Origin of the sequence: Colwellia sp. KU-HH00111 (assembly GCF_040362745.1) — a bacterium.
Taxonomy (GTDB): domain Bacteria; phylum Pseudomonadota; class Gammaproteobacteria; order Enterobacterales; family Alteromonadaceae; genus Colwellia.
On record NZ_BAABWO010000005.1, the window covers coordinates 230,686 to 288,356 of the forward strand.

The following is a 57,671-nucleotide window of genomic DNA, read 5'->3' on the forward strand; positions in this document are numbered from 1 at the left end:
AACGTCAGCTGCCGCGACCATAACTGCAATTAACATTACCGGAGAATGGGTTGAAGGAGGAACACTAACAGCAACTATAGACTGTAATAAGTGCTTACCTTCAATGAATAAATATAATTGGTCAATCGACGGCCAAAGCCTATCTACTAGCAACAGTTATCGGTTAGCGTTTGATGATTTGGATAAAAAAATACGCTTTGATGTCACTGCCAATAACAATGCTAATTTACTGGGCAGTGCTTATCAAACAATAGAGTCGGTCTATAAAAGCTATGTTACTCATATTTACGCTAACGTTAGAGCTTTTGCTGCACTAAAAAGTGATGGCACGGTTGTTACTTGGGGTAAAGACTCCATCGGTGGTAATAGTGCCGATAAAGTTCTAACAAATATCAGCAAAATTTTTCCTAATGACGGTGGATTCGCTGCACTGAAAAATGATGGCTCAGTTGTTAGCTGGGGATTACAGCCAACATCTGAGAGCGTCAGCCCTTCACTTACCAATGTAAAAGCAATTTTTTCTACTGATTATGCGTTTGCAGCCCTTAAAAAAGATGGCACGGTCGTTACTTGGGGTAGCGCTGCCTATGGCGGTGATAGTAGCGCGGTTAAGCTCAATAATATCGCGCATATTTATTCAAACGCTTCAGCTTTCGCTGCATTAAAAAACGATGGTTCAGTGATAACTTGGGGGAATGCTGATCGAGGGGGAGATAGTAGTAAAATCACCCTAGAAAATGTGAAAGATATACACGCTACACATACAGCCTTTGCAGCACACCAAGCCGATGGTTCAGTTATCATCTGGGGTGAAGGTATTTTACCTAGCAATGAACCCATACTGATAGACAATGTAGATGAGATTTTTTCCAATCCCTTAGCTTTTGCTTTCTTAAAAACAGATAGCTCAATAGCGACTTGGGGTGACATTAATTTTGGCGGCAACGCTGGCGATCTCCCTTTAAATAATGTCACCAACGTTTATGCTACCAACTCAGCATTCGCAGCGCTAAAAACCGATGGCTCAGTAGTAACATGGGGAGATAAAAACAATGGTGGTGATAGTAGTAACGTCACACTAAATAATATTACAGCCATATATGCTAATGCGTTTGCATTTGCCGCACTAAACCAAGCGGGTAGCGTAATAACTTGGGGCGCCAGCACGCGTGGCGGCGACAGCTCTGCTGTAGATTTAACGCATACAGTTAAGGTGTATTCAACAATAGATGCCTTTGCTGCGTTAAAAACCGATAGTTCAGTTACCACATGGGGGCAGCCAAACTCAGGGGGTGATAGCAGTGCAATTGCGCTCACTAATATTGTCGACATCTATGCAACCAATAATGCTTTTGCTGCATTAAAAAAAGATCTTACTGTCGTTACTTGGGGTCACTATGAGTATGGTGGCGATAGCCACATAGTCGCAGATGCCCTGCTGCCAACAACTGAGATTATTGTTAGCGACACTAACTTACTCTAGTAGAATTCGGCACTACTCTACTTTATAGCCAAACCTCAGAGCCGAATTTCAGCATCTTGAGGTGGCTTTGACATCAACTGTTATTTTGACGGTATGAGTATTAACTCTTGCTGGGGAGGAATCAAATACTTTGCCCCGCTTTCAGTGATAACTGCCATTTCTTCAACAGAAATGGTTTTAATTGTGCCATCTGTTCTTTTCCAGCTATGAAAACCATCAAAGGCGAAAACCATACCTGCCCTAAGTTGTTTTTGCGCACTGGGCCTAACTGAAGGAGACCGTGAACCACCTAAATTAGGGCCAGTATCGTGTGCAACATAACCTACGGGGTGGCCAGTACTCCACATAACATGTTCTGAGCCATTCAGTTTCATCAGTACTGACTGTGCAGAATCAACCTCTATTCCTTTCGCACCTGGTTTCATTGCCTTAAAGGCCGCCTGCCCTCCTGCTTTGGCACTCTCCCAATAATGTTGAATGTCTTTCGGAGCTGCTAACTCATCGTCTTTTAATACATAAGCAAAACGTTGAATGTCACTCACCCAACGGTTAAATAGCTTAATGCCAAAATCTATTTGAATAACATCACCTGGCATAATAATTTTGTCGGTTGCGTGAGAGTGCCCGCGATCAGGACCAGAGTTTACATTAGGATTTTGATCTGGCGCCCACGCGTCTTTAACACCATGTTGCTTCATCTTTGCTTTCAAAAAAGCAGCTACATCTGCATCAGTTGTTTTTCCAGGAATAACGTGTTGATATGCCTCAATTTGCCATTGCGCGGTTAGCCTTGCTGCTTCCCTCATAATATCGACTTCTTGCGGTAATTTTATAGACAGCCAGTTGTAAACAACGTTATCAGCAGAGACTAACCTAGCGGTAAAATTGTCACCTAGTGCATTTTCGAGTGATTTGCGCTGGGTATAACTTAACCCATCTGCTTGAGCATTACCGTATGATGAGTTAATAGCGATAGCTTTAAAGTTTTTGTCTTTTATAAACTTAGCAACGTGGGCAATAGCCGATTTATTGCGAGGTACAGAAATAACTTTTTGCAAAATATTAAGATCATCTAAAGCCGTTGACTCACTTGAAGGAGAAAAAGCTAGGGAATGAAAGCCAACGTTATCTAGATAAAATAAAAAGGCTGCGGTAGCACCTGAATTTTCACAGCCAATATGATCTGCTAAAGGGTCATTGTTATTCTCTCGACAAACAATTAACCATGCATCAACACCAGCAGCTTTTAATGCGTTTGGTAATAGTTGTTCAATTCGTTGCTTTCTTATTTCTTGCCAAGGATTATAATCAACCGCCGCGCTAATTAAAAAAGTTGGAATGAAAAAAAGCAATATACTGAGAAAGCAAACTTTGATCATAATAATCACTTGTTGTTAGAGTTTTTTATAGCATAAACTGAAATTATTTACCTTGCTACTAATTATCAATAAGGTGAACGCGATAACCTATCTAGCGTTACCATCTTTATCAGCTATTGATTTTCATCAGACAAAGCCTGCATACTGGTCATACCATTAGGGCATACCTTCAAACTAAACACTTAAACTTTATGGCTAACTTTTACTCTACTGAATCAAAAATAATCTGTGAAGACCATTACGCACTTGCAGCTACGATCTACGTCCCTAGCAAAAACATAAAAGCGGCGATTTTAATTGGCCCTGCTACAGGAATAAAAAGACAATTTTATGCTAGCTTTGCCTCTTTTCTGGCAGACAATGGCTATGGAGTGATCACCTTCGATAATAGAGGCATTGGTGATTCTTTAGTGGGTAACGTAAAAGCGAGTGACGCATCGCTACAATGTTGGGGCGAAAAAGATATGCCTGCGGCACTTGAACAACTAAAAAAGGCATTTCCAAATACTCATTATCATCTAATTGGACATAGCGCAGGGGGACAACTAGTTGGACTCATGCATAATGCAATGGATTTTACTTCTATCTTTAATTTTGCTTGTTCATCAGGTCAATTGAAGAATATGAGCCCCTTACATGCGATTAAGGCACATTTTTTTATGAACATATTCATACCATTTAGTAATGGTATTTTTGGGCATACAAAATCTCAGTGGTTTGGCATGGGAGAGCCTTTACCTAAAAAAGTCGCTCAGCAATGGCGAGCATGGTGCAATGGCGAAGGCTATGTAAAATCTTCTTTTGGGAAAACAATTCACAATCACTTATATGATGATTTATCTGTCCCATCAATGTGGGTAAATGCAACCGATGATTTCATTGCAATTAACGCGAATGTTAAAGACATGCTCACAGTATTCACCCAATTAAATGCTGAGACAGTCACTTTATCGCCTAAGGATTATGCTCTAGATGAAATAGGGCATATGAAATTTTTCAGTAGAAAGTCTCACGTACTATGGAGCTATGCCTTGAACTGGCTAGAAAGATATTAAGGGTTACTATACGCTTAATATCACTTTGCGGGGTTGAACCATCGAGAATAATGCTTGCCATTGTGCTTGCAGCATCTAAATTTTAACACTGTCCACCTCTATTCCTTTGATCTTTATTTACTGGCTACACGTATTACTTGTTATATTGCCAACAACATTAGAAGTAAATACCGTGGTGCACATTGAACAAAACGACCTTAACATTATGCCATTGCGTTACAGAGCGCATTTAGTTAATAGCTTATCGGGGTTTAAAAGTGCCAATCTAATTGGCACTATTAGTAATGAAGGGCAAGCAAATCTTGCAATATTTAGCTCTGTCGTCCATTTAGGTGCTTCACCTGCGCTGGTTGGTTTTATTTCACGCCCCAACACTACAGAGCGACATACATTAGAAAACATTGAGCAAACTCAGCAATATACAATTAACCAAGTGAGTGATTATTTTTGGCAAGCTGCACATCAAACGTCTGCTCGATATAACAAAAACGAGTGTGAGTTTGAAAAAACCGGCCTTAGTAAAACATATACTGACGGCATTAAGGCTCCTTTTGTAATGGAGAGCCAACTTAAATATGCACTAAAATTACGTGAAATAGTTCCTCTTAGCATCAACAATACCATAATGGTTATCGGCGAAATAACCGATATTTTTTGTGTTGACTCGGCTATTAATGACGATGGCTATATTGATATAGAGTCTTTAAATACCGTGGCTATTTCTGGGCTTGACAGCTACCACGTAAGTCAGCGTTTATCTCGTCTCAGCTATGCAAAACCGAATCAATTACCAACATCACTTTAACGCTAACTTGACACATCAGTCACTGTACTATTTTTAGGAGCTCTTATGAAAGCGTGGCAATCAATTGGGTTATATCGAATTACTGACGTTTTTCTAAATACGCCGCATCTCGTCTTATATAGGAGATTACATGTTAACCATATTTTATGATGGAAAATGTCCGTTATGCTGTGCAGAAATGCGGAGCCTCAAAAACCATGATAAAGGCGGCAAACTCATTCTGGTCGATCTTCACACAGCAGGGTTCGATAAACTGTATCCAGAAATCAACATCGACCATGCGATGAAAATACTCCATGGCACTTATCAAGATGAACGTTTGTTAGGGCTTGCCGTTACGCATAGAGCATGGACATTGGTAGGAAAAGGGTTTTGGGTTGCACCATTGAGTTGGCCGGTTTTTAAGACCCTGTGTCATTGGTTTTATTTAGGCTTGGCAAAATATCGACACCCGATTTCAGCTACCTTTGCCAAACTATTCAATGTAAAAACAACACAATGTAATGAAGGAACATGTTTTGAAAAATCAACGAATACTGATCATCGGCGCCAATAGTGGTATTGCAAAATCACTCGCAGCCAAGGTGCATCACAACGGGACTAATCATCTTATTTTAGTTAGTCGCGACTTAAGTGCATATAACTCATTTAATCAAGACAATATTGAAAAAATTCAGTTAGCGAATTATTCGCCTGATTCCATTGAGCAAACAGTTAAGCGGTTAGAAAAAGGTGATTTGGCAAAAGACAAAACGCTGCCAATAACCCGCATTTTTATTTGCCACGGCATCTTACACACTAAAAACATACATCCAGAAAAACGATTAGAAGACATCTCTTTACATGCTTTTGAACAAGTAATGAACGTCAATACCATTACACCACTTTTATGGATTAAAGCCTTAACGCCATTACTTACAAGTCCTGATGAATGCAAAATAACTGTGTTTAGCGCTCGTGTTGGCAGCATTAATGATAATCATTTAGGTGGGTGGTATTGCTATCGTGCATCAAAAGCAGCATTAAACATGTTATTAAAAACAGCCGCGATAGAACTTGCCCGCAGGGCTAAAAACATTAAGCTGATTTCATTTCACCCTGGGACAACAGACACCGAGTTATCAAAACCGTTCCAAAAAAATGTCCCCAATGGCAAACTCTTTACATGCGACTTTGTCGCCGATAAATTACTGGCGATTATTGACAACACGCCTATTGATGGAGAATTGAGTTATTTAGACTGGCAAGGTGAAAAAATAGCGTGGTAATACCATTAAGTTGATTAAGTTAGCTCGAATAATTCAATCTGACACTTCTTGTTCTGCGTTTGTTTTTAGTATGAAGACCAAAAAATGCTTTTTTGTCATATTCATCTATGTTCACCTACAATGCAGCAGAGTCTGAAGGCTAATTCTATTCAAGGCATAGCACCACTTATGTTTCAAACATTCATTGATTATGGTATGCGCGCAGGCATACCCAATAAGCTATGGAAAGCCGTCATTAGGATTTATAACGATGGCGGTACACTACAAGAATTTACCGGTAATGCCCCTACAACACGAGAGTGTTGCTAATTTCCAAGGAAGGAACCAGTTTATATTTCTTTCACCAAGATAGATTGCTGATCTTTCTTGATCATTTTACTGACCACCAACATAAACGAATTATCTATCATACGCTCAATTTCACCCTGTGGAATTGAGCCGTCGAGAATTACCGTGTTCCATTGTGCTTTAAGCATTAACACTACGTCAGCAGCCTATAATAGATAACTGAAATTGATCTTTGTATTAAAATGACCTAATATAAGCACCATTAAAAGGTCTATTTGGGCGGTATTATGCATACTATATTAGCAGAAAGCACTACGAGTATTTCTGAACTTAAAAAAAATCCTATGGCAGTCGTTGACCAAGGTGATGGTTTTCCTGTTGCTGTACTTAACCGCAATCAACCCGCTTTTTACTGCATACCTGCAGAAGCATATGAGATTCTAATGGATAAATTGGAAGATTTAGAACTTGCTCAGCTAGTTGAAGAACGCAAAAACCAACCTGAAATAAAGGTTAGTTTAGATGAGCTATGAATTAGTTTTCAAACAAGATGCACTCAAAGAATGGCGTAAACTTGATTCAATGGTCAGAAATCAATTTAAAAAAAAGCTCATTGAAAGACTCGATAACCCTAAAATTGAATCATCACGCCTTAATGGCATGAAAGATTGCTATAAAATAAAACTACGAAAGGCTGGATATCGATTAGTTTACCAAGTGCGTGATTTGAAGGTAATAGTATCTATTGTCGCCGTTGGAAAAACAGAGAAAAATGCGGTGTATAAAATTGCTGCTAAACGTCTTTAACAAAAAACACTTACAAATGTACTAAGATCGATTGCTGATCTTTCTTGGTCATTTTACTTACTACCAACATAAATGAATTATCTATCATACGCTCAATTTCGCCGGCAGGAATTGAGCCATCTAAAATGATTGTGTTCCATTGTGCTTTATTCATATGATAACCCGGTATAACCGCAGCAAATATGTCTCTTAACATAACCGCCTCGTCTGGGTCACATTTTAAATTGACACAATAGTGCCCTGCCATTTTATTATCTGTATCTTTTTCATTGCCTTTACCGAGAGATAAAGTGGCAAACATTTTAGTTTTCACTCGGAATACTTTGACATCATCGCCAAAAGGATAATATAGCGACGTTTCTGGTTTGGACAATAAGTAATGCTCTACCTGCTGTTCATTGATGCTAATGGTCATGATATTTCCATATTTATCACTAAATGGTTAACCTAAAAAGGCCGAAAATAACATATCATTCCTATTTATATCAAACCTATTTGATAGGTTGTTTAACCAACCATTGGGTCACCATAGACTCCTGCACTAAACCACTTTTACCGTGAAAGGTGCCATTACTCTCGACAAAATAGCTGCGCGGTAATTCGCCATACCATGCGGGGTCTATAAGAAACCGGCTTTGATCAGCTTGACCATCAGCAAAATGGTAAATGTTGAATTGGGTCAAGGCAAATTTTTTAATGATGTGCTTTCGCTGAGCCATGACGCCTTCATCCGCATCAGCATTGATAATCACTATCGCTAAATCATCATGCTTAGCTAATAGTTTTTGCATAATGGCCAATTCTTTGAAACAAGGCGGACAATCAACTGACCACAACAGCATTAACCATGGCTGCCCCTGATACTGCTGTTTAATTTTATCAAACTGTGTTTGATTAAATGCCACTGAGCTAGCATAGGTATACTGGCTACCAACACACAAAGACAGTAAGCAAACAAAACAAACTGTTTTTAAATAACTCATAGTACTTGCACCAGGTGCCCTATTTTAGGACGATGCCACGATACAAAGCTTAACTTGCCTTTTTTAATGATAAAGGGACGATCTGAACCTGATGCTGTCGTTGCTAGTATTTTGGCTTTAGCAAATGATTGCCCATTATCTATAGAACGCTGGTGCCATAATTGATGTTCAGTCCCTGTGTATTGAGTCCAAACAATATCTATATTTTTACCATTACTATTCAAATGGGGATGAGCCGCTTGTGCTGAATTATCCCCGATGGCTATGGCTTTGGTTAAGGTAATACCTTGGTCCTCACTAGCAGCATAGAAAATACCTTTGCCTAAATCGCCTTGATTAAACCACACCATGTGGTAGCGATTATTGTCATTGACACTTATGGCTCCCCCTTGATGTGGACAGCCGTTAATTTGCCAATGGTCATAGCTAATTTGATGCGGAATTTTTTGTCTTTTGTCGCCGGTAGGTACAGTCATTAGAGCAAATTCGCGCACATTATCACCATAGATGTGACGCCATAATATTGCTAATTCGCCGTGATTATTATAATCCATGGCAATACGGCAACAAACACAAGTATTATTAGCCAGTTGTTCGTTTGAAAAAACTGTTTGATTCTTCCTGTAGTTAGCTCGACCAAGGTATAAAGCTGAGCCATTGGTTGGTTTACCTTCCAATTTCAATTGGTAGAGCAACCGAGAGTCTAACCACACAATACTAATGTCACCTTCTTCAGTGACCAACATTTCATTAAAGCGGTGACCTGTTACTAAATTGTCATTATTGACCGTAATTGGTTGGGTAAAAGTTTTGCCATAGTCACTAGAGTATATAAAACGCACATCCGCTGTATATTTTTTTTCTTTTGGCATGGCCCATGAAATATAAACTCCTTGATATCGGTCAAACGCAATTTTAGGACGACTTTCACCTCGAGCTGAAACTTTTTCTTTCACTGAGGTAATGGTATTAGGTGTTGAAAATGTTACGCCATTATCTGCTGAAATTTGATAATGAATACGTTGATTTAATGCCCAAACACGCCATAAATCACCATTAGGTGCAAATGCTGAGGTAACTGTTTTAGCGCAACTTACCTTATCACATAACAAAGGTTTATCAGCGCTAAGCTGCATTGCTTGATGACTTTGCTGCGCTGCTAAACTTACATTAGCTACAGACACTAACAAAAAAATCATTATGCTGTTTATTACGGTAAAACTAGTTTTTAACATTGGCTGTTCCTTACCTTTGATAGCTTACGTCAATCAAGGCTGATACATGGTGCTAGCAAAGTTGTTTTGTTTACTTATAGCAAACAAAATCATGCTTAATAATGTCGCTATAGTAAGCTATTATTTAATTGTTGCAGTGTGACAAAATGTCGCAAAGGAGCGATTATTCTAGCTGTTTAGTTGATAAGATGGGTTACTAAAAGCCCTGAAATATCAGGGCTTTTATCTATTAACATAATTGACTTAAAAGCGATAAGTCACTTCAGCCCAAGCGCTAACACCCTCACTTGGTAATCGAGACATAACCGCTAAATCTGTACCTTTAACACGATTATAGCCCCCTAAATGATTTTGATAGTTTTTATCAAATATATTATCAACACCCATTCGTATGGTTAACGCGTTATTTGCAAAATATTGCGCATCTAGATTAACAACACCATAGCCAGACGTTTCTTGTTCGCCATTAGTCTCTGCAACATTATCTTGTTTAGCCGCCATAACTAGGCTGGAATTGACCATCCATTGTTCGGCACTATAAGTGATTTTTATTTGCCCGTTAAGAGGCGCAATACGGTAAAGGTTGTCATCAATATCACGACGTTCGCCTTGTACATAACTCACAATACTTGATAATTGTAATTGCTCACTAATACGGTAGTAACCATTAACATCTACACCATATAGCTTAGCATCGACATTGGTAAATTTAAGAGGGTTAGTGTCACCTGACATCATATTAGCCATCATGCTTGCGGTCATATCCATCATGCCCATTGGTGTACCTTGAATGTAGTCATCAATTGATTGATAGAAAACATGAGGAGCTATTCTACAGTCTTGATCTTGATAATTCAGGCCTAGGTCAAATTGATACGCTGTTTCTGAGTCAAGATTAATATTTCCTACATAAGTATGACCATCAGCTAAACCTCCCGTTGCTTCCATCGGTGTCCATAAATAACGCTCTTGATAGGAAGGAGCACGAGTCTTTACACCAAAGCCAGTAGATAACGTAAGATTGTCTGAAAGCTGGGTTTGCGTATTTAAAGCAATATCAACATTGTTATCTGATACTTGACGATCGGCATTATTGAAGTTATTACGTAATTCACTTGCCATAGTGCCCATCATACCCGACATCATTGCCATTGAAGTTCCTACTTCACCAGCCTCGGCTGTTGCGCGCTTCAACCGTACGCCTAATTGCACTTTAGTGTTGCTAAACGCTTGTTGCCATTGTGCAAATATTCCGTAGCGGTTATCTTCAACGTTATTAAAATTCACTACTTCAAACATCATATTATTTGGGTTGGTGATAACTGAATCATGAGTCGCAAAATAGCCATCTACACCGAGAGCTAATTCGCCAAAGTCAAACGCCTTTTCTAACGTTAATTTAAAGTCCGTAGTATCTGCGGTGGCGGTATTACGACGATATTTGCTCATATCTGCATTTTGACGCATTAAAAAATTAGTCATGCCATGGTCTGCATCTAGGAAGCCTAGCTGCCACTCAGCTAACCACTCATTGACATTGAAAGCGCCATCGAATGCGACTCTATGACTTTCAATATATTCAATATCCATGGGCAACGCAGGTGTGCCTGAGTCAGTTGTATCAGTATAATGATAACTTAAGCCAACATTATTATCCCCTGTGGTGTAACGAACATCACCTCCTAACTGCATTTTGTTAAAATCAGTTGGGCTAATAGGTATACCCGCACCACTTTCTTGGCTGTCACCTTTTTGGTTGTTGCCATATAATAAGATGGCAAAATCACCGTTTGCTATGTTGGTGACTGCTGATAAGGTTTTAGCACTATTATTACTTCGATAGCCTGCCTGTAAATCACCGCTAACTTCTGTTTTTTGACTGTTATTACTCTCAGCTTTACGCATTTTTACTTCAACCGCCCCACCCAAGGTATTTATGCCCGCAGAAACAGGGGCAACACCACGATAGACCGTCATAGCATCTACAATAAGCGGTGTTGAATAGCTTAATGGCGTATCCATCGCATTTGGGCCAGCCCCTATAATTGGGTGACCATCGAGTGATGTCGCCACTCTATCACCATATAAGCCACGATATTGAGCAATACCAGTGACTGGGCCATTACTGTTAACATTGGCGCCCGGCACTGATGTAAGCCAATCAGCTAGGTCAGGCACACTGGTATATCCTTCAGCATAGCCCTTCATATCTTCCATACTATGATGACGTTGATTAGTGATAGTGATCACTTCTAAGTCCTCAATGACATTGGCTGTTTCATCGGCTAAAGCACGATCTGAAAAAGCAACAGAGGTAGAGCCAAGAGCACATAAAAGTACAGTTTTTACTGCTAGCGCAGAAGGGGTAAGAAAAGCACGCATAGTATTTCACTTCATTAAAATTAAATTAAGGCTATTCTCTGTGCTTAACTTATTTAAAACAAAGGTAAATGTTTAAAGCGCGACAATATGTCGCAGGTTAAAATCAGCTTATTTGCACTAGATCAATAAAGCTGATTTTTCAAAAAATGATAAGGCAATTTATTCAATTATACCTGCAAGTTTAAGGTGCTCTTTTGCAATGGTAATACGTTCCGCCTTCATTTGGGCATAGCTTGGACTATCAAAATTAAACGCAAAAAAATGTACCCCGGTCGAGTTCTCAACAAAACCAACATACCAACCTAGCATGCCTCCATCAGCAATTTTACCGGCGCCTGTTTTAGCAAATAAACGATAGTTTGACGTATTCTCTACTAACATGACTTCTTTTAACGCACTAATAGCCTGTGGTTTAAGAGCAAATTGATTGTGATATATTTTTTGCAAAAAATGTACCTGTTCCAGTGCCGATATTTTCATGCTGCCGTTTAACCAAAAGTTATCTAAACCTGATGAAATATCCTGATTACCGTATTGCATTTTTTTTAGGTGAGCTTGCATATTTGTCTCTCCTATGTCTTTTGCTAATTGCCGATATATCGCTACCATAGAATATTTAAAAGCCGTGGTTAAGTCATAATGGGGTAGCTGCCAAACTGGCGGCCACCAAGCTTGCACAGGATAGGCAGCTTTGTCATAGCTTAGTTTTTGCTTGGTATTTTTGATTATATCTAAGTTTAAGGCCACCAAACTATTGGCTATCTTAAATGTTGAATAAGGTGACAGTGCTTTATTGGCGCGCTTCTCATTAATTATGTGAATTTGCTTTTGGCCCTTGTTAACATTGCTTTTTAACTCACTTAACAAGACAAAAGTACATGAGTCACTACCTACTTGACACCGCTTTACCGCCTCAACTGCCACGGTATACTGGCTGTAAAAACCTAACAATATAACCATTAATAATAGTTTGATTACTTTCATAAATATCACTCATAGTGCAAATAATATTGGCATAATACGTGAGATTGCAGAATAGTTAAAATATTAAGTGACTAATACCTTGAGCATGTCACAATGGGTATGCTTAAATTATTGCTAATTTGTGATTATTTTGAGTATTTTGTCATTTTTAAAAGGATAATAAATGAAAGCATTTTTTACCTTAGTTTTTATCTTACTAAGTAGCCATAGTTACGCTTTAGAAGAAGCAGAGCAACTATTTAATCAACTGAAGCCTTCACTCTATCAAATTAAGTTAATCGACAAAGCCAGTGGTGAAAAATCGTCTATTGGCTCTGGTTTTCAAATCAGTAGTGATGGCATTATCGCGACTAATTATCATGTTATTTCAAGTTATGCCTTGCATCCTAATAAGTACCGTATTGAGTACTTTGATTATCAAGGAAACAAAGGTAACTTGTCGTTGCAAAGTGTTGATGTGATCAATGATCTTGCCCTAGTAAGACGAGATGTTGAGCATGAGATGCAGTTTTTCGAACTCTCACAAAACACTCCCCACAAGGGCGAACAATTATTTTCTTTAGGTAACCCTCATGATCTAGGTATGATAGTTGTACCAGGTACCTATAATGGATTAAAAAAAGAATCGTTTAACGAACGTATTCATTTTACTGGCTCAATTAACTCAGGCATGAGCGGAGGACCCGTTGTTAACAAAAGTGCTCAAGTTGTTGGTGTTAATGTTGCTACATCAGGCAATTCTATTGGCTTTTTGGTTCCCCATGACAAGCTCGTCAATTTATTTGAAGCTTATTTGAACACTGCTCCACAGTCTATTAGCGAACAAATGACCGAGCAGTTAATAACTAGCCAAAATAAGCTAATTAGCACAATCCTTGATAGCCCGTGGCAAGCTAAAAAGCTCGGTGAAAAAGCAATTATTCCTATTATTGATGTGCCCTTTGTTCGCTGTTGGGGTGACTCTAATGCAGACAAAGCTGATGCCTTAATTTTAACTGCTGTAGCCAACTGCTCTTTAGATGAAAACACCTACATTTCATCACAGTTTTTCACTGGTACCATGGAAATAGAATTTCGTACTATGCAAGCAAAAGACATAGGTGCTAGCAAGTTTTACCGTTTATACCAACAACAAATCTCTCACGCAGGCGCCGGCAACAGAGCAAATAAAGAAAATATCACTCAGTATCAATGTCATCATGACTTAGTCATGCCCGACAACCAAGCCATAAACAACAAAACTATTTTTTGTACGCGAGCTTATAAAAAGTTTCCTGATTTATTTGATATACTTTATTTAAGTGCATCAATAGACAAAGAAAATCAAGCACTTGTTAGCCATTTCACCATAGCAGGCATTAATAAACCCAATGCGTTAGCCTTTACTCGTCAATTTATGGAGGCGGTATTATGGAATTAACAACGGAGGAATTAAGAACGCAGCAAGGCAGCATAGAAAAAACACCCGCAGATGAAATAATTATTGAAGAGATCAGTCGTAATCATAAATTACTGCATCGTCATAAGTTATCACAAGCACAAATACATATCGGGCGAGATTATCACAACGATATTATTTTAGCTGATCCTCATATTTGTCCAAGCCACTTAAGCCTTGAATATATAGATGGAAATTGGGTAATTGCTGACAACCAAACGGTTAACGGCTCTTTTATAGAGAATATAAAAGAGAAAAAACACCCCGCTAATAATCATGTCGTTTGTGATGGTGATGTTATCACTTTGGGTAAAAGCCAGTTACGCATATTCTTTACTAATCACCCTGTAGCACCCACAGTAGCCTTTAGTCCCTTTGAAAGCTTTATCAATTTAATGCGACATCCCATCGCGTTATTATTAAGCATCGCTATATTTTCTTTAATTGCCGCAGGCGTTTTTTATCTTAACACCCCAAAAGAAGTCAACTTTAGCCAGTTGCTAGTGCCGACAATAACCATGGCAGTAGGCTTTGCTTTATGGCCTGCGGGAGTTGCCTTAGTGTCACATCTAAGTAAACACGATGCTAGGGTGATGGCTCAATTAGGCATCAGTTTTGCGTTCTTTAATTTGATGTGGTTGGGTGATTTTTTAGGGGAAATCGCTGCTTTTAACAGTGCCAGCGATGCTATTATGCCGATAGTCGCCATATTAATTTCTGCTGCGTTAGCCTATAGCCTATTTTGGTTAAATGGCTATATCGGTTTTCATATGAGTGCTAAACGCCGTAACATTGTTGCTGCCAGCATCACTATACTCTTATTCGGTGGTAGCTATTTAGTGCAATACAGTAATAAAGCTGAATTTAACGCAAGACCTGAATATGACGCAACCCTTATGATGCCAAGCTTTTTGCTTGCCCCTAGCAGCACTACAGATAAGTTTATTGCTGATAGCGGGAAGCTGTTTGATAAAACGAGTAAAAAAGCAAAACAAAAATAGCCAATAAAAAAGCGAGTAACGATGTTTGCTCTTCGTTACTCGCTTAATCAATGAGGTTTAGCATTTCTTTTATGGGCGAGGAATAAACCCAACCGCATCATAAACAGAGGTAAGTACTTTACTCGCACGCAACGAAGCTTTTTCTGCCCCATTTTTCATCACTTGTTCAAGGAAGGCATGATCTTCACGGTATTGATGGTATCGGGTTTGAATAGGCTCTAGCATTGCCACCACTGCATCAGCAACATCGCCTTTTAAATGGCCATACATTTTATCTTCATAGCTCGGTACTAAGCTTTCAATGGTATTACCCGTGGCACATGACAGTAACGATAATAAGTTAGACACACCCGGTTTTTCTTCTAAATTATAGTAAATATTTGCTTGCTCGTCTGAGTCAGTAACCGCACGTTTAATTTTTTTGGCGATTTTCTTTGGATCTTCTAACAAACCAATGAAGTTACCTGGGTTGGTATCTGATTTAGACATTTTTTTAGTTGGCTCAAGCAAGCTCATCACACGAGCACCATGTTGAGGAATAAACGGATCAGGCACAGTAAATATATCGCCATAGAGGTTATTAAAACGCGTCGCAATATCTCGCGCTAGCTCTAAGTGTTGTTTTTGATCATCACCCACTGGCACACTATCGGCACGATACAGTAAAATGTCAGCAGCCATTAATACCGGATAGGTAAATAGACCTGAATTCATATTGGCTTCAGACTTTTGCGACTTATCTTTATATTGTGTCATTCGGTTTAGCTCACCCATTTGGGTGTAACAATTCAATACCCAACTCAATTGCGCATGTTCTGGTACATGCGATTGAATAAAGATGGTACTTTGTTCAGGGTCAACGCCACACGCAAGATAAAGCGCTAAACCATCTAAAGTCGCTTTGCGTAAGTCTTCAGCTTTAGGACGAACCGTGATTGCATGTTGGTCGACCAACATATAGTAACATTCATGGCTAGATTGCATGTTGACCCATTGCTTTAATGCGCCTAAATAATTGCCAATTGTTAATTCACCTGATGGCTGACAGCCACTTAATACAATAGGTTTACTCATAACTTTCCTTTAAAGGGGTGTGTTACCTTAAAATTTTAAACCACAATCAAGATTGCAGTTTACTTCGAAACTTTTGTTAACTCTGCACGCATTTCATCAATAGCGACTTTATAGTCAGCTTGTGAAAAAATAGCACTACCTGCGACAAACATGTCAGCGCCAGCAGCAGCAATTTCAGCAATATTGCTCGCTTTAACACCGCCATCTACTTCTAAACGAATATCTCGACCACTTTGTTTAATTTTCTCTTTAACTAAACGCAATTTATCTAATGTAGTTGGGATAAATGATTGACCACCAAAGCCAGGATTCACTGACATCAATAAAATAACATCTACTTTGTCCATAACAAAATCTAAACATTGCAACGGTGTCGCTGGGTTTAACACTAAACCAGCTTTACAACCATGATCTTTTATTAACTGCAAAGTACGATCAACATGATCGCTGCCTTCAGGGTGAAAAGTGATAATATCAGCACCCGCTTTGGCAAATTCCGGAATTAAACTATCAACTGGCTTAACCATAAGGTGAACGTCGATCGGTGCAGTAATACCATAATCACGCAATGATTTGCACACCATAGGCCCAAACGTTAAATTGGGTACAAAGTGGTTATCCATAACATCAAAGTGCACAACATCAGCACCTGCAGCAAGCACCTTAGCAACATCATCACCCAAACGAGCAAAGTCAGCTGATAAAATAGAGGGGGCAATTAAAAAAGAGGACATAGCTTTCTCAAGCAAAAAAAATATGCGCACATTATACCTAAGCCAGTTTTAATACCAAGTTTATTACACCCTTGCCCAATGCACTTTTTTTGCCCAAGCAATATTTTTTCGCACCAAACTGGCGCACAGCGTTTAATGTTAGGGCTGAATAGCAAACTGACATAAACCAACAAGCCATTGTTAAACAATGATAATTCAAACAATTCTCGATCTTTATTCATACAGGCACTATCTTTGCAAAATTGTGACTAGATTCAAAATTTATAAATACTTAAAGAGAGCAACATGAAAAAAACATTATTAAGCATCGCACTAACCTCAACACTTGCTACTAGCGCTTTTATTTCAACATCTGCTTTGGCGGTTGAAGGACTCAGTGCTAATGCTGGCGTGGTTTCACAATACTTTTTCCGTGGTGTTGCACAGACATCCACAGCATCAGCAAGCGCTGGCGTTGACTATGAAAATGGTAATTTCTCAGTAGGCACTTGGGCTGCAGATGTTGATGATGGCTTGGAAATTGACTTTTATGGTAGTTACGGCAACGAACTTGATAATGGTTTTGGTTACAGCCTTGGTTTTACTACCTACCAATATACTGGTGATTTTGACACCCAATATAATGAAATTAACCTTGGAGCTTCATACAGTTTCTTCTCAATTGCCTACAGTGTCGGTACTTGGGAAGTTGAAGGTGGATCAGATCAAGACTATGATTTTCTTTCATTAACGGCTGAATATGAAGGTTTCTATGCTACTTACGGTACCTGGGGTGACGAGTTTGACGGTGACTATATTGAGCTTGGCTACAGCACCGAAGTTTCAGGCTTTGACCTAGGCGTTGCTATGATTGCAAATTCTAAAGAGCTAAATGGCGGTGAAGCTGATGAGTCATTAGTGTTAAGTATCGGAAAATCGTTCTAAAAAACACCTCATGACAATAAAGTGTTAATTGGGTATAGTGTTGATTAGCTATAATCGATTGACACTTTTTTGCATTATTTAGTGGTGACATTGCAGTGGCTAAATGGTGTAAACATCCATGATGACAAATAAAATGACTGACAACTCCCCTTCATTCAGACGTACATTAAAAAGCACTTTCGCTGCATTTTTTGGTGTGCAAAGTAATAAAAATAGAGAAAAAGACTTTAGCCAAGGTAAGTTAAGCCACTTCATATTAGCAGGTATACTCGCAGTAGTACTCTTTATTAGTACTTTAATTCTACTAGTCTTTTTGATCGTTCCCAATTAGAACAATTCATTTTTACTTTTTACTTACCCGTATTTAGAGTAACCCAATCATCCATTGTTTTGGTGGCTGACGGTTAAGCTTGGCAATTATTGCCCTTATAAATATTACCACCCGTTGAGCGCATTTTGACCGTTTTACCACTAAGTATACCTAACGGTTAATATTTTCGGTTATACTCCTGATATCATTTTCAATAAAAGAAGAACTACATGAAAAAAAACATCTGTATCCCCCTTATTTTTACAGCGGCGTTAAGCGGTTGTAGCACTAATAGTGCGCTAATAAACAATACAAAAACAGACGTTGCTGCAAGTTATAACAGTATTAATTCAGAACAACTCATTGAGCATATCAAAGTACTTTCTTCCGATGCATTTGAAGGCCGAGCACCTTCAAGTAAAGGTGAAGAGCTGACACTAGAGTATCTAACCCAGCAATTAACCGCGGTAGGTTTTCAGCCAGGTAATGGTGACAGTTTCTTGCAAGCAGTACCTATGGTTTCAATTGAGGCATCGCCTGATATGACGTTATCAATTGGTGATAAAACTTACCAATACGGACATGATATGGTGATGGGTTCAAGCCGTATTAGCAGTTTTGAACAACTTAACAATTCTGAATTAGTCTTTGTGGGTTACGGTATTAATGCACCGGAATACAATTGGAATGATTATCAGGGGTTAGATGTTAAAGGCAAAACTGTCGTTATTTTAGTGAATGACCCTGGCTTTGCCACAAAAGATCCGGCGCTATTTAACGGTAATGCCATGACTTATTATGGCCGTTGGACCTATAAATATGAAGAAGCTAGCCGTCAAGGGGCAGAAGGCGCGATTATTATTCATGAAACGGCACCGGCATCCTATAACTGGTCTGTAGTTGAGCATTCTTGGACTGGACCTCAGTTTGGTTTTGTTCGCGATGATCTAAACAAAGGAAGAGTTGCAGTTGAAGGCTGGGTTAATAGTGACGTTGCTAAAGAGCTGTTTACTAAGGCGGGATTGAACTTTGAGCAAGCCAAAGCAGAAGCAGCAAAAGGCAGTTACCATGTTGACATGGGGGATTTGAGCGCATCGGTTACGGTGAAAAACACAGTGAAGCAATCTGTTTCATATAATTTTATCGCGACCTTACCTGGCAGCACTAAACCAGATGAGCATATTCTTTATACGGCTCATTGGGATCACTTAGGCAAAGACACAAACCTAACTGGTGATCAAATTTATAATGGCGCCGTTGACAATGCATCGGGTACTAGTGCACTTATTGAAGTGGCTGAAGCCTTTGCTAAACTTCCTGTTGCTCCACAACGTTCCATAACTATTATGGCGGTAACAGCCGAAGAGCAAGGATTATTAGGCTCTAAATTTTATGCCGCCAATCCTATTATTCCCGCAGCAAAAACTGTCGCTAATATTAATATGGATGCGTTAGGTGTCAGTGGCAGAAGTAGTGATGTCTCAGTCTATGGCTTAGGTCAATCAGAGTTAGATGATTTCCTGACCATTGCCGCGCAAAAACAAGGCCGTGTAATCGCCGGTGACCCTCGCCCAGCAGCAGGAATATACTATCGTTCTGATCATTTTGCCTTTGCTAATATTGGTATTCCAGCACTGTATGCAAAATCGGGTAAAACACCATTAGATGAAGCAACTAAAGCTTTGCGTGCTGAACTAAAAGAGCGATTAAGCAAGTGTTATCACAATGTGTGTGATGAATATAGCGACGCTTGGGATATGTCTGGTGCAGTGCAAGACATACAAGCCTTTTTTGAAATTGGCCATCAATTATCAAAAGAAAATGTTTGGCCAAAATGGAGTAAAACCTCAGAGTTTAAGCGCTAAAGCAAAAACGTTCATATGGCTATAACACGCTATCACATCGTTGCTCAGTAATTAGCGCCATTACTTGTGCTAACTTTTTAGGTGCAATATAGCCACGTTTTTTTGCAATAAGCTTACCCTTTTTATCAAATACCACTGTGGTAGGGTAAGCTTCTACTCCCTGAATTTTCAGCAAAAATTTCTTGTTTGCTTCAAAAGCGGGTAAGTTTTTATCAAAATGACGTAATTCTCTTCTTAACGTTTGGGTTTTACCATCAGCACCTATTAATGCGATATTGGCATATTGAGCGCATTGGTGTTGTATTTTAGCTAACGCCTTGCCTTGCTTTTTGCACCACTTACATCCCGGTTGATATATCATTGCAATGGTAACCAAATTTTCATTACCATGGTCTAGCTTTGTATCATTTGTTACCAAGCTTTTTAAATGCAGTTGATTGTAATCTATTGCCAAAGCGTTTGAGGCATCCACTGCCCCAAGCACCATCAACACACTAAAGATAAACAGACGAGTCAACATTTTATAAACTCACCTCAACGCCTACATAAAATTCACGACCATGTAATGGGCCATAGATATAGGCAACATCATACCCGCCAGTGTTATCATAAAATAATGGTGTATCACCTTCATCTATCTGCGTGTACTCAAAAATATTAGATATTCCCGCATACACTTTTGTAGATTCACTAAAGAGATATTGCACTTTAAAATCAGAACTTGAAAATGAGGGAGCATCTAACGGCTTGACTGAGCTTGCATCATTTTTAATATTAAAACCATCATAGCCATATTCACGTAAGTCGCGTGCACTAAACCAAACCGTGGTCCAGAATAGCTTCACATTATCATTACTCCATTCCAGATCAATACCGACGCGTTCTTCAACTGGAACAATAGCGTAAGATGACTTAAAGTTATCATCATAGATAAATTTCTCAGCACTTAAGTTCACTGTTAATTGTTCTGTAACATTATAACCTGTCGATATATCGATAGTTGAAACTGAAGCTGCATCGTCTAGCTGCGTTAACACTGGCACATCATTTTCATCAGCCTCTAAACTCGCCAGATTTTCTACTCGAGAGTGAGCTAAAGATAAGGTCAGTGCAAGCTGCTCACTGTCGTAGTTTAGTGAATAACTTGCTGAAAGTGATTCTTCTAATGCATCAATATCAATTAAATAACCTTTCTCTGTATCTAATATGCCATGATCTGTTTCGAAAAATGATAATGGCGCACGATAACCTCTACCCGTTGAAAAACGAGAAGTGAGTTCATCCGTATGAAAATATCGCATATCCAATCGAGGTGCTACAAAGGTTTCTTCAATTTCTGTTCCCGGTTTAGCAGGGTCGATAAAATCTGCGCTAACATGATCAATACGTAATGCCATCGCTATCTCTATTTTATCTGATGGAACCCAAGTGTCTTGAACGAAGACACCTTTGGTTTCATAATCAAATGAATCACTTTGATAGCTTGCAACTGAAGCTAAAGCTTTAGTGTCTGAACGCATGGCTTCTGAGCGAAAGTCGCCCCCGTAGGAAATGAAATGCTCATCATTTAATTCGGTATCAAATTTTGCACGGAAATACGTCATAGTATCTTTAGCTTGATAATCAATACCTTCATAAAATGAATCTTGGTTGTGTTTGGCATAACTAACAGCAAATTCAGAGGTAGTATAATCACTTTGTTCGGTTAACCACTTGATGTAGGCTTCATCACGCGAGGTATCAATCCATTCTGTGGTTTCCCAAGCTTTGCCGATGTAATTATTTCTGACATCATCACCTTCAAATAACTGCTCAGAATCAATACCATCATAACCTGAAAGCGCCTCACCAATTGAGCGTGTATTTTTGCCAACAATAGGACCACCAAAGACTTCAGAATTTACTTTAGACACTCTAAATTGCAGGTTGTTGGTGTCATTCACATCTTGACTAACTAATACTGTAAGCGATTGGTTTTCTTGAAATGGTGCTTCTGAAACACCATTATCGTCATGATCTTCTTGGTCTTGTTTATCATATTGGCTAATTAAGGTAATGCCTGTTTTACCATCTTCAGACACGCCTGTTGCCATAGCTTTTAATGCCGTATAGTCATGAGAGCCCTTTGCTAAGCTAACGGTTGCTGAATTTTCATAGGCTTGTTTAGTGACAATATTAACCGTTCCGCCTATCGCTTCCGGGGCTATTAACGAAGCCCCAGCACCACGTGCCACTTCAATTCTATCAATTCCTGTAGTAGCTATTGCATCTACCGCATAAAAACCAGAGATCAAAGTATGGGTTGGAATGCCATCTACTAGGATAGTGGTGTGTTCGCCTTTCATCCCGTTTAACATGATGCGTTTCACGCCACACATTGAACATTCATTAGACACATTAACCCCTGGCTCATTGTTGATTGCATCAGACAGGCTTAATGCATTTTTATTTTCAATCATTACCTTGTCTAAGACTTCAGTTTGTTGAATAACATCCTTCAGGCGGCCAGCCTGTTCGAGCTTTTGACGAACACTTGTGACTTCAATTACCTCGATAGAGGATTCGTTTTGGGCTATAGGTTCGGCTGCATGAGCTATATTCACTTGGCTTATTGCATAAAAACTTGCACAGCTTAATAAAGCTAAATGGATTCGGGAAAATTTCATTGGTTATTGACTCAGAGTTTCAGGACTATTGATGCCGAGCAATGTAACAAACACTAAAATTAATGTAAATGATAATAATTACCATTCATTGATTTAGATCAGCTTTTCTATAAAAGTTGAGCGACTGATGTTTTAATTCAAATTTTCTGTGGTGCTAAGTCGTATAGGGCTGTTTATGAGTAGGCATAACAGCAAGTTATTTATATAAAGCCAAAACCTCTTTGACCTTAATTCGACTTTTGCCTTTCGGACTAATGGTTCGCTGTACTTGAAATAATTTCTTTTTTGAGGCGTCTTTATAGAGCTCTTTTGTAAAATCAACATAATGATTTGAGATTAACGTGGGTACACCGTCGTGCTTTGCTTTTTGGGCACAATTAACTAATCTTTGCTGATCTTCATCGCTAAATGAGTTTCCTGCATATGCGGTGAAATTAGAGGTAGGGTTGATAGGTGAGTAAGGAGGATCACAATAGACCACATCGTTGCTTTTTAGCTGCGAGAAAGCGGTTTCGAAGTCACCTTGAATAAAGGTCGCCTTTTGCGCTCTTTGTGAAAAATAGTGTAGTTCTTCACTAGGAAAATAGGGGTGTTTATATCGACCAAATGGCACATTGTAACCACCACTTTTGTTATAACGGCACAGTCCATTGTATCCATGTCTATTGAGGTATAGAAATAACAATGAGCGCTCGTAAGGATCACTAGACTGGTTAAACTGATCTCTTAGTTGGTAATATCTATCTGCTTGATTTGTTTTACTATTAAAAAGCTTTTCGGCATCACCAATAAAACTCAACGGCTGGTTTTTAATGATATTAAACAAATTAATAAGGTCATCATTCATATCTACTAACAGGTATTCATCAAAATCTAAATTTAAGAATACCGACCCACCGCCAACAAACGGTTCTACTAACCTTTTTTTACCTTGCTTAGGTAATAGGCTAGCTATTTCATTAACAACTTTTTTTTTACCGCCAGCCCATTTTAAGGCAGATCGCATCCCCGCAAGAGATTGAGCTTTAGTCACAAAAGAGGCCTATAAATTATTGGTAGCGAATGCTAACAAGGGTATTGTTAGCGCTGAAAATGAGATATTACTAATCATCGCCTACCACTACATAATAAAAAAAATTAAAGTGCGATTGTAGCCCGAATTGATTTCTAACGGTATTGATTTCTCGACTAAATAACTAAATTAAGCTAATTATAATGCTGCAATTTCTGTTTTAACAGTACTAAGCGGCTTTATCCAGACACCTCGGGCTTTAATGGTCTCAGGCAATAATGCTAGTGCAGCTCTAGCTTGCGTTGTATCAGCATAAACGGGTGTTGTTAACACCACCAGTAATTTACCATTTACAACTTTTTGATAGCTAAAATAGGTTAAGGTAGGGTATTGCTCAATAAAACGTGCTAATAGTGACATATCACTAAACCCTACAATTTGTATAACATAACCAGTCGACGCATTTAAGTAATAGCTAGGTGCTAGTGTAACTGGTAGATCTGTTGGTTTTGAAAAATTGAGTGATTTATCTTCGCTGCTATTCGCTTTAACATGACTCAAGCTTTTACCTGTTTCGTCTTGAATGGCCACTTCTGCTTTTTCATTTATGGTAGCTACGGGTGAAGATTGCTGCTGTTCAACCTTGATTACCGCTTGTGTCTCAACTGCCGGCTCAGCTTTAACTGGCTGATTTAATGCTTCATCATCTAAAGCTAAAGCTGCCACAATATCGCTGGTATTCGCCGGTGCTTCAAAGCTAGTGCTGGTCAACTCAGCGGTTGATGATAGCGCCGCAAATATATCCTTGCTGTCTGCTGGCATTGACTGTTCGACCACTTGTGTTGTCGCCTGTGGGGTTTCCTTCTCCGGTATTGCTATTGTTTTAATATTATTTTCAACTAACGGTAGTTTAGCTAAAGTAAAGCTATCAGTATTTATTAACATATACCAAGACAGCCCAATAACCGTGGCAATAGTCAAGGTAGTTAATGCAGTATTTCGCCAGAATTTAGGAGTGAGTAGGTTATTTTTATGTTTAAATTTTGGGTTATCTAAAGCAAATATTTGCCCTGATTGGGCATCAATAATTGCCAATTTATTGTTAAATATTGTTTTATTGCTTGCCACTTCTTGAGCTGCTTGTGTTTGAGAAAATAACACCACATTAATGTTATTGTCAGTTTTATTGGCTACATCAACCAATTGGCACAGTTCATATTTTAATTGTAATGACAATGCATGCGCATGTTCAACCACAATCATCACAGCTTCTTTACTTTGCTTACTTAGTTGTAAAATGCTCACAGCTAGTGATTTCTCTGGATCAAATAGTGTGTTAGCGAAAAGCTGTTCAATCAATCGGCAACGGATCTGAATGTCATTTAATTTTTTTGATGCTGAAACGAATGCGACATTGCTTTCGTCATGGCTATTTTCTTTGGTAAGACCGAGTAAGAATTGGCGAGCTGCTTGAGTATATACATTGACGTCATCATCAATCACAAGTACCGCTTGTTGCGAGTAGCGCTGAATATAATCAATGCGCGCATTGACACTAATAGGCGTCACGGTAGGCTCGCTGTTCAGTTGAACTGAGGCAATATTAGCAGTATGTTTACTGGTGTTCGCGAATGCGGACATAATCAACCCTTTCTACAATTTTTTGTTTAAAACCAAATATCAAAATCTCAATGATTTATAAACAAAATAACCTAATTATAGAATTTGCTGAAGTATCTCTTGGCTGATGTCGTCACGAATTTCTGAATGCCCTATTGCTGTAGGTACAATAAAACGTAATTTACCACCAATATTCTTTTTATCTCTGCGCATATGACGAATAAAATCATCACAACCCATATTTTCAGGGGCTTGCAATGGTAAATCAAACGCTTTAATCAGCGACTCAATTCGACAAAGATCTGACACTTCAAGCAAATTCATTGCTACTGCTAATTTAGCAGCAAGGACCATGCCAGTAGCAACAGCTTCACCGTGAAGCCAACTTCCATACCCTTGTTCCGCTTCGATTGCGTGACCAAATGTATGCCCTAAGTTAAGTAGTGCGCGAACGCCAGCTTCTGTTTCATCATTAGCGACAATATCAGCCTTACATTGACAACACTTTTCAATCATTTTTGCTAAAATCTGCTTGTCGCCAGATTTTATGGCATCAATATGACTTTCTAGCCAAACGAAGAAATCTAAATCACCTAAAATGCCGTATTTAATGACTTCTGCCATTCCTGCATTAAATTCGCGTACAGGTAACGTATGTAAACTATCAATATCTATGATGACCGCTTTGGGTTGATAAAATGCCCCTATCATGTTTTTGCCCAGCGGATGATTTACGGCAGTTTTTCCACCTACAGATGAATCCACTTGTGATAATACCGTCGTAGGCACTTGAATAAAGTCGACACCACGTTGATAACAAGCAGCAGCAAAACCGGTAATATCACCAATAACACCACCACCTAAAGCAATTAAGGTGGTATCTCGCCCATGCGCATTTGCTAACAGGTGAGACATAATAACTTCAAAATTGACTAAGTTTTTCTGTGCTTCACCATCAGGTAAAATCACTTCATCGAGCTCATAATCAGCTAATTTTGTTTTGATTGCTTCGAGATATAAAGGAGCCACTACTGTATTGGTGACAATACAAACTCGCTTTCCACGGATATGTTTTGTTAGAAGTTCAGCGCGATTAAATGCGCCTGACTCAATATATATAGGATAACTACGCGAGCCTAGATCAAGATTAAGAGTAGACATAGTGATTGTACCAAACGTGGATTTTGAGGAATAACGCCACTCTATTTATTAATGAGTGGCGAGGAATAAGCTAATCAGAAAGATTAAAAGTCTAAACGTTCAATAATTTTATGAGCAACAACTTTAGCACTTTGATCATCAGTTTTAATCACCACATCTGCGATTTCTTCATAGAGCGGGTTACGTTCCACAGCTAAGTTTTCCAACACTGTGCGCGGATCTTCTGAAGTTTGCAGTAGTGGACGGCGACGATCTCTTTGCGTTCTAGCCACTTGCTTGTCGATAGTTGTTTCTAAATAAACAACAATACCGCGGGCTGATAAGCGATTACGTACTTGATCACTAATAACAGACCCACCACCCGTTGCTAAAACAATACCCTGTTTTTCACTGAGGTCTTCAATTACACCTTCTTCTCTTTTGCGGAAGCCTTCTTCGCCCTCAAGATCAAAAACCCAGGCAATGTCTGCTCCGGTACGGCGTTCTATTTCTTGATCTGAGTCGAAAAACTCAAGATGTAGCCTATCAGCAAGCTCTCTACCTATAGTGCTTTTACCTGCGCCCATAGGACCAATTAGGAAAATGTTACGTTTCTCTGCCATTAGATTTACTTAATACTCGTTTGTTACAGGCCATATCAAAAGGTAAATATAGTTACAACTATAGCGCTTTTGATGTCATAGAGGTCTCCCTCGGAAATTTCAAGGGCGTAATTATCGCAATTGTTAGGGTAAGATTGCAAGTACCATTGTTAGTAAGTCAGACAAAAATGCCTGCTTACTAACATTATTTTCGATAAAGGCAGTTAAAAGTGCTCTGTCACAATACGAGGGGTAACAAAGATTAACAATTCTTTTTTCTCGTTAAATTGATTTGAGTTTCTAAATAACCAGCCAAAGTAAGGGATATCACCTAATACTGGTACCTTTGAAATGGTATTGATGATAGATTGCTGATAAATACCACCAAGGACAATAGTTTCACCATTGTTTACCAGCACTTGAGTGCCAATACGCTGGGTATCAATTGCCGGGGCTGACCCACTTCGTACATCAGAAACTGTGTCTTGAGTGACCACTAAATCTAATATTATTTTATTATCGGGCGTGATATGTGGTGTTACCGTTAAGCTAAGTACAGCTTTTTTAAATTGTATCGCGGTAGCACCACTTGACGCTGCTTCTTGATAAGGTATTTCAACACCTTGCTCTATATAAGCTTCTTTTTGGTTAGAGGTAGTAATACGCGGGCTTGCAATGATTTCACCTTTATTCTCTTTTTCCATTGCGCTTAACTCTAGATCTAAAATAGTTCCATCAGCTAAACGAGCAACCTGGAAGGCTAGCATACCTGCGGCATCAGAAACCGGTAAATTCACATTTAAGCCATCGCCTAATTGTGGCACTTTACCAATCCCCACATCAGCATCATTAAGTGCTCGTGTACCCGTGGCTTGACCAACACCCTCTAATGATCCTGACGTTGCATATTCACCATCGGTATTAGTGATTCCCCAGCGAATACCTAACTCTTCATTAATATTGTCTTTTACCGTCACCATACGAGATTCTATAACTACCTGGCGAATTGGGATATCTAAAATATTAACCATACGTTTAATATCTTCAATACTTTTCGCGGTATCACGTATTAACAGAGTATTGGTACGTTCATCCACTGACACACTGCCGCGTGGAGATAATATACTGGTATCCTCATTTTTAATTAACTCAGTAAGTTCGGTTGCTTTTGCATAGTTTATTTGCACAAACTCAGAATAAAGCGGCGCTAACTCCTCAACTTGTTGTTGCGCTTGCAGGTTTTTAGCTTCTCTTTCAGCTAGCTCATCACTAGGTGCCACCATCAAGATATTACCTTGCATACGCTTATCTAATCCCTTTATTTTAAGGATAATATCTAAGGCTTGATCCCACGGAACGCCGTCTAAACGCAAGGTTATATTACCCGTAACTGTATCACTGGTAATTAAGTTAAACTCATTGTAATCGGCGATAATTTGTAACACGGTTCTTACTGGAATATCCTGGAAATTCAAGGAAATAGTTCGACCACTAAAGTCTTCAGTGTCGGTTAAGTAACCCGGTGCTTCTTTCTCTTTTTCTTTTACCGTCAACACAAACAAGTTGTCTGTTTGCTTATGTGAAAAAGTAAAATGTGTGTCAACATCAACAACGATACGTGCATTACGCCCATCTTTGAATGTTTCAATATTAGAGACAACGGTACCAAAGTCTGAGACATCAAGTTGATAGAGTAAGTCGTCAATAATTTGAGTATTATGAAACTCAATATTTACTTTTCCTAACTTGTCATTAACATCAACAGCAACTGAGCTGTCAGCTAAATAGACCAACACTTGGGCAGAATTTTCTTCACCTAAACGAAAATCTAGCGACTTCACATGATTAATAAATTGCTCACCGGCAGGGCTTAACTGTTCAACAACCTCAGCCGATTTTCCATAGTTAAAGGTAATAGTAAATGCATTACCATCTATGGCAACATCAAATACCGCTAATTTTTCAAGATTAATCGTAGCCGCCAGCTTTGCAGTGGAATGTTCTAACATAACATTAGTAACACCAGCATGATTAATCGTGGTTTCTTTGTGCTTGTCATCAAAACTTTGAGCATCAAAGTGAATCTTGACAAAAGCAGGATTCATTGAAGTATCAACAATAGGTAAAGACGAAATCTCTGCTGAAAATTCAAAAACCAACGCGATTTGATCATCTTGAATCGTATTATATGAAATGCTTAATAACTTACTTTCTTCAGTAGCTTTGGCATTGACATTAAAAGACGCAATAACCAGTGTTAATAGCGTTAGGCATACATACCAGCTTCGTTGAAGACTAGCTAACCCAGTAAAGACTTTATAATTTTTCATTTTATTAAATAGCATTATTGTTTCCTTTACTCTTCTGCTACTGATTGAGCAATTCTAATGACAGTTTCTCTTTCTACCCAACAACCTGAACCGTCGGGTGTTAATTCTACTAATTTCACGCGTTTTGCACTCACTTCTGTAATACGCCCATTAAATAATCCTAAATAGCTACCAATTGAGACTCTGTGTAAAGTAAAGTCAGATGCTTCTATCAACGCCCAAAGCACACCATCATCACCAAGCGTTCCTCGCATGGTGAGGTCTCCCACTGCAAACGCTTCTAAAGGTTGCTTACGTCGACGAGGATCTGGACTTAAACACCCTGACATTTGTTGAATTTTTTGCTGAATCACTTCAGGCTCAGGCAATGAGAATGGGCTTCTTAACTCAAAAGCTGAGTACTCGAAGTGATTATATTCATGCACTTCTGGCATTGGATCAATTTGGCTTGTGGTTGTTGCTTTCACTTGTTCCATATGCGCTTGTAGATCACTAGTATCATCAAAACATCCGCTAACTAAAGTTACGGCAATTAAAACTAATATTCTCATTGTGTTTTAACCTCCTGCTCTTGGTAGCGATACGTTTTAGCTTCTAATTTCAAATTAAGTGCATCTTTACCGACATCAGTGATAGTTATGTTGAAATTATGAAGTGTTACAATTCGGGGTAAACCGGCTATTTTACTAACGAAACTTCCAAAAGAATGGTAGGGACCATTTACTTCGATATCTATAGGAAGCTCAATATAAATCTCTTTACTGATTTCAGGCTGCCACTCTAATTTAACGAACTCTAAACCACTGGTAGTACCAATAAAAGTGATATCATCTAATAGGCCAGGTGTTTCATGGCTGTTAGGTAAGCTTCTCAGTTGTGTAGCAAAAATATTTTCAGCTTCAACCATTTGCGCTCTAAATAGCTCTAAATTAGCAGCGACATGATATTTGGTTTGGTAAGAAGATTTTAACGTCAACTCTTCTGCTTGTACGCGTTCAAGTTGTTCCATTTTTCCGCTAATCAAAGCCATATAGCCCAAGAAAACAATCATACCTGACAAAAAGATAATCAACATTAATTTAGCCGCAGCCGGCCATTGCCCTAGGTTTTCTAACTCTAGGTTTTCAAATTGTGATTTATCAAAATTCATTTACCACCTCCTTGTGCTTGCTTTGCAAGTTCGGTGTCATTCATTAAGCCTTGAATTCTCACTTTCATTTTAAAACTACTTAAAAGTTTTGGAGAACCATCATCAGCAGTGATTGACTCAGGGGTAGCGTCCGTAAATAAATCCGAGAGTTCAATGGCTCGGATCATATTGGCCAAATGATTGTTTGACTCACTTTTACCGGTTATTTCAATACTGTTCCCTTGTTTGCTTAGTTCAGTAATATAAATTCCGTTGGGAATGATTTTGGCTATTTCATCCAATACTTGGGTACCGACATTTCGGCTTCGCTGTAATTGCTCAACAACATCAATACGTTTTTGCAATGCCGCTTTTTTATCATTTAGCGTTTTAATTTCAGCAATTTGTATATCGAGTATTTGAATTTCATTTTTTAAGAATTGATTACGAGTAACTTGCCCGTCAATACGTGCTTGAAAATATAAGTTGACCGCAAATACTAAAGCGAAAACCACTAAACTTACTGCGGTTAACAAGGTATAAAATTCTTTTTGTTTTTCCTTGAGAGCTTCTTCGCGCCAAGGAAGCAGATTTATATATGCCATGGCGTAAAGCTCCTTAATGCTAATCCTGTGGCTACCGTTAATTGCGGTGCTACTTGCGCAAGCGCATTTTCATTAATTGAGGCACCAAAAGTCATCGCATTAAAAGGGTTAGCAATAACAGTATGAATACCGAGTTCATCAGTCAACAACTGTTCTAAACCTTCTATTGCAGCAGTGCCCCCTGACACAATTATATAGTCAACTTTATCCGCACCACTTGTGGTCAAGAACATTTGAATGGCACGTCGTACCTGCTGTATTAACACCGTATGAAATGGTGCTAACACTTCGAAGGTGTAATTGGGTGGTAAGTCATTGGTTATTTTTGCTTCTTCTGCAGCTTCAAAGCTTTTATTGTAATAAGAGACAATGGAGCGGGTGTACTGTTCTCCACCAAACATTTGATCACGACTATAAAGATGCTTTCCTGCTCGAGTCACTGAAAACAAGGTCATTGCTGCACCAATATCGACAATCGCCACTGTTTTATCTGCGGCATCGTCAGGTAACTGGGACAAACATAAATCATGTGAGCGACTGACCGCATAGGATTCTACGTCAACAACTTTGGTATTAAAATCACCCGCGTCTAAAGCGGCTACTCTAGCCTCAATAGATTCAGTACGCGCGGCACTTAACAAAACATTGACTTTGCTTGGATCTGACTCATTAACATCTAATGACTCAAAGTCTAAACTAACTTCATCTAAGGGATAAGGAATTAAACTATCAGCTTCAATTTCTATCTGGCTAGCAAGTTCTTCCTCATTTAAAACGACATCCATATAAATCACTTTAGTGATCACGGTTTGCCCAGAAACAGCAGTAGCAGCATCTTTTGCTTTAAAGGGGATACTTTGACGGATTTTGGCAATCACATTACCTACCGCTTCAATATCTTGTATTTCACGATCGACAATTGCACCACGTGCCATAGGTTCTATTGCAAAAGCCTCTAAAACATAGCCATCATTACCCTGGCTGAGCAAAACTGCCTTGACTGCATGAGAACCGATGTCGATCCCCACCATCATTGGCGTTTTCTTTTTCCATATTTTATCTAGCATAACAGCCCACTAAATTTTATTGTTTTAATTATTTTTAACATCTTTACATATAAATACATTTATTACATGGTTTTACGAGATATACTAGTACTATATGACATTTTTATCCACAAATAGAGCAATTGTAGTGTTTTTAATTAAAAAAATGATGAAAATAGGCTTCTTTTTACTCTTTTTAGCTATTGTTAGTGTTTTAGCGTTGTATTTGAATTTACGAAAAGAATTACCTGATATCAATTTGTTAAAAGATGTGCAGTGGCAAACACCAATGCAAATTTATAGTCATGATGGATCGTTAATTTCACAATTTGGTGAAAAAAAACGAAAACCATTAACCTTTGATGAAATTCCACAACAACTTATTGATGCTCTGTTAGCCACAGAAGATGACAGGTTTTATTTTCATTTTGGTGTTGACCCTATCGGAATGGGACGTGCCGTATTAGGTCGCTTAATGGGAAAAAATAAAGGTGGGGCGAGTACTATTACCATGCAAGTCGCGCGCAACTTTTTCTTAACGCGTGAACAAACGGCAATCAGAAAAATCAGAGAAATCTTTTTATCTTTTCATATTGAAAGTCTATTAACTAAAAACGAAATATTAACGCTTTATGTTAATAAAATCCCTTTAGGCCATCGTTCCTTCGGCTTCGGTGCTGCTGCTCAAGTGTATTATGGTAAAGAGCTGAATCAACTCAACTTGGCACAAATAGCAGTGTTAGCTGGTTTGCCTAAAGCCCCATCAACCTACAATCCCATCAGCAGACCTGATCGTGCCTTTATGCGACGTACAACGGTACTTCATCGCATGTTAGTCAGTGGTTATATTGATGAGCAAGCCTATCAATTGGCTAAATCCGCCCCTATCACAGGAAAGCGACACGGCGCTAAAATTGAATTAGATGCTCCTTATATTGCTGAAATGGCACATCAAGAAATGATTACCCGCTATGGCAAAGAAAATGCCTACACCGGAGGCTATAAAGTTTTCACCACAGTTACCGATAAATTACAGCAAGCAGCACATACATCGGTAGTCAATAACTTATTAAGCTATGACCAGCGCCATGGTTATCGAGGCGCTATCACTTCATTACGACCACAACTAGATGATGATAACAACAATCGCACTGAAAACGTGATTAGCGATGTTACTGAGTCAACAGTCGTGGATGAGCCACTGACTGAGGATGAGATAGCCACAGCGCTTGCTCAAATTAATTCTTATCAATCGCTTGTACCAGCAGTGGTTACTCAGATAAATGATCGTTCGGTTGATATTACCCTTCAAGGCAACCAACAAGCGAGCATTTCTTGGCCCGGCATGGCTTGGGCACGACCTTATATTAATGATCAAAAGCAAGGTCGCCCTCCTAAAACGGCAAGCGAAATTTTTAATTACGGTGATGTAGTGCTCGTTCAGCAGGTCTCGCCCAATGAATATCGTTTGAGCCAACTTCCTGTGGCTAGTGCCGCGATCATTTCACTTTCACCCGATAATGGCGCGATTCAAGCCGCTGTGGGCGGCTTTAGCTACAAACAAAGCCAATTCAATCGTGTAACCCAAGCGAAAAGACAAGTTGGCTCAAATATTAAACCTTTTATTTATTCGGCAGCGTTAGAGCACGGGTATACGTTGGCATCATTGATCAATGATGCCCCAATCAACCAATGGGACCAAAGTACAGGCGTAGTTTGGCGGCCAAAAAACTCGCCAGAAGTCTATGTTGGGCCAATCAGATTACGTTTAGCCTTAGCTCAATCAAAAAATGTTATTGCGGTTAGGTTGTTACAGAACATCGGCCTAGATAATGCCATTGACCATTTAACACACTTTGGTTTTGCTCCAAGTGACTTACCTCGAAACGAATCTTTGGCTTTAGGCTCTGCCTCCTTAACACCCTTAGAGGTTGCCACAGGCTTTGCCACCTTTGCCAATGGCGGTTTTTTAATTGAACCCTACCTCATTGAACGCATAGAAAACGCAACAGGTGAAGTAATTTATCAAGCCAACCCCAAACTAGCCTGCGATCCTTGCGAGTCTCTGACTATTGGTACTGATAATTTAGATAGTATAGAGCCCTTGAAAAATAACGATGAAGCCAGTTATTTAGGTGATAGTCTTGAACTGAACAATAATTCACTTAGCCAGTCAACAGCCTCTATCACTGAGGCTTCTGAGCTTGATGCACAGTTACAAACAACATCAGCACCTAGAGTTATTTCTGAGCAAAATGCATTTCTAATCACCCAAGCACTTAATAGTGCTATTTGGGGGGCAGACTGGTCGGCTGAAAACCCTTGGCAAGGCACAGGTTGGCGCGCAAGAGCACTAGGCCGTAGAGATATTGCCGGTAAAACCGGTACCACCAATGAAGGCAAAGATGCTTGGTTTTCTGGTTTTAACCGTCGATTAGTAACAACCTCTTGGATAGGGTTTGATGATCCTAGCCGAAATCTTGGTAAATCTGTGTATAACAGTAATCTAGGTAAAAACCAGATTACAGGAACAGAAGCCGGCGCAAAATCTGCGCAACCTGCATGGGTTGATTTAATGAAAATTGCGCTAGCAGATATCGCTGTTGAGCCTTTTAACCCACCCGCTGATATTGTTTCTGTACGAATCGACAAAGCAACAGGTAAGCTAACGACTGACACCAACAAAAAAAGCAGTTTATTTGAATACTTCAAAGTGGGCACTGTCCCAACTGAGTATGTCAGCCAAGATAATAGTCTCGATATTTTTCAACATCAAGGCACTTCTCCCACCCCTGACAATGAAATTTTTTAACCTTGATTGTCACTCTTTATTTATTCAACAGGGGCTTTAATAGCTTCAGCCCTTGTTGAATTTTTTCTTCACTTTGCCCAGCAAAACCTAGCCGAATAAATTTATTTTCATCATTATATTGGTGTAAATGAAAGGCATTTTCGGCCAGTATAAATAACCCTAGCTCTTTCGCCAACTGCGCAATCTCTGCGGCTCGTTCACCTACATCTACCCATAATGCCATCCCGCCCTTTGGCGAGGTAAATTTAATAGTAAGCCCTTCATCGATAAAAGTATTAAGCACATCAATCATACATTTTCGCCTTTTCAAATAGCAACGGGTTGCCTTTCTTAAGTGACGCTCGAATCCGCCATCTCTCATCCATCTTGCTACCGCATCTTGCAATAAAACATTCGCTTTATGATTAATTAAGGTTCTGTAGCTGACAATGTGGCTAGCTAATGATTTATCTACCGCTATCACTCCCAGACGAATTCCTGGAAACATTATTTTAGAAAAACTCGATAAATAAATCACTAAGCCTGATGGATCATTAGCTGCCATAGGCGGTAAAGGTTGGCTTTTATAATGAAATTCATGATCATAATCATCCTCAATTATTGGGATATTATACTGCTGTGCAAGTCGATATATTTGTACTCGGTGTTGTGCAGATATCGTTGTTGTTGTTGGGTATTGATGTAATGGCGTTAAATACAATAAACGAATGTTGTGCCGTTTAATGAGCAATTCCAGATCAGCAACATCTATGCCTTGATCTGTTTGTTTAATCCCAATGAGTTCAGCTCCCGCATTTTTAAGCGCATTCCATGCAGGACGGTATCCTAAATTTTCTACCGCAACACAATCACCCGACTGTAGTAATATTTGTCCGATAATATACAATGCTTCTTGTGTGCCATTAACCACAACTATTTCTTTATTAACTATCGCCCTTACCCGGCGCAAGTACTTACTAACCTCAATAATAAATGGTTCATAGCCATTGTTTTCTCCATAGTTTAGTGCCTTGATTGATGGTCGGTTTAAGGCATCATTGATAAAGCTTCTGAACTCGTTAAATGGAAACAATTCGATATCCGGGTTACCGCCAGCGAAATTAAATGCATATTCATTTGCCGGACGCGAAAAATCATGATTACTAGGTTTAATCACCCGCCAACTATGCTTATTCGCTGTATTATCATGCTTGGTTTTATCAGCTAAAGCACTGTTTATTGGTAAGATGTCTGCAACACTATACCCTTGCCTTTGCTTAGTTTTAACCCAACCTTGCGCAATTAATTCATTATATGCAGCCATGATGGTATGACGATTAACAGACAATTGTTCTGCCAAAACGCGTGTTGAAGGCAGTTGTTCTTTTGGCATGACTGCGCCATTGACAATTGCTTGGCGAATAGCATTCGAAATCTTTAAATACAGCTTTGTTTGCGTTTCATCAAAGTCTAAGGTTAAGGTTTCCATTCAATCCCTGGTGTAGCTAAAAAATCATATCTGGTTGTTTTATTTATACCATAAAACGGCAAAATATGAGCCATACTTTTTATGGAGACCTAATATGCATAAACTAACCGTCATCACATTAAGCACCAACAAAGTAACGTTGCATCCTTTAAAAATGGAGCATTTAGCCGACTTTTTTAGTGCCGGATCTTTTCCTGATATTTGGACTTGGTCATTACCCGATAAATGTACTTCCATCGAGTCGACAAAAGACTGGCTTCAATATTCGCAAGACATGGCAGACAAAGGTGAACATGTCCCCTTTGCTATTTTCGATAATAGCAGCGACCAGTTTGTCGGTAGCACCCGTTATTGTTCGATTAATACAGAAGATAAAAGTGTCGAAATTGGCTTTACCTTCATCACCCCCAAATTTCAGCGTAGCTATATTAATACCCATGCAAAATATTGTTTGCTAGAACACGCCTTTGAAGTGCTTGGTGCAATTCGAGTGGAATTTAAAACCCACGAACAAAACCAAAAGTCGCGCACAGCGATTGCAAGATTAGGTGCGAAATTTGAGGGAATATTACGTAATCAACGAATTTTACCTGACGGAAGTTACCGCAACACAGCTATCTTTTCGATAATTGATCGCGAGTGGCCTTCGGTAAAGTTGCACTTACAAGAAAAAATGGTATCGACTTATGAATAACCTAAAGACTGAACTTAATAGCAAGCTTAGCACTGAAGAAAAAGCACTTTTGATCACTTATCCATTTGCACAACTTCTTGCTTCAAGTAATAATCACGATGAATTTTCAGCATTGGTTTATTGCCCACTACAGTTGCTTGAAAACAGTACTTTACTGGGGCATTTACCAAACAATAACCCACTAATAAAAGCAATATCAGTAAACCCTAAGGTTAAGGTTATTTTTACTGGCCCTCATGGCTACATATCGCCTCGTTGGCACAGTGAACAGCTTGTTCCTACATGGAATTATGCAACGGTATCATTAACATGTAGAGTAAACTGTATTGATAATACCGAGGATAAATTAAAAGCGATGGAGAAAATGAGCCGCCGCTTTGATCCCCAATGGGACTTTGCTGAGTTTAACAATGTAAGTAATGAAAAAATGGTACAACAGATGTTGTCAGCCATCACTGTGTTTACTTTAGCTATCATTGATGTCAGCAGTAAGTTTAAACTATCACAAAATCGCTCTGCTGCTTGTCGAGCAGCTTTTCAACAAAACTTAATAGCTACAGGACATATCGACTTAGGAAAAATACAACAAGCAAGTCAATGAAGTTAAAATCTTTTGTGCTTAATCAACTGATCATTTACTTCATTGATATACCATCACATAATACCTATTCACACTGGCATAGAGATTATCAAACATATGAGATGGATTTATTTTATTGTACTTCAAGTGATGCTTGTTTTAGCAATCGCAGGGCTTGTCTATAAACACCAAGACAAGGCGATCATAGTTAAGACACCACCAAAAGAGCTCGCCCAATGGTACAAACCCGAAAATAAACGTCAAGTGTGGCTGCATAATATGTTTAAGTTGCGCAGAGAAATGCAGGCTGTAGCGTATTATGCAGAAAAAAAAGAAAATAAGCATCTTAGCAAATGGGCGGTCGCACTCACTGAGCATTATCTCAAAATTGGTGAAATGGTTCCCAGTTGGCATAAAAAATTAGATACTGTCACGCTAGCAAGTTTACAGGATCATGCAATTAAGCAAAATTATTCCGGCGTATTAGCTTCTGTGAACACATTGCAAAAAAATTGTGATTCCTGCCACCAAGATTATCAAGCGGTCACGGCTTTGACGTACCGTGCTCCTGATTTTTCAACCATAGAAATTGAGCCTTCGCTATCATTTAACTCACATATGCAAACCTTAACTGAGCAGGTCAATCAAATAAAGATAGCTGCTGAAGATAACGAGCCTGTGCTAGCCATATCTACACTGGCTAACCTCAAAGAAAATCTACACAAACTCGGTCAGGTGTGTAGTGATTGTCATAAAAAAGATAAAAAACCCTATCCAAGCACGCAAATGAACAAAACAATATTAAGCCTAGAACACAACTTAAAAACGGGTACCCTCAATGAACAAGGAAGAGATCTTGGCACACTCGCCGTATTAGCTTGCGCACGCTGTCATGGAACTCATAGATTGGTTTACGGTGCTAAGGCGTTATTATCAAAACAGCCAAGTTTAACTGAACTGATAAAACACTGATGTGACTAGTTGTACTTTGAGTATAATACCCTACCCGCTTGATAATTTAACGGACTTATATCATGAACTTTTCAAAAAATACTACCGCTCTATTTTATATAATTTTTTTCGGAATTGTACTTACCGGTTGTAGTTCAAAATCTACCTTAAAAACAGAGCCATTATCTTTGTCTATGGCTCGTTATGGTCATGCAGCAGTAAATGACGGCAAAAACATTTATGTATTAGCTGGAGCCAATAAATCGGGCTTTCTTTCAGATATTGAAATCATTGATCCCGTATTAGGTTTAACACAAGTGTTAAAAAATAAGTTAATTCCACGACGATATTTTTCTGCCATTTGGGATGGTAAACACTCAATCTATATATTGGGTGGTGTCAGTATCAACAACAAAAAATTTAGTTTTGAAAAGCGAGTAGAAGTATTTAATACCATTACCCACCAAGTTAGCTTTGCTCAACCACTACCAGCACCAACACGTTTCAATAGTGCGGCCTTTCTAAATGATCGTATTTTTGTGTTTGGTGGTGCTTACCCAAAAAAAGGAAAGTTAACTGCTAGTCCTATGGTCGCCGTCCTAGATATAGCTAAAGGAAAGTGGTTGCGAGCGGCTAATATGCCAACAGCAAAAACAACCAAGGCAATAGCAAAAGATGGCTTAATATATGTTGTTGGTGGCTATAATAGAGCTTCTTCTCTTGATGTATTTGAACGATTTGATCCTCAATCAAACACCTGGGAACAACTGCCAGCTATGCCTGTTAAAATAAGCGCTCATTCACTTACTGTCATTCACGATAAATTATTTGTTTTTGGCGATTATAAACAGCTGAAATCTACCTATTCTTATGACTTCCTCACACATCAATGGGAAAAGATTGACATTGGCTATAAGGCGAGTAGGCATAATGCAACCACCACGTTAGGTGATACAACTTATGTCATTGGCGGTACCAAGAGCAGTAATGGGCCATTCCTTGATTACATCCAAACCTTCAAATTGTAATATAACCTAAGCTAAGCTATCAAAATTAAATTAATCACTAAATATCTTTAAAGAACACCTTAGATTTACGTTGAAAGTTATACATTTTCTGTTTACCTTCTGGCAATTTATTCATAGATTGCTCGATAAAGCCTTGTTCTTGAAACCAGTGGCCACTGACAGTAGTTAAAACAAAAATTGCGGTCAGTTGTTGCTGTTTAGCTTCATGTTCTAACTCAGCCATTAAACGTGCACCACGATTGCCACTGCGATAATCAGGATGAATAGCAACGCAAGCTACTTCGCCCATTTTTGCATCAGGATAGGGATAAAGTGCTGCACAAGCGACAATAACATCTTCTTTTTTAAGGACAAAAAATTGATCAATCTCTACTTCAAGCAATTCGCGTGAACGTTTAACTAAAACCCCTTCCGCTTCAAGAGGAGCCAGTAATTCTAAAATACCCGCAACATCATCTATGGTTGCAACTAAGAGTTGCTCTTTGTGATCTTTGGCTATCAGGGTTCCTGCACCATCACGAGTAAATAGCTCTTGTAACAGTGCAGTATCACTTTGGTAACTAACACAGTGACAACGTTCAACCCCATTTTCACCACTTTGAATAATCGCCCTAAGTAGTAATTGACGGACATGGCAATCTTTTTCATCGAGCAAAGTGCCAACCCGACGCACACTGCAGCTTTTGATCAATTCACCTACCTCATCTAAGAGCCCTTCAGCTTCAGTAAAGGTAATGAGTTTGTCTGCTTGTAAAGCAATAGCGGTTTGCGCCGCGACATCTTCTAACGCTAAGTTAAACACCTCACCAGTGGGAGAATAACCAATAGGCGACAATAATACGATGGAGCCATAATTTAATTGCATATTGATGCCATCAGCATCAATTCTGCGCACTGTGCCTGTATATTTAAAGTCGACGCCATCACGAACCCCCATAGGTTTAGCGATAACAAAATTACCCGTGCTCACTCTTATTTGTGAGCCATGCATGGGGGAGTTAGCTAAACCGGTAGTCAGCAACGCTTCAATATGCAATCGCAAAGAGCCTGTCGCATCTTTAACCGCACTGAGGGTATCAGCATCTGTAACGCGTATATTGTTTTCAAGTACTTCATCAATATGACGTTGCGCCATACGATCAGCAATTTGCGGTCGTGCGCCATGCACCACCACTAACTTAACCCCTAAGCTACGCAACAGGGAAATATCATGAATAATATTGGAAAAGTTAGGGTGTAATACCGCTTCACCACCAAACATCAGAACCACAGTTTTACCGCGATGAGCATTGATATAAGGCGCGGCATTTCTAAACCATTTAACATAATTTTGGTCGCTATTATTCATCTTTTCCATTCTTTAACTACTCTGACCTACAATATATTCCATCGCCACTTCATCAGCTGGCTCTTTATGTGGGCTAGGCTCGCTATCCTCAATGATATTCTCCGCTAAGGAGTTTTTATCTATTACGTTAAAACCTAATTTACTAAAGTACTCAGGAATATAGGTTAAAACAATAATTTGTTCTAACTCCATTTGATGAGCAAACTCTAGCAAATATTGCACTAGGGCTTGTCCTTGGCCTTGACCTTGCGCGCTTTGTTCAATAACCACGGAACGAATTTCCGCAAGCCCGGTTTGATAAATATAAAGTGATGCACAACCCACCACCTCACCGTCAAGCTCTGCAACTACAAAGTTTTGAATATCATGAATAATATTATCCAGTGTCCGTGGTAGGATTTCACCTTTGTCAGCTTGAATGTTGACTTGCTGATGTATTTTTTCAACATCAGACATACGCGCTCTACGTACTGACATAGCCGCGGCACGTTGTGCGTTTAACCGCTGTTTAACTTGCTTAAGTGCGACTTTAATTTGCTGTTTACCCGGTGCGCCAACCACTTGTTCATTCAGAATTTCGCCATTGCCAGCTTGAATAGTAGCAATCGCTTTTTCTACTTGCGAACGAGAAGTTCCGCCTAGTGCTTCACGCTTATCTAGCGTTGATTCTATTGATAAGTGTTGATACACATCTTGGTCAATTTTATCGCTAAACTCTTGCAACTGGGTCAAGGTTAAATCTTCTAACGGGCAACCTTTTTCAATAGCTGCTAATACCACTTCACCAACAATATGATGCGCTTCGCGGAACGGAATATCTTTACCCACTAAATAATCAGCAAGCTCAGTTGCATTAGCATAACCCTGTTGAGCTGCTGCTAAGGTACGACTTCTATTGACCTTCAAGCCATCGGCAACTAGCACAGCCATTTCCATGCACTCTTCCCACGTTTCTAGTGCATCAAAAAGCCCTTCTTTGTCTTCTTGCATATCTTTATTATAAGCAAGTGCCAAGGCTTTCATGGTGGTTAACATGCCAGTTAATGAGCCAAAAACACGCCCAGCTTTACCACGAATTAATTCGCATGCATCAGGGTTTTTCTTTTGTGGCATTAATGAGGAGCCTGAACTGACTAGATCACTCATTTCAACAAAACCGGCTTCACCCGAATTATAAAAAATAAGGTCTTCTGCAAAGCGCGATAGATGCATCATAGAAATACTGGCACTTGCCAATAGTTCTATCACATGATCACGGTCTGAAACCGCATCTAAACTATTCATCGTTGCTGTTCTAAAACCTAAACGCTGAGCAAGTGCATTACGATCTATCGGGTAACCCGTACCTGCTAAAGCCCCTGAGCCTAAAGGCGAAACATCTAGACGATATAACGCATCTTTTAAGCGGCCAATATCTCGGTTAAACATTTCAACATAGGCTAAACACCAATGACCAAACGTTACAGGTTGCGCACGTTGTAAATGGGTGTATCCCGGCAGTACAGTGTCTTTTTCACGTTCGGCTAAATTCATCATTGCTTGCTGTAAATTGACTAAAGCAAACAATAAATCACCACCAGACTCTTTACACCACAGTTTTAAATCAGTGGCAACTTGATCATTTCGACTACGACCTGTATGGAGCTTTTTGCCTAAATCACCTGTTTTTTCAATCAGCTGAATTTCAACCCAGCTATGAATATCTTCCGCATCTGACAGTAAGATCTGTTTAGGATCAGCTTCAACAGAAGCTTTTAACTCATTCAATGCCGTTGTTATGCGAGCCAGCTCGTCGTCATTTAACACGCCCACTTCATGGATCGCTTGCGCCCATGCAATAGAGCCAACAATATCTTGCACCGCCATACGGTAATCAACAGGAAGCGAGTCATTAAACTTTTTAAATTGTATACTCGCTTTTTCTTTAAAGCGTCCACCCCATAAAGCCATAGTTACTTCTCCCCGTCTTGAGCTTTGAGCGCAGCAATACGACTTGAAAGACTGAACAAACGAATAAAGCCTTCTGCATGTTTTTGGTCGTAAACATCATCAGCACCAAAGGTTGCAAACTCTTCTGAGTACAAACTGTTAGGTGAACGACGTTGTGTAACCGTTGCTTGGCCTTTATATAATTTAACCACGATATCACCAGTGACTTTTTCTGCCAACGAAGCCGCTGCCGCAAGTTGTGCTTTAGCCAATGGCGTGAACCAACGACCATCATAAATAACGTGCGAGAATTCTAAACCAATAGATTCACGGAATTTTAGAGATTCTTTGTCATGAATTAAGGTTTCTAAGCCTTTATAAGCGGCCATTAATACCGTACCACCTGGGGTTTCATAACAGCCACGTGACTTCATGCCAACTAAACGATTTTCAACAATATCAATACGGCCAACACCATGAGCTGCCGCTTTATCATTAAGATACATAAGTGATTCATAAGCAGACATTGCTTTACCGTCAACCGAAACCAACTCGCCTTCAACAAAACTTAATGCCACAGTTTCTGGCGTATTAGGAGCATCCATAGGATCTACAGTCATCGTCCAAACTTCTTTAGAAGGCTCACACCAAGGGTCTTCTAACTCGCCACCTTCGTGAGAAATATGCCAAGCATTGGCATCACGGCTGTATATTTTAGTTAAAGACGCTGAGCATGGAATACTACGCTCTGCTAAATAGTCGAGTAAATCTTCACGTGAAACCATGTCCCATTCACGCCATGGCGCAATAACGGTAAGTTGTGGTGCAAGGGCAGCAAAACAAGATTCAAAACGTACTTGGTCATTACCTTTACCCGTACAGCCATGACAGATAGCGTCAGCACCTACTTTAAGGGCTACTTCTACATGGGCTTTAGCAATAATTGGCCGCGCCATTGAGGTACCTAGCAAGTATTGACCTTCATATACCGAACCGGTTTTTAATATTGGGTAGATATAGTCCTTTACATACTCATCCTTCAGATCAGCGACATAACACTCTGACGCACCCGAAGCGATTGCTTTTTCTTTAATGCCTTCTAACTCTTCATCACCTTGGCCGACATCAGCACAAAAAGCGATAACTTCACAGTTGTCATAGTTTTCTTTTAACCATGGAATGATAGCCGAAGTATCTAATCCGCCTGAATAAGCTAATACCACTTTTTTTACTTGTTTCTTTTGAATACTCATGATGTTGTTCTCTAAATTTGGTTGTTAATTTGTTTGTTAAGTCTATTTCAATAAATATCTTTATTCTAAATCTCTATGCTCAGGACAAATGAAATACTGTTTTGTAGGGGGTAATTTATTGCCCCATTTGGTAACTTTGGCGGACTGAAGTCCGCCCTACATTGGTGTCTTTGAATATTTGTCAGTAACTCCTGAGTAATCTACATAGGCATACTATTCTTTTAATAACGATACGAGCACGGCATTTTGGGCCCACATTCTATTCTCTGCTTGTTGAAATACCACCGCCATTTCGCTATCAAATAATTCTGTGGTGATCTCTTCTTCCAAGTGCGCTGGTTGGCAATGCATCACTACGCTAGCATTAGCCTTGCTCATTAACTCATGATTGACCTGATAGGGGGCAAAATGCGTTAAAATTTCCGCTTTTTTGTTAGTATCTTCATCACCCATTGAAATCCATGTATCAGTATAGATGACATCTTGTTTTCCGATGGCATTAATATCACTAGTTATGATTAAACTTGCTCCTGATGCAGCGGCGAGTGTTTGCGATTTTTCAATAATACTGCTTTGAGCTTCATAACCGACTGGAGTGACTAAGGTAAAATCGACACCTAAAGTGGCTGCCATAAGCATCAATGAATTGGAGACATTATTACCATCACCCACATAAGCTAATTTCACTTTTGAGAGATCAGTAAATTGTTCGGTTAGCGTAACAAAGTCCGCCAAGGCTTGGCATGGATGGTAAACATCACACAAAGCGTTAATAACTGGCACACTTGCATATTCCGCTAAGCCTTGAATGGAGTCATGACTAAATACACGAGCAACAATAGCATCAGCAAAACAAGATAGATTTTTAGCATAATCACTAACACGCTCTCGTTCACCTAACTTGCCATTTTGTTGACCTAAATACAGTGCATGCCCCCCTAATTTATTTATTCCCATATCAAAGCTAACGTGCGTTCTTAATGACGGTTTCTCAAAAATCATCGCCACTGACTTACCCGCTAGTGCTTGACTATAATCACTTGGGTTATTTTTGATGTTGATAGCAAGTTCTATCAACGCTAATAGTTGTGGTTTGTTTAGCGCATCATCGGCTAAAAAATTACTGATAGATAATGATTTTATGGGTTGTGACATAATTTATTCTCGACTCAATTTATTTCCGACTCAATTAAGGTATCTTAGTCTTTGCTAAAAAGACTGAGCTAATCAGGTTGTATTTGTGTTCCCACACCTTGCCCTGCAAGCAATGCGGTAATTTGCTCAGGCGATTGCCAACTAGCAACCGCGATACTTCGTCGTAATTGATTTGCTGCTTGTAGCGCTGCTTGTACCTTTGCTGTCATGCCGCCAGCTATAACACCTTGCTCAATTAATGAATTTGCTTGTTCACTATTTAATGAAGGTAAATAGTTACCATCACTGCCTTTCACACCATTAACATCGGTCAACAATAACAGCTCGGCATTAAGAAGCTGACAGATAGCCACCGCTGCATCATCAGCATTAACATTAACCAGCTCACCAGTGGCTAATGCACCAATAGAAGAAATTACCGGTAAAAAATGGCTATTAATTAACGCATCTAATAATTGACTTGATTTAGGGCTTGGCACACCCACTTCACCTAAGTCTAGTTCAGATTTAGCACAAGCCACCATATCGCCATCAGCTAAAGACAAACCAACAGCGGGCAGTTGCATACTATTTGCCTTAGCCACAATTGATTTATTGACCGTACCCGCCAATGCACCACTAATTAAGGCGATTTGTGTTTTGGGAGTAACCCGTAAACCGTGTTTTTTTTCTGTGGTAAAGCCCGCTTGTGCCAACATTTCATCAACAACACAACCACCACCATGAACCAACACCACTTTGGCTGTCGTTTTTAATTGCGCTATTTGTGCTAGCAGTGCCTTTAAAGCGGTCTCTTTCTCTAAAATGGCTCCGCCAATTTTTATAACCAGTGGTTTTGTCATGATTAGCTCCTAAGTTCTATTGGCTAGTAAGCTGTATTCGCTAGGCAACCCTAGTGAGATATTAAAACATTGCAAAGCTTGTGATGAAGCGCCTTTAAGTAAGTTATCAATGGCGCAACTCACCACAACCACATGTTGTTCTTCATCTACTTGCCAGTGTATATCAGCAAAAGGAGTATGCGCCACATTGCCAATTTGTGGCCAAGCATTCACTAGCCTGACCAGTGGTTTATCTTGATAAGCATTTATAAATGCTGCATCTACCTGCTCGGCAGTAACCTCTGCTTTTAATTGCATCGTTACTGTCGCTAGCAGCCCTCTTTTATACGGGGCTAAATGCGGATTGAAAATCACTTGCGCGTTCGCTTCTTGAGATATCTCAGGCTGATGTCTGTGTTGTAAAATATTGTATGGCTTAAGGCTGACTTCATTAAAATTAGTCGCTAGTGATGCACTTCTTCCAGCGCCACTCACTCCACTAATACCGTTGACAACAATGAGTGAATTTTCAACATACAGTTGATTACTGGTAATAGGCTTTAGGGAAAGTAAACTCGCGGTTGGATAACAGCCAGGAACAGCAACTAAGTTGGTATTGGCAATATCCGTTTGTTGCCACTCTGCTAAACCATATTTAGCTTGTGTTAACGCCTCAATATTGGCATGTTCAAAACCATAGAATTTTGGATAATCACCAGCTTCTTTTAATCTAAAGCCACCTGACAGGTCAAATACTTTTACGCCAGCGTCAACAAAAGCTTTCGCCCAATCAGCACTGAATTCATGAGGGGTTGCAAAAAAAACAGCATCTAATTTTTCAGCGGCATTTGCCACCTTGTCATCAAACCACTTTTGAGAAAAAGATTGCAAGGGTACATCACATATCCCCTGCCAGCGACCATGTAATTCGCTAAAAAGTTTTCCACAGGAAGTAGAATTTTCCGACACAACTAAATGTTGTATTGAAACTTTATCGTGTTGATATAATAAACCAACTAACTCGGCGCCGGCATATCCACTGGCACCAATAACGGCAACCTTTTGAACTTTTGTCACAATGTAAACCTTACTATTCAACGAAAACTAATAACGATATGATTTTTATATAAATAACTATTCTCTTATAACTAAAGCGTCCAAGAGATAATAAAATATTTATCTATCGTCGTCGGATTTCTTGAACAATTAGCATTACACTGTACCTTATGAAAAAGTAGCCTTATAAAAACAGGTTATTTACACTCTGTAGAGGAATTTATCAGCTTATGGGTAGTTATGCAACTAATTAACATAATTATTTGAGCTTTTATTTAAATTGTTTTTGTTTTTTATTGAATCGGATTTTTATGTCAACCTTACCTAACTTTTCTCAGGCGTTAACTCAGTTAATAGCCAGCCCTTCAATCAGCTCAACTCAACCTAGCTGGGATCAAGGAAATTTAAAAGTAATACAATTACTTGCTACTTGGTTTGAGCAATTAGGTTTTAGCATTGATATTCAACAAGTACCAAGTCCCCACCAAAGCAGTGCTAACAAATATAATTTATTAGCAAAGCTTGGCAGTGGTGAAGGCGGGTTATTACTAGCAGGCCATAGCGATACGGTTCCTTTTGACGAAAAACGTTGGCAAAGTGACCCTATGGGGCTAGTTGATAAAGATGATAAGTTTTATGGTTTAGGCACCTGTGATATGAAAGGCTTTTTTGCTTTTATTTTACAAGCATGTAAAGGGCTAGATGTGAAGCACATGAAGAAGCCTTTATATGTCTTAGCTACTGCCGATGAAGAAACCACCATGGCTGGAGCACGTTTTTTTTCACAAAGCCAAGCCGTTAAACCTGACGTTGCTATTATTGGTGAGCCAACCAACTTAGTGCCTGTTGTAATGCACAAAGGTCATATGTCTCATCGCATTAGTGTCGAAGGCCAGTCAGGTCATTCAAGCAAACCAAATCTAGGCGTCAATGCCATTGAAATTATGTACCAAATTATTGGCGAATTAATCAGTTTAAAAGAAAAATTTAATCTGAATTACAATAATGAAGCATTCGATGTGCCTGCTCCGACATTGAATATGGGGGCGATCAAAGGAGGCGATAATGCCAATCGGATTTGTGGTCATTGTGATTTAGATATCGATTTACGCTCATTACCCGGAATGAGTGATGATGAGTTACTGCATTGGTTGAGTGAAACCTTAAAGCCCCTTGCAGAGAAGCACCCTGGACGGATTAGTTTTGAAGAACTACACCCAAGCTCACCAAGTTTTGAACAAGAAAAAAATGCGCATGATAATCAATGCTTAGTCAGCATAGCTGAGGAAATAAGTGGTCATAGTTGTTGTGCGGTTAACTATGCAACCGAAGCGCCTTTTATTCAGCAACTTGGCTGTCAAACTATTGTTTTGGGCCCAGGTTCAATTGATCAAGCACATCAACCTAATGAATTTTTGGCACATAGTGAAATTGACAAGACCAATGTCTTACTGGTTAACATGATCCAACGCTATTGCCTCAATTAACATTGTTTGACGCATCATTTATCTTCGAGCAAAAGGATCTAATTCACGCCCAATGGCTTGCGCACGAATAAAAGCAGGCCGTTGTCTTAAGTGAGTTAAGTAATCTAATATTTGAGGGCTAAAATGATGCTCAAGCTTTAACAAGGTCGCTAGATGCAGCGCAAAGCCTACGGCAATATCAGCCACAGTAAAACGGTTAGCACATAAATACTGGCGATTACTTAGATGTTCATGCAAGCGTACCAAGCGCGCAGCAAACCAAGCATCATAATCATCGGCTGTTTGCATTTGGTGACAATCTTTTGCAGGAAACTCACGATAACGTAACACTAACGTTTGTGGAAAGGTTAGGGTCGCATCACTGTGAAAGAGCCAATTAAGATAGTTACCATATTCTGGCTCTGCCAAAGCTAATGTTAATTTTGACGAGTTACCCTGACATTGATATTTATCTCCAAGATACTGACAAATAGCAACAGATTCTGTCATATGTGTTTCACCATCGACAAAATAGGGCACCGTTCCTAAACTATTAAGCGTTTTATAGCCTTGAACCATGTAGCGTGGTGGGAAAGGCATCACTTCTAAATCATAATCAACACCTAATTCTTCCATTGTCCAGAGCACTCGCAAAGATCGGCTATTGTAGCAATGCCATAACTTAGGTTTGTTCATAGGTGTTTTTGAAAGCATGAATGATTTTCTTATAGTAAGTAAATACTGAGTGAATTATAAAACTAGCGCCTTCATCAGTTAACCATCCTCGTCAACTTTGTTCCATAGCTTTTGATGTTTTTTAACTGAAAAGTACTCTTTGGGGTGCCAACATCGAGGGAGTAAATCTAACTGTTGTCTGTCTTTATAATTTGATGCCAATAATTGCAATATTTCATTGAGCCGCTCTTTACTCAGTTTAGCCACTTTTTCCGCCATTTCAGGGAAGTATAAATTATTTTTTTTCAGTACTTCAATATTATGGCCATAGCAAATAAAAGTGAGCCCTCTGGTGGCTACCCGACAAAGCGGTTGTTTGGGATCTTGAGGGTAAAGCCTATTAACAATGGCATATTCATAACAGTCACCATGTTTTCCCATTTCATCTACTGGCATATAAATAACACCATACCCCTGAGGAAACATACCTGTAATTTGGTATAAAGCATCCACAGCTTTTTGAGAACAAGCGCCAAGTTCAGCATGCCTATCTAAAACCTGATAGACCTTAGGCAATACTTTGTAATTGTAATTAGCTTTAGTTGAAAGAATAATGGAGACATATATTTGGGGTACTTTGAGTAAGTTGCCAACACCTTGTTTTGCTTTCGGACTCGTTTGAATTAATTTTTTAACAAATTGCTGCTTCAATTGTTCATCTTCAAAAAACTGATCACGTTCTGCACGCGAGTTACCAATAAATTTGGGTAAACCAAGACCATGGGTGATATATGAAATCGTTTGTTTTTGATTGATTTTAAGCAGTGTTTTTCTATCTTCTACTTCTAAGGTGCGATACGGGTCATCTGTACCTTCTTCTCCTCGAAGAATAAGCTGTGCCTTAGAATGATAATGACCAATATCTTGTAACAAAGATGCCATCAACACCGGCATTTTAACCATATCAGTGAAGCGTAAACGTTCGGTTTGATCAAGTTCGCTGTAGGGTTTACCGTCAAATTCGGCTAAGACTTTTGCAATGTAAGGATCATTAACACTATTGTCTAATAATAGTCGCTCGAGTAAGCGTAAACTTAGAATGGCTTTATATAATGATTTACAATGATCATTACTTTCAGCAATTTTATTGCCTTCGGTAGGGGTAATTAATTGTATAGTACCAAGTAATTGTGCAGACTTTCGGTTACTTTCATCAAAGCTATCACCCTCAACTAATGACATGATCTCTCGACATATAGAGAGCAAATGATTATGGCGATCAATTTGTTGTAAACGATTTAATTCTTGATTTTCAGAGCTTATCTTTTCATCAGAGGCAACAAATTCATGGTTGTTAAAATAATCAATAGCTCGCTCAAGCACAGAATCATTGAGGATGCTGCGCCCATAAATCTTTGCCAGTAAGACCTGAGCCTGACCAGTATAATGTGTTTTATGAACTGAGGCTTTGACCATTTATTTACTTAATTACTGAATTAATTACACAAATAAATACCTATAATGCTAGAAAAAACAGAACTAATCAATAGCTTCAAAAATTGAGCGTTATTATTCTATTGATAACCAGTATCAAAATGCTTCCATGCAATTTGAATCATTGTTTATTTTTGAGGGCGAATACCTAAGGTATGACACAACGCAAAAGTAAGCTCGGCTCTGTTTAGTGTGTAGAAATGGAAATTTTTAACCCCTTCACGATTTAATACCTTCACCTGCTCCATCGCTATGTTAGCACCCACCATACGACGAGTCATTTCATCATCTTCTAAGCCTTCGTACATTTTTGGCATCCAGCTCGGTACATGCACATTAGTCAAACCGGCAAAGCGTTCTAACATTTTATAATTGGTTACCGGTAGAATACCCGGAATAATTTCAACATCAATGCCGACAGTAACACAACGATCTCTGAACCGTAAATAGGACTCAATATCAAAGAAAAATTGGCTAATGGCGCGATTTGCCCCAGCATCAATTTTACGTTTTAAGTTGAGCAAATCAAACTGAGGATTTGGCGCTTCAGGGTGCCCCTCAGGGTATGCAGCTACCGATATATCAAAATCAGCAACATCACGTAATAGTTCGACCAAATCGGTAGCATACATGCTAGGCTTTTCATCACTATTAGGTAAGTCACCACGTAAAGCAACGATATGACGCACACCACTTGCCCAGTAATCTTTGGCTATTTGCACCAACTCTTCACGATTAGCATCTATGCAAGTTAAATGAGGTGCTGCCAGTAATGCCGTATCTTTTTGAATACGCTTAATAATATCATGAGTTCTATCTCGAGTACCTGAGCCTGCACCATAAGTGACGGAGACAAAACTCGGCTTTAATGGCGCTAAACGCTCAATTGAATTCCACAACGTTGTTTCCATTTCAGGGGTGTTAGGCGGAAAAAATTCAAACGACACTTGAATATCATTACTGATTTCACTCAAACTACGGTTTAGTGACTCTACTTGTCTTGCATGGCTATAACTCATTAGTTTATCCCCTTTATTTTAACTTGATTTTGCTTGTGAGCTAATTGCTGACAAATATTAACTAGATCTGAATGTAAGCCACCTGCAGTAACATCTCGCCCTGCACCTGGACCGCGTATGATTAATGGATTTTCTTGATACCAATGACTACTAATTTGAAAAATATTATCGCAGGGTGTTAAGCTGGCAAAGGCATCACTTTTAGGAAGCACTTCTAAACTAACTTTGGCATTAATATTAGCAAAGTCATCTATAGATAAACGAGCAACATAACGAATACAACAGTCTTTGCTATGTGCGTCTTTTAAGGCATTGGCAAAATAATCATCTAATTCACCTGCGCGCGATAAAAATTCTGGTGTGCTTTGATTTTGCAACGATGTAGGCACTAAATTTTGGCAATCGATATCATCAAGAGACAACTCAAAGCCTGCAATACGCGCTAAAATAAGCAGTTTACGCTGCACATCGCGACCTGATAAGTCTTCACGCGGGTCTGGTTCAGTTATTCCTTGCTCAAGTGCCGCTAATAATAGCGTTGAAAAGGCGGTGGTGCCATCGTAACTTTCAAATAACCATGACAAGGTGCCTGAAAAAATCCCAGCGATGGCCGTAATACTATCACCGCTGTTATTTAAATCCTCAATCGCATAGTTAATGGGTAACCCTGCACCAACCGTAGTATTACCTAACCATACACTATTATGTTTGTCCGCTGTTTTTATTAACTTGTTATAATTTTCAGTATCTGAAGAAGCTGCCCATTTATTAGCACCTATAACATGAATCCCTCGACTGAAAAATTCTTCATACAATAAGCTGAACTGTTCACTTGGGGTTATATCGACCACGATCAATTCATCATAAGGATGGTTACTTAACCAAGACAATAATTGCTGGTTATCATAGTCTTTCGCTTCTTGTTTAAATAAACTAAGGGGCTGAGTTACATCAATGCCGTCATTATTTATTAAGGCCTTAGATGATGACAGTAATCCGACAAGATGCAGATTTTCCAATGCATATACTCGGTTTAATTGTGCTGGTAGTAATGTTAAAAAACGCTCACCAATATTACCTAAACCGGCGACGACTAGACCAATATGACGCGCATCTTTGACCATATCATGATGGACATTATTTAATAATTCAGTACTACATGGCTCCGTTAATATAGCAATCACACTGTGGCGATTTTCACTAGCGACTAAATGTAGCGGCTGAGCACTTTTTAATGAGCGCTTAAAACGCGCCTTAATATCGCCTCGTTGTGCCACTTTATGACCAACCGTGGCAATTATAGCAACGGTGGTAAACACTAGGTCAATACCCTTAGGGTCAAGCCATTGCTGCAAATCAGCTTGTAGGTTTTGATTAATAACAACAAAACCTTGCTTACTATCAATACACACGGGTGCAAACTCTATGGCTATCTCTTGCAATAGAACGGCCGCCGCTTCGCCTATGAAACTCCTTGACTGAACCAATATAAGGTCATTCAAATAGGTAACGGATAATTCTTGTTTGGCTATTTGGCCAAACTTTCCAATTTCAGTACCTGATACTTGCGCATCAAAACTACTGGCTACATGTAAGTGACAATGGTGAGACAAGCGTTCGTTAATCAAAGGGGTCAATGTTTTTGCATGCAGTACTGGGTTCCCCAAACGTCCAAGCTCTTTAGCAACACCGTTAGGTAAACGATGAAGTTTTCTTGCATTTGGCACAACACGCGGATCAGCACTATAAATGCCGTCAACGTCTGTCCATAAGGTTACATTTAAGGCTCCAACTAATGATGCGATAATAGTTGCCGAATAGTCACTACCATTGCGACCTAATGTACAGGTTTTTTCTCGGGTATCTTTACAAATATAGCCGGTAATTACAGCTAACTTCCCATATTGCAGGTGGTTTTTAAGCTGGGCCCGACTTAAAGCATGATCTACCTCACAGGCTTGTTCGTTATCAATAACTAAAAAATCACGCGCATCAATTGAATTACTCGGACATATTTTTTCATTCAACGCAGCTGACAATAACCGTGCAGACCACAGCTCACCAAACGCTAAAATATCATTTCTATGTCTCACTAAATCCGAACTTAGCCACTGTTTAAGCTGCTCAATATCTGTGGCTAATAATTGTTTTAGCTGTTTGGCATTTTGCTCGGTGAGTAAGGTGCTTATAAGGGTTTGCTGTTGCTCTACTAATTCTGACAGCCATGGTGTTAGCGCATCAGCTAAATCAACCGTTTCAGTATTTTGGGCTAGGGCAAGTAGTGCAAACAAACAATCGGTTGTTTTACCATTAGCAGACACAACAATAATGTCGTTTAACTGACAATTTTGACGAATAATATCAAGCACACGCGCTATACATTGTGCATTGGCTAATGAGCTACCGCCAAACTTATGTACGTTATTAGCATGCTTGGCTAATTTGTTTTCAGGCATAGTATTACTCACCCGTGGGTGTGTATACTCTCTATTAAGGGCTGTATTTAATTCTGTCATTTGATACTCAATTGCATTTTTACTTAATCTCCTAGCCGCTAACTTTTTTGGCTCTGCGCTAAGCCATGCGTTAAGTCAGCTATAATATCCTCAACATCTTCAATGCCCACTGAAATTCTGACCAGTGCATTACTAATTCCCGCGTTGACGCGTGCTGATTCCTCCATGCCTCCGTGAGTCATGGTGGGCGGATGACTAATCAAGCTTTCTACCCCACCTAATGATTGGGCTAAGGTAAACAAGGAAATATTAGCAAATAATTTTTTCACTGCTTCAACGCCACCCTTAACTTCAAAACTTAACATTGCGCCAAATCCAGCTTGTTGTTTTTTAGCTATCTCATGGCCAATATGATCGCTAAAGCCTGGATAGTAAACTGCATCAATTGCAGGATGACCTTTTAGAAAGGCAGCAACTTGTTCAGTGTTTTCTTGATGTTGCTTTATCCGTACGGGTAATGTTTTTAAACCACGTAATGCCAAAAAACTGTCAAACGCACCGCCAGTAATGCCGATGCAATTTGCCCACCAAGCTAGCTCTTCACCTAATGACTGCGTTTTGGTGACCAAAACACCTCCGACCATATCGCTATGACCGTTGATATATTTTGTGGTGGAATGAATAACAATATCAGCCCCTAACCTTAATGGTTGTTGCAGCAAAGGAGACAAAAAGGTGTTATCTACAGCGACTAAGGCACCTACTTGATGACATGCTTTGCTGACCTCTTCTATATCAACTAAGCGTAACAGTGGATTACTTGGGCTTTCAAGTAACACTAACTTAGGCTTTTGCGCTAATGCTTGCGCCAGTGCTGCTTGGTCGTTTTGATCAACAACAATCAGTTTAAATTGCCCTCGTTTGGCTAAATGGGTAAACAAACGAAAACTACCACCATAACAGTCATGAGGAATCACCACTAAGTCGTCACTTGATAAAAGTTGACAAAGTAAAAGCACCGCTGACATGCCAGTATTTGTTACAATACCAACACTCCCTTGCTCTAAATCAGCAATCGCTTGTCCAAACGTTGCTCGGGTTGGGTTACCCGTGCGAGAGTAATCAAACTCGCGTTTGTCATTAAACCCCTTTAACGAATAAGTGCTAGATAAATGAATAGGTGCAACCACAGCCCCATGATGCAGATCGGAATTAATACCCGCTCTCACCGCTAAAGTAGTGGTATTAGTGATATTAGCATTTGACATGATCTTTCCCCATTGAGCTTCATTACAGTAGTAATAAAGTGGTTAAACTATTTGGATGTTTGGACGTCTATAACTCTAAACGGTTTGCTTATTTAGGTCAAGATATTTTAGACATCTAAACTTCTACTTGACTGAATTGCTGCATCCAGTAAAATCTATCTTATAACAATTTAAAATAGTGCATCACCTTGTACGCATTATTTACCAAAACAATTACTTAAAACAGATATTAAAACAGAGGAATTTGCATGGCTCAGTGGAATGACGAATATATTAATCCCTATGCCGAACACGGTAAAAAAAGCGAGCAAGTAAAAAAAATTACGGTATCAATTCCTTTGCGTGTATTAAAAGTGTTAACCGATGAACGTACTAGACGCCAAGTCAATAACCTACGTCATGCAACTAACAGTGAATTATTGTGCGAAGCGTTTTTACATGCTTTTACTGGCCAACCTTTACCTGACGATGAAGATCTGGCCAAAGATAATGATGAAAAATTACCAGCAAGTGTTCGTCGCATTCTTGAAGAAAAAGGCGTTACAGACTTTAGTGCTTATGAAGTAGATGAGGACTAAAGTTAACCACAACACATAAAAAAAGCCGTTAACATTGGCGTGTTAACGGCTTTTCTGATTTTTGGGTATAGCTTTAATTTACAAGTGGTATGGTTTACTTAAACGATGCACTGATTCAATAAAGTGACCCGCATGTTCAGGATTCACATCAGGGTGAATACCATGTCCTAAGTTAAATACATGGCCAGTACCGCCCTCACCAAATCCAGCTAATATTTTTGCTACTTCTTGTTCTATGCGAGGTAAAGGTGCATACAACATTGAGGGATCCATATTTCCTTGTAACGCTACTTTATCACCAACACGTGCTTTGGCATTTTCAATATCAATGGTCCAGTCAAGGCCTACTGCATCACAACCAGTAGCGGCAATATCTTCTAGCCACATGCCACCATTTTTAGTAAATAAGGTCACCGGCACTTGACGACCATCAGCATGACGCGTTAAGCCATCAACAATTTTTGCCATATATTGCAACGAAAAATCTTTATAATCGCGTGGCGATAATACCCCGCCCCAAGTATCAAATACCATCACCGACTGGGCACCAGCAGCAATTTGTCCATTTAAGTAAGTGATAACAGAGTCGGCTAACTTATCTAATAACAAGTGCAAACTCTGTGGGTCAGAAAACATCATTTTTTTGATTTTAGTAAAGGCTTTAGAGCTGCCCCCTTCAATCATATAGGTGGCTAAGGTCCATGGACTACCAGAAAACCCAATTAACGGTACTGAGCCGTTAAGTTCTTTACGAATGGTACGTACAGCATTCATCACATAACCCAGTTCATCTTCTGGATCAGGAATAGCGATTTTTTCAATATCGGCTTTACAAGTGATCGGGTTGGTAAACTTAGGGCCTTCACCTGTTTCAAAATACAAACCTAAGCCCATGGCGTCAGGAATGGTGAGTATATCGCTAAATAAAATAGCCGCATCTAATTTAAAACGACGTAATGGCTGAATGGTCACTTCGCAAGCAAATTCAGCATTACGACACAGCGACATAAAGTCTCCTGCGGTTGCTCTTAGTTCACGGTACTCAGGCAAATAACGTCCTGCTTGTCTCATCATCCAAACGGGCGTGTAATCTACTGGTTGCTTTAACAGCGCACGTAAATAATTATCATTTTTTAATTCTGTCACCAATAAACCCTCTAAATATAGCTATTAACTGTTTGCCCGCATTGAAATTAACCATTAATTGCGACAACGAACAAATTATGGCGGACATTCTAGCATTTGCTGTATTTTGAATCTATGCGCCAAATCAATTCCTTTTGCTCTAACTCATCTAGAGCAAGGTAAAAGATCATAGCTCGGATAGATGCCCAAGTGGTAATTGTTACCACAATCTAAAAAAATATTTCAACTTTGTTACATTTCATCTGAAAAGATGATTTTACTAACAATCAGTAACTTAGCTAACAGCCCTGCGCGTATTAGGCTTTATAC

General features: G+C 39.3%; 53 protein-coding genes and 1 pseudogene (1 of these 54 running past the window's edge). 20 read left to right on the forward strand and 34 right to left on the reverse strand.

What is annotated here, in order from left to right; translation table 11 throughout:
* Positions 1-1,483 carry the 3' portion of an RCC1 domain-containing protein gene (locus ABXG98_RS11270; RefSeq protein ID WP_353538783.1) on the forward strand. Its footprint begins 95 nt before the window's first position, so 1,483 of the gene's 1,578 nt are visible here — the last part of the coding sequence; the start codon falls outside the window, past its left edge; its stop codon occupies positions 1,481-1,483.
* Between the two features lie 80 nt (positions 1,484-1,563).
* Here ABXG98_RS11270 and ABXG98_RS11275 read toward each other — a convergent pair whose 3' ends face one another.
* Positions 1,564-2,862 carry a M24 family metallopeptidase gene (locus tag ABXG98_RS11275; RefSeq protein WP_353538784.1) on the reverse strand — a complete coding sequence of 433 codons (1,299 nt, stop codon included), beginning with the start codon at positions 2,860-2,862 and terminating at the stop codon, positions 1,564-1,566.
* A gap of 191 nt (positions 2,863-3,053) precedes the next feature.
* Here ABXG98_RS11275 and ABXG98_RS11280 point away from each other — a divergent pair, with 191 nt between their 5' ends.
* The 5 genes from ABXG98_RS11280 (at position 3,054) to ABXG98_RS11300 (ending at position 6,299) form a co-directional block, all read left to right on the forward strand.
* Positions 3,054-3,917 carry an alpha/beta hydrolase family protein gene (locus tag ABXG98_RS11280; protein WP_353538785.1) on the forward strand — a complete coding sequence of 288 codons (864 nt, stop codon included), beginning with the start codon at positions 3,054-3,056 and terminating at the stop codon, positions 3,915-3,917.
* 205 nt (positions 3,918-4,122) lie between these two features.
* A complete protein-coding gene (locus tag ABXG98_RS11285) occupies positions 4,123-4,722 on the forward strand; it encodes a flavin reductase family protein (RefSeq protein ID WP_353538884.1) in 600 nt (199 codons plus the stop codon).
* A gap of 130 nt (positions 4,723-4,852) precedes the next feature.
* Positions 4,853-5,278 carry a thiol-disulfide oxidoreductase DCC family protein gene (locus ABXG98_RS11290; RefSeq protein ID WP_353538786.1) on the forward strand — a complete coding sequence of 142 codons (426 nt, stop codon included), beginning with the start codon at positions 4,853-4,855 and terminating at the stop codon, positions 5,276-5,278.
* Entirely contained in the window at positions 5,241-5,990 is a 750-nt protein-coding gene (locus tag ABXG98_RS11295) for an SDR family NAD(P)-dependent oxidoreductase (RefSeq protein WP_353538787.1), read from the forward strand. The genes ABXG98_RS11290 and ABXG98_RS11295 overlap by 38 nt, the downstream gene beginning before the upstream one ends.
* Positions 5,991-6,158: 168 nt before the next feature.
* The gene (locus tag ABXG98_RS11300; RefSeq protein WP_353538788.1) at positions 6,159-6,299 is read left to right on the forward strand and encodes a hypothetical protein; all 141 of its coding nucleotides are present in this window, start codon (positions 6,159-6,161) and stop codon (positions 6,297-6,299) included.
* Between the two features lie 20 nt (positions 6,300-6,319).
* On the opposite strand, the pseudogene ABXG98_RS11305 reads toward ABXG98_RS11300, so the two are convergent.
* Positions 6,320-6,466, reverse strand: a pseudogene (locus ABXG98_RS11305) (MmcQ/YjbR family DNA-binding protein); the annotation flags it as partial.
* A 96-nt stretch (positions 6,467-6,562) separates the two neighbouring features.
* Here ABXG98_RS11305 and ABXG98_RS11310 point away from each other — a divergent pair.
* Both ABXG98_RS11310 and ABXG98_RS11315 read left to right on the forward strand, forming a co-directional pair.
* The gene (locus ABXG98_RS11310; RefSeq protein WP_353538885.1) at positions 6,563-6,811 is read left to right on the forward strand and encodes a type II toxin-antitoxin system Phd/YefM family antitoxin; all 249 of its coding nucleotides are present in this window, start codon (positions 6,563-6,565) and stop codon (positions 6,809-6,811) included.
* The gene (locus tag ABXG98_RS11315; protein WP_353538789.1) at positions 6,801-7,085 is read left to right on the forward strand and encodes a type II toxin-antitoxin system RelE family toxin; all 285 of its coding nucleotides are present in this window, start codon (positions 6,801-6,803) and stop codon (positions 7,083-7,085) included. The genes ABXG98_RS11310 and ABXG98_RS11315 overlap by 11 nt, the downstream gene beginning before the upstream one ends.
* A gap of 10 nt (positions 7,086-7,095) precedes the next feature.
* On the opposite strand, the gene ABXG98_RS11320 is transcribed toward ABXG98_RS11315, so the two are convergent.
* The 5 genes from ABXG98_RS11320 to ABXG98_RS11340 all read right to left on the reverse strand — a co-directional run bounded on the left by ABXG98_RS11320 (position 7,096) and on the right by ABXG98_RS11340 (position 12,669).
* On the reverse strand, positions 7,096-7,500 hold the full coding sequence (locus ABXG98_RS11320) for an MmcQ/YjbR family DNA-binding protein (RefSeq protein ID WP_353538790.1): 405 nt from the start codon (positions 7,498-7,500) through the stop codon (positions 7,096-7,098).
* 76 nt (positions 7,501-7,576) lie between these two features.
* Positions 7,577-8,068, reverse strand: coding sequence for a TlpA family protein disulfide reductase (locus ABXG98_RS11325; RefSeq protein WP_353538791.1), 492 nt, complete (start codon positions 8,066-8,068; stop codon positions 7,577-7,579).
* Entirely contained in the window at positions 8,065-9,303 is a 1,239-nt protein-coding gene (locus ABXG98_RS11330; RefSeq protein ID WP_353538792.1) for a sialidase family protein, read from the reverse strand. Before ABXG98_RS11330 ends, ABXG98_RS11325 begins: the two co-directional genes overlap by 4 nt.
* A gap of 243 nt (positions 9,304-9,546) precedes the next feature.
* Positions 9,547-11,685, reverse strand: a complete 2,139-nt coding sequence (locus tag ABXG98_RS11335) for a TonB-dependent receptor (RefSeq protein WP_353538793.1) — start codon at positions 11,683-11,685, stop codon at positions 9,547-9,549.
* A gap of 159 nt (positions 11,686-11,844) precedes the next feature.
* Positions 11,845-12,669, reverse strand: coding sequence for a penicillin-binding transpeptidase domain-containing protein (locus tag ABXG98_RS11340; RefSeq protein ID WP_353538794.1), 825 nt, complete (start codon positions 12,667-12,669; stop codon positions 11,845-11,847).
* A 163-nt stretch (positions 12,670-12,832) separates the two neighbouring features.
* Here ABXG98_RS11340 and ABXG98_RS11345 point away from each other — a divergent pair, with 163 nt between their 5' ends.
* The gene (locus ABXG98_RS11345; protein ID WP_353538795.1) at positions 12,833-14,089 is read left to right on the forward strand and encodes a S1 family peptidase; all 1,257 of its coding nucleotides are present in this window, start codon (positions 12,833-12,835) and stop codon (positions 14,087-14,089) included.
* Entirely contained in the window at positions 14,080-15,108 is a 1,029-nt protein-coding gene (locus ABXG98_RS11350; protein WP_353538796.1) for an FHA domain-containing protein, read from the forward strand. The genes ABXG98_RS11345 and ABXG98_RS11350 overlap by 10 nt, the downstream gene beginning before the upstream one ends.
* 69 nt (positions 15,109-15,177) lie before the next feature.
* On the opposite strand, the gene trpS is transcribed toward ABXG98_RS11350, so the two are convergent.
* Both trpS and rpe read right to left on the reverse strand, forming a co-directional pair.
* Complete coding sequence (trpS, locus tag ABXG98_RS11355; RefSeq protein WP_353538797.1) at positions 15,178-16,182, reverse strand: tryptophan--tRNA ligase; 1,005 nt, start codon at positions 16,180-16,182, stop codon at positions 15,178-15,180.
* A gap of 59 nt (positions 16,183-16,241) precedes the next feature.
* On the reverse strand, positions 16,242-16,916 hold the full coding sequence (rpe, locus tag ABXG98_RS11360) for a ribulose-phosphate 3-epimerase (protein ID WP_353538886.1): 675 nt from the start codon (positions 16,914-16,916) through the stop codon (positions 16,242-16,244).
* Between the two features lie 285 nt (positions 16,917-17,201).
* Between rpe and ABXG98_RS11365 the strand changes: the two genes are divergently transcribed.
* Positions 17,202-17,840 (forward strand): TorF family putative porin, encoded by a 639-nt coding sequence (locus ABXG98_RS11365; RefSeq protein ID WP_353538798.1) that lies wholly within the window; start codon positions 17,202-17,204, stop codon positions 17,838-17,840.
* A 99-nt stretch (positions 17,841-17,939) separates the two neighbouring features.
* On the opposite strand, the gene ABXG98_RS11370 is transcribed toward ABXG98_RS11365, so the two are convergent.
* Positions 17,940-18,095: a hypothetical protein gene (locus tag ABXG98_RS11370; protein WP_353538893.1), complete on the reverse strand. Its 156-nt coding sequence runs from the start codon at positions 18,093-18,095 to the stop codon at positions 17,940-17,942.
* On the opposite strand from ABXG98_RS11370, the gene ABXG98_RS11375 reads away from it, so the two are divergent.
* Together ABXG98_RS11375 and ABXG98_RS11380 are read left to right on the forward strand one after the other, a co-directional pair.
* Positions 18,037-18,171 (forward strand): DUF2970 domain-containing protein, encoded by a 135-nt coding sequence (locus ABXG98_RS11375; RefSeq protein ID WP_353538887.1) that lies wholly within the window; start codon positions 18,037-18,039, stop codon positions 18,169-18,171. The genes ABXG98_RS11370 and ABXG98_RS11375 overlap by 59 nt on opposite strands.
* 209 nt (positions 18,172-18,380) lie before the next feature.
* Complete coding sequence (locus tag ABXG98_RS11380) at positions 18,381-20,015, forward strand: M28 family metallopeptidase (RefSeq protein ID WP_353538799.1); 1,635 nt, start codon at positions 18,381-18,383, stop codon at positions 20,013-20,015.
* Positions 20,016-20,034: 19 nt separating this feature from the next.
* Here ABXG98_RS11380 and ABXG98_RS11385 read toward each other — a convergent pair whose 3' ends face one another.
* The 11 genes from ABXG98_RS11385 to ABXG98_RS11435 all read right to left on the reverse strand — a co-directional run bounded on the left by ABXG98_RS11385 (position 20,035) and on the right by ABXG98_RS11435 (position 32,186).
* The gene (locus ABXG98_RS11385) at positions 20,035-20,535 is read right to left on the reverse strand and encodes a TlpA family protein disulfide reductase (RefSeq protein ID WP_353538800.1); all 501 of its coding nucleotides are present in this window, start codon (positions 20,533-20,535) and stop codon (positions 20,035-20,037) included.
* A gap of 1 nt (position 20,536) precedes the next feature.
* Positions 20,537-22,681: a TonB-dependent receptor plug domain-containing protein gene (locus tag ABXG98_RS11390; protein WP_353538801.1), complete on the reverse strand. Its 2,145-nt coding sequence runs from the start codon at positions 22,679-22,681 to the stop codon at positions 20,537-20,539.
* Between the two features lie 196 nt (positions 22,682-22,877).
* Positions 22,878-23,687 carry a Dam family site-specific DNA-(adenine-N6)-methyltransferase gene (locus tag ABXG98_RS11395; RefSeq protein ID WP_353538888.1) on the reverse strand — a complete coding sequence of 270 codons (810 nt, stop codon included), beginning with the start codon at positions 23,685-23,687 and terminating at the stop codon, positions 22,878-22,880.
* Positions 23,688-23,891: 204 nt separating this feature from the next.
* Entirely contained in the window at positions 23,892-25,334 is a 1,443-nt protein-coding gene (locus ABXG98_RS11400) for an SPOR domain-containing protein (protein ID WP_353538802.1), read from the reverse strand.
* Positions 25,335-25,409: 75 nt separating this feature from the next.
* Positions 25,410-26,474: a 3-dehydroquinate synthase gene (gene aroB / locus ABXG98_RS11405; RefSeq protein ID WP_353538803.1), complete on the reverse strand. Its 1,065-nt coding sequence runs from the start codon at positions 26,472-26,474 to the stop codon at positions 25,410-25,412.
* Between the two features lie 83 nt (positions 26,475-26,557).
* Positions 26,558-27,076, reverse strand: coding sequence for a shikimate kinase AroK (gene aroK / locus ABXG98_RS11410; protein WP_353538804.1), 519 nt, complete (start codon positions 27,074-27,076; stop codon positions 26,558-26,560).
* Positions 27,077-27,279: 203 nt separating this feature from the next.
* Positions 27,280-29,400 (reverse strand): type IV pilus secretin PilQ, encoded by a 2,121-nt coding sequence (locus tag ABXG98_RS11415; RefSeq protein ID WP_353538805.1) that lies wholly within the window; start codon positions 29,398-29,400, stop codon positions 27,280-27,282.
* A gap of 11 nt (positions 29,401-29,411) precedes the next feature.
* Positions 29,412-29,936 (reverse strand): pilus assembly protein PilP, encoded by a 525-nt coding sequence (locus tag ABXG98_RS11420; RefSeq protein ID WP_353538806.1) that lies wholly within the window; start codon positions 29,934-29,936, stop codon positions 29,412-29,414.
* Entirely contained in the window at positions 29,933-30,535 is a 603-nt protein-coding gene (locus tag ABXG98_RS11425; protein WP_353538807.1) for a type IV pilus inner membrane component PilO, read from the reverse strand. The genes ABXG98_RS11420 and ABXG98_RS11425 overlap by 4 nt, the downstream gene beginning before the upstream one ends.
* Positions 30,532-31,119 (reverse strand): PilN domain-containing protein, encoded by a 588-nt coding sequence (locus ABXG98_RS11430; protein WP_353538808.1) that lies wholly within the window; start codon positions 31,117-31,119, stop codon positions 30,532-30,534. The genes ABXG98_RS11425 and ABXG98_RS11430 overlap by 4 nt, the downstream gene beginning before the upstream one ends.
* On the reverse strand, positions 31,107-32,186 hold the full coding sequence (locus ABXG98_RS11435) for a pilus assembly protein PilM (protein ID WP_353538809.1): 1,080 nt from the start codon (positions 32,184-32,186) through the stop codon (positions 31,107-31,109). Before ABXG98_RS11435 ends, ABXG98_RS11430 begins: the two co-directional genes overlap by 13 nt.
* 127 nt (positions 32,187-32,313) lie before the next feature.
* Between ABXG98_RS11435 and ABXG98_RS11440 the strand changes: the two genes are divergently transcribed.
* A complete protein-coding gene (locus ABXG98_RS11440; protein WP_502901556.1) occupies positions 32,314-34,977 on the forward strand; it encodes a penicillin-binding protein 1A in 2,664 nt (887 codons plus the stop codon).
* Positions 34,978-34,993: 16 nt separating this feature from the next.
* Here ABXG98_RS11440 and pdxR read toward each other — a convergent pair whose 3' ends face one another.
* Positions 34,994-36,445 (reverse strand): MocR-like pyridoxine biosynthesis transcription factor PdxR, encoded by a 1,452-nt coding sequence (gene pdxR / locus ABXG98_RS11445; RefSeq protein ID WP_353538810.1) that lies wholly within the window; start codon positions 36,443-36,445, stop codon positions 34,994-34,996.
* Between the two features lie 94 nt (positions 36,446-36,539).
* Between pdxR and ABXG98_RS11450 the strand changes: the two genes are divergently transcribed.
* From ABXG98_RS11450 to ABXG98_RS11465, 4 genes are all read left to right on the forward strand, one after another.
* On the forward strand, positions 36,540-37,139 hold the full coding sequence (locus tag ABXG98_RS11450; protein WP_353538811.1) for a GNAT family N-acetyltransferase: 600 nt from the start codon (positions 36,540-36,542) through the stop codon (positions 37,137-37,139).
* The gene (locus ABXG98_RS11455) at positions 37,132-37,740 is read left to right on the forward strand and encodes an FMN-binding negative transcriptional regulator (protein WP_353538812.1); all 609 of its coding nucleotides are present in this window, start codon (positions 37,132-37,134) and stop codon (positions 37,738-37,740) included. Before ABXG98_RS11450 ends, ABXG98_RS11455 begins: the two co-directional genes overlap by 8 nt.
* Positions 37,741-37,836: 96 nt before the next feature.
* Positions 37,837-38,691 (forward strand): hypothetical protein, encoded by an 855-nt coding sequence (locus ABXG98_RS11460; protein WP_353538813.1) that lies wholly within the window; start codon positions 37,837-37,839, stop codon positions 38,689-38,691.
* 62 nt (positions 38,692-38,753) lie between these two features.
* Positions 38,754-39,698 (forward strand): Kelch repeat-containing protein, encoded by a 945-nt coding sequence (locus tag ABXG98_RS11465; RefSeq protein ID WP_353538814.1) that lies wholly within the window; start codon positions 38,754-38,756, stop codon positions 39,696-39,698.
* Positions 39,699-39,735: 37 nt separating this feature from the next.
* Here ABXG98_RS11465 and argA read toward each other — a convergent pair whose 3' ends face one another.
* The 6 genes from argA to argC all read right to left on the reverse strand — a co-directional run bounded on the left by argA (position 39,736) and on the right by argC (position 47,281).
* Positions 39,736-41,046, reverse strand: coding sequence for an amino-acid N-acetyltransferase (argA, locus tag ABXG98_RS11470; RefSeq protein WP_353538815.1), 1,311 nt, complete (start codon positions 41,044-41,046; stop codon positions 39,736-39,738).
* A gap of 12 nt (positions 41,047-41,058) precedes the next feature.
* Positions 41,059-42,996 carry an argininosuccinate lyase gene (gene argH, locus ABXG98_RS11475; RefSeq protein ID WP_353538816.1) on the reverse strand — a complete coding sequence of 646 codons (1,938 nt, stop codon included), beginning with the start codon at positions 42,994-42,996 and terminating at the stop codon, positions 41,059-41,061.
* 2 nt (positions 42,997-42,998) lie between these two features.
* Positions 42,999-44,228, reverse strand: a complete 1,230-nt coding sequence (locus tag ABXG98_RS11480; RefSeq protein WP_353538817.1) for an argininosuccinate synthase — start codon at positions 44,226-44,228, stop codon at positions 42,999-43,001.
* 213 nt (positions 44,229-44,441) lie between these two features.
* Positions 44,442-45,356, reverse strand: a complete 915-nt coding sequence (locus ABXG98_RS11485; RefSeq protein ID WP_502901558.1) for an ornithine carbamoyltransferase — start codon at positions 45,354-45,356, stop codon at positions 44,442-44,444.
* Positions 45,357-45,451: 95 nt separating this feature from the next.
* Positions 45,452-46,225 (reverse strand): acetylglutamate kinase, encoded by a 774-nt coding sequence (gene argB, locus ABXG98_RS11490; protein WP_353538819.1) that lies wholly within the window; start codon positions 46,223-46,225, stop codon positions 45,452-45,454.
* A gap of 9 nt (positions 46,226-46,234) precedes the next feature.
* Entirely contained in the window at positions 46,235-47,281 is a 1,047-nt protein-coding gene (gene argC, locus ABXG98_RS11495; protein WP_353538820.1) for an N-acetyl-gamma-glutamyl-phosphate reductase, read from the reverse strand.
* A 290-nt stretch (positions 47,282-47,571) separates the two neighbouring features.
* Between argC and argE the strand changes: the two genes are divergently transcribed.
* On the forward strand, positions 47,572-48,747 hold the full coding sequence (gene argE / locus ABXG98_RS11500) for an acetylornithine deacetylase (RefSeq protein ID WP_353538821.1): 1,176 nt from the start codon (positions 47,572-47,574) through the stop codon (positions 48,745-48,747).
* Between the two features lie 18 nt (positions 48,748-48,765).
* Here argE and ABXG98_RS11505 read toward each other — a convergent pair whose 3' ends face one another.
* The 5 genes from ABXG98_RS11505 to metB all read right to left on the reverse strand — a co-directional run bounded on the left by ABXG98_RS11505 (position 48,766) and on the right by metB (position 55,638).
* On the reverse strand, positions 48,766-49,440 hold the full coding sequence (locus ABXG98_RS11505; RefSeq protein ID WP_353538822.1) for a glutathione S-transferase family protein: 675 nt from the start codon (positions 49,438-49,440) through the stop codon (positions 48,766-48,768).
* A gap of 60 nt (positions 49,441-49,500) precedes the next feature.
* Positions 49,501-50,877, reverse strand: a complete 1,377-nt coding sequence (locus ABXG98_RS11510) for a hypothetical protein (protein ID WP_353538823.1) — start codon at positions 50,875-50,877, stop codon at positions 49,501-49,503.
* 146 nt (positions 50,878-51,023) lie between these two features.
* Positions 51,024-51,914: a methylenetetrahydrofolate reductase gene (gene metF / locus ABXG98_RS11515; RefSeq protein ID WP_353538824.1), complete on the reverse strand. Its 891-nt coding sequence runs from the start codon at positions 51,912-51,914 to the stop codon at positions 51,024-51,026.
* A complete protein-coding gene (metL, locus tag ABXG98_RS11520; RefSeq protein WP_353538825.1) occupies positions 51,914-54,430 on the reverse strand; it encodes a bifunctional aspartate kinase/homoserine dehydrogenase II in 2,517 nt (838 codons plus the stop codon). The genes metF and metL overlap by 1 nt, the downstream gene beginning before the upstream one ends.
* 38 nt (positions 54,431-54,468) lie before the next feature.
* Positions 54,469-55,638, reverse strand: coding sequence for a cystathionine gamma-synthase (gene metB / locus ABXG98_RS11525; protein WP_353538826.1), 1,170 nt, complete (start codon positions 55,636-55,638; stop codon positions 54,469-54,471).
* Between the two features lie 248 nt (positions 55,639-55,886).
* Between metB and metJ the strand changes: the two genes are divergently transcribed.
* Positions 55,887-56,216 carry a met regulon transcriptional regulator MetJ gene (gene metJ, locus ABXG98_RS11530; RefSeq protein ID WP_353538827.1) on the forward strand — a complete coding sequence of 110 codons (330 nt, stop codon included), beginning with the start codon at positions 55,887-55,889 and terminating at the stop codon, positions 56,214-56,216.
* 78 nt (positions 56,217-56,294) lie between these two features.
* On the opposite strand, the gene hemE is transcribed toward metJ, so the two are convergent.
* A complete protein-coding gene (gene hemE / locus ABXG98_RS11535; RefSeq protein WP_353538828.1) occupies positions 56,295-57,362 on the reverse strand; it encodes a uroporphyrinogen decarboxylase in 1,068 nt (355 codons plus the stop codon).
* Positions 57,363-57,671: the final 309 nt, after the last annotated feature.

Coding starts and splice junctions, on each gene's coding strand:
- ABXG98_RS11455 (WP_353538812.1), top strand. CDS start 37,132: ATGAATAACCTAAAGACTGAACTTAATAGCAAGCTTAGCACTGAAGAA.
- ABXG98_RS11340 (WP_353538794.1), bottom strand. CDS start 12,669: ATGAAAGTAATCAAACTATTATTAATGGTTATATTGTTAGGTTTTTAC.
- ABXG98_RS11365 (WP_353538798.1), top strand. CDS start 17,202: ATGAAAAAAACATTATTAAGCATCGCACTAACCTCAACACTTGCTACT.
- ABXG98_RS11390 (WP_353538801.1), bottom strand. CDS start 22,681: ATGAAATTTTCCCGAATCCATTTAGCTTTATTAAGCTGTGCAAGTTTT.
- ABXG98_RS11425 (WP_353538807.1), bottom strand. CDS start 30,535: ATGAATTTTGATAAATCACAATTTGAAAACCTAGAGTTAGAAAACCTA.
- pdxR (WP_353538810.1), bottom strand. CDS start 36,445: ATGGAAACCTTAACCTTAGACTTTGATGAAACGCAAACAAAGCTGTAT.
- ABXG98_RS11345 (WP_353538795.1), top strand. CDS start 12,833: ATGAAAGCATTTTTTACCTTAGTTTTTATCTTACTAAGTAGCCATAGT.
- ABXG98_RS11465 (WP_353538814.1), top strand. CDS start 38,754: ATGAACTTTTCAAAAAATACTACCGCTCTATTTTATATAATTTTTTTC.
- ABXG98_RS11280 (WP_353538785.1), top strand. CDS start 3,054: ATGGCTAACTTTTACTCTACTGAATCAAAAATAATCTGTGAAGACCAT.
- ABXG98_RS11460 (WP_353538813.1), top strand. CDS start 37,837: ATGAGATGGATTTATTTTATTGTACTTCAAGTGATGCTTGTTTTAGCA.
- metL (WP_353538825.1), bottom strand. CDS start 54,430: ATGACAGAATTAAATACAGCCCTTAATAGAGAGTATACACACCCACGG.
- ABXG98_RS11370 (WP_353538893.1), bottom strand. CDS start 18,095: ATGAAGTGGCTTAACTTACCTTGGCTAAAGTCTTTTTCTCTATTTTTA.
- ABXG98_RS11335 (WP_353538793.1), bottom strand. CDS start 11,685: ATGCGTGCTTTTCTTACCCCTTCTGCGCTAGCAGTAAAAACTGTACTT.
- argH (WP_353538816.1), bottom strand. CDS start 42,996: ATGGCTTTATGGGGTGGACGCTTTAAAGAAAAAGCGAGTATACAATTT.
- ABXG98_RS11435 (WP_353538809.1), bottom strand. CDS start 32,186: ATGCTAGATAAAATATGGAAAAAGAAAACGCCAATGATGGTGGGGATC.
- argB (WP_353538819.1), bottom strand. CDS start 46,225: ATGACAAAACCACTGGTTATAAAAATTGGCGGAGCCATTTTAGAGAAA.
- argE (WP_353538821.1), top strand. CDS start 47,572: ATGTCAACCTTACCTAACTTTTCTCAGGCGTTAACTCAGTTAATAGCC.
- ABXG98_RS11300 (WP_353538788.1), top strand. CDS start 6,159: ATGTTTCAAACATTCATTGATTATGGTATGCGCGCAGGCATACCCAAT.
- ABXG98_RS11315 (WP_353538789.1), top strand. CDS start 6,801: ATGAGCTATGAATTAGTTTTCAAACAAGATGCACTCAAAGAATGGCGT.
- ABXG98_RS11510 (WP_353538823.1), bottom strand. CDS start 50,877: ATGGTCAAAGCCTCAGTTCATAAAACACATTATACTGGTCAGGCTCAG.
- metF (WP_353538824.1), bottom strand. CDS start 51,914: ATGAGTTATAGCCATGCAAGACAAGTAGAGTCACTAAACCGTAGTTTG.
- ABXG98_RS11505 (WP_353538822.1), bottom strand. CDS start 49,440: ATGCTTTCAAAAACACCTATGAACAAACCTAAGTTATGGCATTGCTAC.
- metJ (WP_353538827.1), top strand. CDS start 55,887: ATGGCTCAGTGGAATGACGAATATATTAATCCCTATGCCGAACACGGT.
- ABXG98_RS11275 (WP_353538784.1), bottom strand. CDS start 2,862: ATGATCAAAGTTTGCTTTCTCAGTATATTGCTTTTTTTCATTCCAACT.
- ABXG98_RS11400 (WP_353538802.1), bottom strand. CDS start 25,334: ATGTCCGCATTCGCGAACACCAGTAAACATACTGCTAATATTGCCTCA.
- ABXG98_RS11385 (WP_353538800.1), bottom strand. CDS start 20,535: ATGTTGACTCGTCTGTTTATCTTTAGTGTGTTGATGGTGCTTGGGGCA.
- trpS (WP_353538797.1), bottom strand. CDS start 16,182: ATGAGTAAACCTATTGTATTAAGTGGCTGTCAGCCATCAGGTGAATTA.
- ABXG98_RS11395 (WP_353538888.1), bottom strand. CDS start 23,687: ATGCGATCTGCCTTAAAATGGGCTGGCGGTAAAAAAAAAGTTGTTAAT.
- argA (WP_353538815.1), bottom strand. CDS start 41,046: ATGAATAATAGCGACCAAAATTATGTTAAATGGTTTAGAAATGCCGCG.
- ABXG98_RS11320 (WP_353538790.1), bottom strand. CDS start 7,500: ATGACCATTAGCATCAATGAACAGCAGGTAGAGCATTACTTATTGTCC.
- ABXG98_RS11450 (WP_353538811.1), top strand. CDS start 36,540: ATGCATAAACTAACCGTCATCACATTAAGCACCAACAAAGTAACGTTG.
- aroB (WP_353538803.1), bottom strand. CDS start 26,474: ATGTCTACTCTTAATCTTGATCTAGGCTCGCGTAGTTATCCTATATAT.
- rpe (WP_353538886.1), bottom strand. CDS start 16,916: ATGTCCTCTTTTTTAATTGCCCCCTCTATTTTATCAGCTGACTTTGCT.
- ABXG98_RS11420 (WP_353538806.1), bottom strand. CDS start 29,936: ATGAGAATATTAGTTTTAATTGCCGTAACTTTAGTTAGCGGATGTTTT.
- ABXG98_RS11325 (WP_353538791.1), bottom strand. CDS start 8,068: ATGAGTTATTTAAAAACAGTTTGTTTTGTTTGCTTACTGTCTTTGTGT.
- ABXG98_RS11285 (WP_353538884.1), top strand. CDS start 4,123: ATGCCATTGCGTTACAGAGCGCATTTAGTTAATAGCTTATCGGGGTTT.
- ABXG98_RS11430 (WP_353538808.1), bottom strand. CDS start 31,119: ATGGCATATATAAATCTGCTTCCTTGGCGCGAAGAAGCTCTCAAGGAA.
- ABXG98_RS11350 (WP_353538796.1), top strand. CDS start 14,080: ATGGAATTAACAACGGAGGAATTAAGAACGCAGCAAGGCAGCATAGAA.
- ABXG98_RS11290 (WP_353538786.1), top strand. CDS start 4,853: ATGTTAACCATATTTTATGATGGAAAATGTCCGTTATGCTGTGCAGAA.
- ABXG98_RS11415 (WP_353538805.1), bottom strand. CDS start 29,400: ATGCTATTTAATAAAATGAAAAATTATAAAGTCTTTACTGGGTTAGCT.
- ABXG98_RS11380 (WP_353538799.1), top strand. CDS start 18,381: ATGAAAAAAAACATCTGTATCCCCCTTATTTTTACAGCGGCGTTAAGC.
- metB (WP_353538826.1), bottom strand. CDS start 55,638: ATGTCAAATGCTAATATCACTAATACCACTACTTTAGCGGTGAGAGCG.
- aroK (WP_353538804.1), bottom strand. CDS start 27,076: ATGGCAGAGAAACGTAACATTTTCCTAATTGGTCCTATGGGCGCAGGT.
- ABXG98_RS11480 (WP_353538817.1), bottom strand. CDS start 44,228: ATGAGTATTCAAAAGAAACAAGTAAAAAAAGTGGTATTAGCTTATTCA.
- ABXG98_RS11330 (WP_353538792.1), bottom strand. CDS start 9,303: ATGTTAAAAACTAGTTTTACCGTAATAAACAGCATAATGATTTTTTTG.